The sequence below is a fragment of the Pseudomonas juntendi genome, assembly GCF_021560075.1.
GTDB lineage: Bacteria > Pseudomonadota > Gammaproteobacteria > Pseudomonadales > Pseudomonadaceae > Aquipseudomonas > Aquipseudomonas juntendi.
Map to the genome: position 1 here is coordinate 3,800,477 of NZ_CP091088.1, position 56,584 is coordinate 3,857,060.

General features: G+C 63.1%; 53 protein-coding genes and 1 pseudogene (2 of these 54 cut by a window edge). 21 read left to right on the forward strand and 33 right to left on the reverse strand.

Features of this window, described 5'->3' with window-relative positions; translation table 11 throughout:
- The 13 genes from astE to acs form a co-directional block, all read right to left on the reverse strand.
- Positions 1–13 carry the start of a succinylglutamate desuccinylase gene (gene astE / locus L1P09_RS17645; RefSeq protein WP_009681476.1) on the reverse strand. The gene continues 995 nt to the left of window position 1, outside the view, so only the first 13 of its 1,008 coding nucleotides appear in the window; its start codon is at positions 11–13; the stop codon falls past the left edge of the window.
- Positions 14–23: 10 nt separating this feature from the next.
- A complete protein-coding gene (locus tag L1P09_RS17650) occupies positions 24–314 on the reverse strand; it encodes a hypothetical protein (RefSeq protein ID WP_009681477.1) in 291 nt (96 codons plus the stop codon).
- 13 nt (positions 315–327) lie between these two features.
- Positions 328–1,677 carry an N-succinylarginine dihydrolase gene (gene astB / locus L1P09_RS17655; RefSeq protein ID WP_009681478.1) on the reverse strand — a complete coding sequence of 450 codons (1,350 nt, stop codon included), beginning with the start codon at positions 1,675–1,677 and terminating at the stop codon, positions 328–330.
- Between the two features lie 23 nt (positions 1,678–1,700).
- Entirely contained in the window at positions 1,701–3,164 is a 1,464-nt protein-coding gene (gene astD, locus L1P09_RS17660; protein ID WP_235767944.1) for a succinylglutamate-semialdehyde dehydrogenase, read from the reverse strand.
- Positions 3,165–3,167: 3 nt separating this feature from the next.
- Entirely contained in the window at positions 3,168–4,193 is a 1,026-nt protein-coding gene (gene astA, locus L1P09_RS17665) for an arginine N-succinyltransferase (protein WP_029887201.1), read from the reverse strand.
- Positions 4,194–4,271: 78 nt separating this feature from the next.
- Positions 4,272–5,291, reverse strand: coding sequence for an arginine/ornithine succinyltransferase subunit alpha (aruF, locus tag L1P09_RS17670; protein ID WP_009681482.1), 1,020 nt, complete (start codon positions 5,289–5,291; stop codon positions 4,272–4,274).
- A gap of 135 nt (positions 5,292–5,426) precedes the next feature.
- Positions 5,427–6,647 (reverse strand): aspartate aminotransferase family protein, encoded by a 1,221-nt coding sequence (locus L1P09_RS17675; RefSeq protein ID WP_235767945.1) that lies wholly within the window; start codon positions 6,645–6,647, stop codon positions 5,427–5,429.
- Positions 6,648–7,019: 372 nt separating this feature from the next.
- Positions 7,020–8,000, reverse strand: coding sequence for a transcriptional regulator ArgR (gene argR, locus L1P09_RS17680; RefSeq protein ID WP_009681484.1), 981 nt, complete (start codon positions 7,998–8,000; stop codon positions 7,020–7,022).
- Positions 8,001–8,098: 98 nt separating this feature from the next.
- Positions 8,099–8,863: an ABC transporter ATP-binding protein gene (locus L1P09_RS17685; protein ID WP_054904773.1), complete on the reverse strand. Its 765-nt coding sequence runs from the start codon at positions 8,861–8,863 to the stop codon at positions 8,099–8,101.
- 22 nt (positions 8,864–8,885) lie between these two features.
- Positions 8,886–9,584, reverse strand: coding sequence for an ABC transporter permease (locus L1P09_RS17690; RefSeq protein WP_029887202.1), 699 nt, complete (start codon positions 9,582–9,584; stop codon positions 8,886–8,888).
- Entirely contained in the window at positions 9,581–10,270 is a 690-nt protein-coding gene (locus L1P09_RS17695) for an ABC transporter permease (RefSeq protein WP_054881940.1), read from the reverse strand. The genes L1P09_RS17690 and L1P09_RS17695 overlap by 4 nt, the downstream gene beginning before the upstream one ends.
- Before the next feature lie 87 nt (positions 10,271–10,357).
- Positions 10,358–11,143, reverse strand: a complete 786-nt coding sequence (locus tag L1P09_RS17700; protein ID WP_009681488.1) for an ABC transporter substrate-binding protein — start codon at positions 11,141–11,143, stop codon at positions 10,358–10,360.
- A 536-nt stretch (positions 11,144–11,679) separates the two neighbouring features.
- Entirely contained in the window at positions 11,680–13,641 is a 1,962-nt protein-coding gene (acs, locus tag L1P09_RS17705) for an acetate--CoA ligase (protein WP_009681489.1), read from the reverse strand.
- A gap of 397 nt (positions 13,642–14,038) precedes the next feature.
- On the opposite strand from acs, the gene L1P09_RS17710 reads away from it, so the two are divergent.
- The gene (locus L1P09_RS17710) at positions 14,039–14,293 is read left to right on the forward strand and encodes a DUF2790 domain-containing protein (RefSeq protein ID WP_009681490.1); all 255 of its coding nucleotides are present in this window, start codon (positions 14,039–14,041) and stop codon (positions 14,291–14,293) included.
- A gap of 83 nt (positions 14,294–14,376) precedes the next feature.
- Here the strand turns inward: L1P09_RS17710 and L1P09_RS17715 are convergent, their stop codons facing one another.
- Positions 14,377–15,936 (reverse strand): sigma-54-dependent phenylalanine hydroxylase transcriptional regulator PhhR, encoded by a 1,560-nt coding sequence (locus L1P09_RS17715; protein ID WP_009681491.1) that lies wholly within the window; start codon positions 15,934–15,936, stop codon positions 14,377–14,379.
- 254 nt (positions 15,937–16,190) lie between these two features.
- Between L1P09_RS17715 and phhA the strand changes: the two genes are divergently transcribed.
- The 4 genes from phhA to L1P09_RS17730 all read left to right on the forward strand — a co-directional run bounded on the left by phhA (position 16,191) and on the right by L1P09_RS17730 (position 19,026).
- A complete protein-coding gene (gene phhA, locus L1P09_RS17720) occupies positions 16,191–16,979 on the forward strand; it encodes a phenylalanine 4-monooxygenase (RefSeq protein ID WP_009681492.1) in 789 nt (262 codons plus the stop codon).
- Positions 16,980–17,018: 39 nt separating this feature from the next.
- The gene (locus tag L1P09_RS17725) at positions 17,019–17,375 is read left to right on the forward strand and encodes a 4a-hydroxytetrahydrobiopterin dehydratase (RefSeq protein WP_009681493.1); all 357 of its coding nucleotides are present in this window, start codon (positions 17,019–17,021) and stop codon (positions 17,373–17,375) included.
- 244 nt (positions 17,376–17,619) lie between these two features.
- The gene (locus L1P09_RS26175) at positions 17,620–17,748 is read left to right on the forward strand and encodes a hypothetical protein (protein WP_009681494.1); all 129 of its coding nucleotides are present in this window, start codon (positions 17,620–17,622) and stop codon (positions 17,746–17,748) included.
- 90 nt (positions 17,749–17,838) lie between these two features.
- Positions 17,839–19,026, forward strand: a complete 1,188-nt coding sequence (locus tag L1P09_RS17730) for an MFS transporter (RefSeq protein ID WP_054881938.1) — start codon at positions 17,839–17,841, stop codon at positions 19,024–19,026.
- Positions 19,027–19,070: 44 nt separating this feature from the next.
- On the opposite strand, the gene ydiJ is transcribed toward L1P09_RS17730, so the two are convergent.
- The gene (gene ydiJ / locus L1P09_RS17735; RefSeq protein ID WP_009681496.1) at positions 19,071–22,091 is read right to left on the reverse strand and encodes a D-2-hydroxyglutarate dehydrogenase YdiJ; all 3,021 of its coding nucleotides are present in this window, start codon (positions 22,089–22,091) and stop codon (positions 19,071–19,073) included.
- A 151-nt stretch (positions 22,092–22,242) separates the two neighbouring features.
- Here ydiJ and L1P09_RS17740 point away from each other — a divergent pair, with 151 nt between their 5' ends.
- Complete coding sequence (locus tag L1P09_RS17740; RefSeq protein ID WP_235767946.1) at positions 22,243–23,127, forward strand: LysR substrate-binding domain-containing protein; 885 nt, start codon at positions 22,243–22,245, stop codon at positions 23,125–23,127.
- A gap of 741 nt (positions 23,128–23,868) precedes the next feature.
- Here the strand turns inward: L1P09_RS17740 and L1P09_RS17745 are convergent.
- The 7 genes from L1P09_RS17745 to L1P09_RS17775 all read right to left on the reverse strand — a co-directional run bounded on the left by L1P09_RS17745 (position 23,869) and on the right by L1P09_RS17775 (position 31,498).
- Entirely contained in the window at positions 23,869–24,816 is a 948-nt protein-coding gene (locus L1P09_RS17745) for an IS110 family transposase (protein WP_029886225.1), read from the reverse strand.
- A 295-nt stretch (positions 24,817–25,111) separates the two neighbouring features.
- Positions 25,112–26,530 carry an amino acid permease gene (locus tag L1P09_RS17750; RefSeq protein WP_166524954.1) on the reverse strand — a complete coding sequence of 473 codons (1,419 nt, stop codon included), beginning with the start codon at positions 26,528–26,530 and terminating at the stop codon, positions 25,112–25,114.
- Between the two features lie 603 nt (positions 26,531–27,133).
- Positions 27,134–28,201, reverse strand: coding sequence for a 23S rRNA pseudouridine(2605) synthase RluB (gene rluB / locus L1P09_RS17755; RefSeq protein WP_235767947.1), 1,068 nt, complete (start codon positions 28,199–28,201; stop codon positions 27,134–27,136).
- 185 nt (positions 28,202–28,386) lie between these two features.
- Positions 28,387–29,157 (reverse strand): SMC-Scp complex subunit ScpB, encoded by a 771-nt coding sequence (gene scpB, locus L1P09_RS17760; protein WP_054905566.1) that lies wholly within the window; start codon positions 29,155–29,157, stop codon positions 28,387–28,389.
- On the reverse strand, positions 29,144–29,869 hold the full coding sequence (locus L1P09_RS17765) for a segregation and condensation protein A (RefSeq protein WP_161893131.1): 726 nt from the start codon (positions 29,867–29,869) through the stop codon (positions 29,144–29,146). Before L1P09_RS17765 ends, scpB begins: the two co-directional genes overlap by 14 nt.
- 125 nt (positions 29,870–29,994) lie before the next feature.
- On the reverse strand, positions 29,995–30,624 hold the full coding sequence (locus tag L1P09_RS17770) for an L-threonylcarbamoyladenylate synthase (protein WP_054905567.1): 630 nt from the start codon (positions 30,622–30,624) through the stop codon (positions 29,995–29,997).
- A 13-nt stretch (positions 30,625–30,637) separates the two neighbouring features.
- Complete coding sequence (locus L1P09_RS17775; protein WP_029887819.1) at positions 30,638–31,498, reverse strand: PHP domain-containing protein; 861 nt, start codon at positions 31,496–31,498, stop codon at positions 30,638–30,640.
- A gap of 67 nt (positions 31,499–31,565) precedes the next feature.
- Here L1P09_RS17775 and L1P09_RS17780 point away from each other — a divergent pair, with 67 nt between their 5' ends.
- From L1P09_RS17780 to L1P09_RS17800, 5 genes are all read left to right on the forward strand, one after another.
- Entirely contained in the window at positions 31,566–32,159 is a 594-nt protein-coding gene (locus L1P09_RS17780; protein ID WP_029887818.1) for a septation protein A, read from the forward strand.
- 1 nt (position 32,160) lies between these two features.
- Positions 32,161–32,460 carry a YciI family protein gene (locus L1P09_RS17785; RefSeq protein WP_054881893.1) on the forward strand — a complete coding sequence of 100 codons (300 nt, stop codon included), beginning with the start codon at positions 32,161–32,163 and terminating at the stop codon, positions 32,458–32,460.
- 125 nt (positions 32,461–32,585) lie between these two features.
- Positions 32,586–33,263 carry a response regulator transcription factor gene (locus L1P09_RS17790; RefSeq protein WP_029887817.1) on the forward strand — a complete coding sequence of 226 codons (678 nt, stop codon included), beginning with the start codon at positions 32,586–32,588 and terminating at the stop codon, positions 33,261–33,263.
- A 230-nt stretch (positions 33,264–33,493) separates the two neighbouring features.
- Positions 33,494–33,910, forward strand: coding sequence for a Spy/CpxP family protein refolding chaperone (locus L1P09_RS17795; RefSeq protein ID WP_235767948.1), 417 nt, complete (start codon positions 33,494–33,496; stop codon positions 33,908–33,910).
- A gap of 59 nt (positions 33,911–33,969) precedes the next feature.
- Positions 33,970–35,307, forward strand: coding sequence for a sensor histidine kinase (locus L1P09_RS17800; protein ID WP_235767949.1), 1,338 nt, complete (start codon positions 33,970–33,972; stop codon positions 35,305–35,307).
- A gap of 56 nt (positions 35,308–35,363) precedes the next feature.
- Here L1P09_RS17800 and L1P09_RS17805 read toward each other — a convergent pair whose 3' ends face one another.
- Positions 35,364–35,921, reverse strand: a complete 558-nt coding sequence (locus tag L1P09_RS17805) for an NAD(P)H nitroreductase (RefSeq protein WP_054905570.1) — start codon at positions 35,919–35,921, stop codon at positions 35,364–35,366.
- A gap of 171 nt (positions 35,922–36,092) precedes the next feature.
- Between L1P09_RS17805 and L1P09_RS17810 the strand changes: the two genes are divergently transcribed.
- Complete coding sequence (locus tag L1P09_RS17810; RefSeq protein WP_054881891.1) at positions 36,093–37,547, forward strand: TrkH family potassium uptake protein; 1,455 nt, start codon at positions 36,093–36,095, stop codon at positions 37,545–37,547.
- Here L1P09_RS17810 and L1P09_RS17815 read toward each other — a convergent pair.
- Entirely contained in the window at positions 37,504–38,565 is a 1,062-nt protein-coding gene (locus L1P09_RS17815) for an AraC family transcriptional regulator (protein WP_009683660.1), read from the reverse strand. The two genes, L1P09_RS17810 and L1P09_RS17815, sit on opposite strands and share 44 nt — an antisense overlap.
- Before the next feature lie 152 nt (positions 38,566–38,717).
- Here L1P09_RS17815 and L1P09_RS17820 point away from each other — a divergent pair, with 152 nt between their 5' ends.
- Together L1P09_RS17820 and L1P09_RS17825 are read left to right on the forward strand one after the other, a co-directional pair.
- Positions 38,718–39,029, forward strand: a complete 312-nt coding sequence (locus L1P09_RS17820) for a DUF962 domain-containing protein (protein WP_009683661.1) — start codon at positions 38,718–38,720, stop codon at positions 39,027–39,029.
- An 89-nt stretch (positions 39,030–39,118) separates the two neighbouring features.
- Positions 39,119–40,003: a DMT family transporter gene (locus L1P09_RS17825; protein ID WP_064314727.1), complete on the forward strand. Its 885-nt coding sequence runs from the start codon at positions 39,119–39,121 to the stop codon at positions 40,001–40,003.
- 1 nt (position 40,004) lies between these two features.
- Here the strand turns inward: L1P09_RS17825 and L1P09_RS17830 are convergent, their stop codons facing one another.
- Complete coding sequence (locus L1P09_RS17830; protein ID WP_054905572.1) at positions 40,005–40,286, reverse strand: SelT/SelW/SelH family protein; 282 nt, start codon at positions 40,284–40,286, stop codon at positions 40,005–40,007.
- Between the two features lie 67 nt (positions 40,287–40,353).
- On the opposite strand from L1P09_RS17830, the gene L1P09_RS17835 reads away from it, so the two are divergent.
- Positions 40,354–42,540 (forward strand): patatin-like phospholipase family protein, encoded by a 2,187-nt coding sequence (locus tag L1P09_RS17835; RefSeq protein WP_064314726.1) that lies wholly within the window; start codon positions 40,354–40,356, stop codon positions 42,538–42,540.
- Positions 42,541–42,620: 80 nt separating this feature from the next.
- Here the strand turns inward: L1P09_RS17835 and L1P09_RS17840 are convergent, their stop codons facing one another.
- Both L1P09_RS17840 and recQ read right to left on the reverse strand, forming a co-directional pair.
- A complete protein-coding gene (locus L1P09_RS17840) occupies positions 42,621–43,058 on the reverse strand; it encodes a MarR family transcriptional regulator (RefSeq protein WP_064314725.1) in 438 nt (145 codons plus the stop codon).
- A gap of 150 nt (positions 43,059–43,208) precedes the next feature.
- The gene (recQ, locus tag L1P09_RS17845) at positions 43,209–45,356 is read right to left on the reverse strand and encodes a DNA helicase RecQ (protein ID WP_235767950.1); all 2,148 of its coding nucleotides are present in this window, start codon (positions 45,354–45,356) and stop codon (positions 43,209–43,211) included.
- 241 nt (positions 45,357–45,597) lie between these two features.
- Between recQ and L1P09_RS17850 the strand changes: the two genes are divergently transcribed.
- From L1P09_RS17850 to L1P09_RS17860, 3 genes are all read left to right on the forward strand, one after another.
- Positions 45,598–46,185, forward strand: a complete 588-nt coding sequence (locus L1P09_RS17850; protein ID WP_009683669.1) for a YecA/YgfB family protein — start codon at positions 45,598–45,600, stop codon at positions 46,183–46,185.
- 7 nt (positions 46,186–46,192) lie between these two features.
- Positions 46,193–46,558, forward strand: a complete 366-nt coding sequence (locus tag L1P09_RS17855) for a YbaN family protein (protein WP_009683670.1) — start codon at positions 46,193–46,195, stop codon at positions 46,556–46,558.
- Positions 46,559–46,868: 310 nt separating this feature from the next.
- A complete protein-coding gene (locus tag L1P09_RS17860) occupies positions 46,869–48,227 on the forward strand; it encodes a TolC family outer membrane protein (RefSeq protein ID WP_009683671.1) in 1,359 nt (452 codons plus the stop codon).
- 143 nt (positions 48,228–48,370) lie between these two features.
- On the opposite strand, the gene L1P09_RS17865 is transcribed toward L1P09_RS17860, so the two are convergent.
- The 3 genes from L1P09_RS17865 to L1P09_RS17875 form a co-directional block, all read right to left on the reverse strand.
- Positions 48,371–48,970, reverse strand: a complete 600-nt coding sequence (locus tag L1P09_RS17865; RefSeq protein WP_192440461.1) for a tRNA-uridine aminocarboxypropyltransferase — start codon at positions 48,968–48,970, stop codon at positions 48,371–48,373.
- 94 nt (positions 48,971–49,064) lie between these two features.
- Positions 49,065–50,630 (reverse strand): methyl-accepting chemotaxis protein, encoded by a 1,566-nt coding sequence (locus L1P09_RS17870; protein WP_064314722.1) that lies wholly within the window; start codon positions 50,628–50,630, stop codon positions 49,065–49,067.
- 138 nt (positions 50,631–50,768) lie between these two features.
- On the reverse strand, positions 50,769–51,662 hold the full coding sequence (locus L1P09_RS17875; protein ID WP_054881883.1) for a LysR family transcriptional regulator: 894 nt from the start codon (positions 51,660–51,662) through the stop codon (positions 50,769–50,771).
- A gap of 223 nt (positions 51,663–51,885) precedes the next feature.
- Here L1P09_RS17875 and speB point away from each other — a divergent pair, with 223 nt between their 5' ends.
- Complete coding sequence (gene speB / locus L1P09_RS17880) at positions 51,886–52,836, forward strand: agmatinase (protein ID WP_054881882.1); 951 nt, start codon at positions 51,886–51,888, stop codon at positions 52,834–52,836.
- Between the two features lie 105 nt (positions 52,837–52,941).
- Positions 52,942–54,321: a sodium:solute symporter gene (locus L1P09_RS17885; RefSeq protein ID WP_235767951.1), complete on the forward strand. Its 1,380-nt coding sequence runs from the start codon at positions 52,942–52,944 to the stop codon at positions 54,319–54,321.
- A 129-nt stretch (positions 54,322–54,450) separates the two neighbouring features.
- Here the strand turns inward: L1P09_RS17885 and L1P09_RS26180 are convergent, their stop codons facing one another.
- The 3 genes from L1P09_RS26180 to L1P09_RS17895 all read right to left on the reverse strand — a co-directional run bounded on the left by L1P09_RS26180 (position 54,451) and on the right by L1P09_RS17895 (position 56,194).
- Positions 54,451–54,579, reverse strand: a complete 129-nt coding sequence (locus L1P09_RS26180) for a PA1414 family protein (protein WP_009683677.1) — start codon at positions 54,577–54,579, stop codon at positions 54,451–54,453.
- 186 nt (positions 54,580–54,765) lie between these two features.
- The gene (locus L1P09_RS17890; RefSeq protein ID WP_054905577.1) at positions 54,766–55,692 is read right to left on the reverse strand and encodes a DMT family transporter; all 927 of its coding nucleotides are present in this window, start codon (positions 55,690–55,692) and stop codon (positions 54,766–54,768) included.
- Positions 55,693–55,798: 106 nt separating this feature from the next.
- Positions 55,799–56,194, reverse strand: coding sequence for a transcriptional regulator (locus tag L1P09_RS17895; protein ID WP_182336636.1), 396 nt, complete (start codon positions 56,192–56,194; stop codon positions 55,799–55,801).
- A gap of 178 nt (positions 56,195–56,372) precedes the next feature.
- On the opposite strand from L1P09_RS17895, the pseudogene L1P09_RS17900 reads away from it, so the two are divergent.
- Positions 56,373–56,584, forward strand: a pseudogene (locus L1P09_RS17900) (type II toxin-antitoxin system RelE/ParE family toxin); it runs 102 nt beyond the window's last position.

Below are 56,584 nucleotides of genomic sequence, written 5' to 3' on the forward strand. Positions count from 1 at the left end.
CAAGGGCGAGCATAGGAACTTCCTTAGTGGGTGTGGCCGCAGTCGGGGCCATGGACGTGATCGTCGTCTTCGCCAAGCTCTGCAGGTTCCATTTCCAGCTGCAGGCTGACCAGGTTGGTGGCCATGGGCCGCAGCAGCAGGTTGGCGTACTCGGCGTCGCCTTCCTCGACATCCACACCGATCAGCAACTGGCCGCGGCCATCCTGCTGGATCCACACTTCCTTGCCTTGCCAGACCACGGCAAAACGGGTGCAGGAGGTTTCGAGCTGGGTGCCGTCTTCATCTTCGAGGATCAGGCGCAGGGCGTCGGTCATTACAATTCTCTCTTCAAGGTTGGCGTTGGAACGGGTACACCGAGCCCAACTTCAGAATCTGGGTCAACTCATCCAGTGCGGTACGGCACTCCACCAGCAGTTGCGGGTCGGCCAGGTCCGCCTCGACCAGGCGATCACGGTAGTGCTTGTCGACCCATTGCAGCAGGGTGTCGTACAGCGGGGCGGTCATGATAACGCCTTGGTTGACCGCCGCCAGTTCCGTTTCATTCAAGGCCACGCGCAAACGCAGGCAAGCCGGGCCACCGCCGTTCTGCATGCTCTGCTTGAGGTCGAACACCTTGACCTCCTTCACCGGGCCGCCCTGGCGGGTCAACTGCCCAAGGTACGCCCAGACGCGTTCATTGTTGCGGCACTCTTCCGGCACCACCAGCAGCATGGAGCCGTCGTCACGGCTGAGCAACTGGCTGTTGAACAGGTAGGAACGCACTGCATCCTCTACCGCCACTGCCGAGCGCGGCACGCAGATGGCCTGGAAACGGCCGCCCTTGCTGGCCAGTTTAGCGCGCAACTGGCCCAGTACCGTGTCAGTCTCGAGGAAAGCGTCCTCGTGGTAGAACAGCACCTCGCCATTGCCCACCGCAATCACGTCATTGTGGAACACGCCCTGGTCGATCACCGCCGGGTTCTGTTGAGCGTAGACCACCCCGTCCTCATGCAGGCCATGCAAACGGGCCACGGCCTGCGAGGCCTCCAGGGTCTGCCGGGCGGGGTATTTCTGCGGTGCCGGGTAACGGCTGTCGAATGCACTGCGGCCGTAGACGAAGAACTCCACGCCAGCCTCCCCATAAGCGCGGCAGAAGCGCGTATGGTTGGCAGCGCCCTCGTCACCGAACTGCGCCACGGCAGGCAACGCCGGGTGGTGGGCGAAGCGTTGCTCGTCGTTGAACATCGCGGCCAGCACGCGACTGGTGGTCGGGTGCTCGATGCTGCGGTGGTATTTGCAATTGAGGTTGGCGGCAGTGAAGTGCACGCGGCCATCGGCGGTGTCGGCACTGGGGCTGACCGTGGCAGCGTTGGCCACCCACATGCTCGAAGCCGAACAGGTGGCCACCAGCAACGGCATGGCCTCTTTGGCAGCGCGCTGGATCACGTCGGCATCGCTGCCGCTGAAGCCCAGACGGCGGAGCGCGGCCACATCCGGGCGCTCCTGCGGCGCCAGCACGCCCTGCTTGAAGCCCATGTCGGCCAATGCCTTCATCTTCGCCAGGCCCTGGCGTGCAGCTTCCCGCGGGCTGGAGCCTTGCTGGCTGTTGCTTTGCGAAGCCACGTTACCGTAGGACAGGCCGCCGTAGTTGTGGGTAGGCCCCACCAGGCCATCAAAATTCACTTCATAGGATTTCATCGGCAAGGCTCCGTGACCTGTTGTTATAGGGTGACGCCCGGCGTAAGGGTGGCCGGCAAGGCAAGGCTGGCAGTCTCCAGCGAAGCCACGGGGTAAGCGCAGTAGTCGGCCGCGTAATAGGCACTGGCGCGATGGTTGCCACTGGCACCGACGCCACCGAAGGGTGCGCTGCTGGCTGCACCGGTCAGTTGCTTGTTCCAGTTGACGATGCCGGCGCGGCTGCGCAGCCAGAAATGCTGGTAGCGGGCGCGCGAATCGGACAGCAAGCCGGCAGCCAGGCCGTACTGGGTGTTGTTGGCTTCATCGATGGCCGCATCGAAATCGGCATAGCGGACCACTTGCAGCAGCGGCCCGAAGAACTCTTCATCCGGGCGCTGTGCCACGGCGCTGACATCGATGATGCCAGGGGTAAGCAATGCGGCATCGGCTTGCGGCTGCGTCATTTCCAGCAGTTTCACCCCACCCTTGGCGGCCAGTTCGGCCTGGGCAGCCAGCAGCGCCTGCGCGGCCTGCAGCGAAATCACCGAGCCCATGAACGGTGCCGGCTGTTCATCGAACGCCCCCACCGTGATGGTTCTGCACACCTCGACCAGGCGCGCGAGCAGCGCATCGCCCCAGGCACCCTGGGGCACCAGCAGGCGACGTGCGCAGGTGCAGCGCTGGCCGGCGGAAATGAACGCCGACTGAATGATGGTGTAAACCGCAGCGTCGAGGTCCTTGACCTCGTCTACCAGCAATGGGTTGTTGCCACCCATTTCCAGCGCCAGGATCTTGTCCGGGCGCCCGGCAAACTGCTGGTGCAACAGGTTGCCAGTGCGGCTGGAACCGGTGAAGAACACGCCATCGATACCTGGGTCGCCAGCCAGTGCCACACCGGTTTCACGCCCGCCCTGAACCAGGTTCAGCACACCCGCCGGCAGGCCGGCAGCGATCCAGCAGTGCACTGTCAGTTCCGCCACCTTGGGGGTCAGCTCACTCGGTTTGAACACCACGCAGTTGCCCGCCAGCAGCGCCGGAACGATATGCCCGTTCGGCAGGTGGCCAGGGAAGTTGTAAGGGCCGAACACCGCGACCACACCATGGGGCTTGTGCCGCAGCACTGCCGTGGCATCGGCCAGCGGGCCGCTCTTTTCACCGGTGCGCTCACGGTAACTTTGTATGGAAATGGCCACCTTGTTGACCATGCTGGTCACTTCGGTGGCCGATTCCCACAGCGGCTTGCCGGTTTCCTCGCCAATGCACTGGGCCATGGCTTCGGCATGCGCCTTCAACTGTGCGGCAAACTGCTCCAGCACACCGATGCGCGCGTCCAGGCTCAGTTGCGCCCAGGCTGGGAACGCCTGGCGCGCAGCCTTTACGGCGGCGCCGACCTGGCTGGCGTCGGCGCCCTGCCCCTGCCAGATCACGGCCTGGGTGACCGGGTTCAGCGATTGCAGGGGCTCGCCCTGGCCGGACTGCCAATTGCCGGCGATGTAGTGCGTGGTCATTTATTAGCCCTCCCGGCTCGCCGACATGGGCACAGCGCGCACATTGTCGCCAGCGCCCATGCGCAGGCGTTTGGCGGTCAGCGGGTCGACCACCAGGGTTCCGGCGGCCAGACGCGCAGGTGCAGCGGTGATACGGCAGTCGTCGCGCTTGCGGTTGTGGATGATGTAGGGGGTGGCGTCATCGCCCGGCGTGCCAACCGCCAGCACCAGCGTCTGGCTGTCGCGCACGGCGCGGATCCTGCCGGTGTCACACTCGATGGCGGGGCCGGCGTCGAAAATGTCGACATAGCCCTGGTAAGTGAAACCTTCCTGCTTGAGCATGGCCAGTGCCGGCTCGGTGTCCTTGTGCACACGGCCGATCACGTTGCGCGCCGCGTCTGACAGGAAGCAGGTGTACAGCGGGAACTTCGGCATCAGCTCGGCGATGAACGACTTGTTGCCCACGCCGGTCAGGTAGTCCGCCTGGCTGAACTCCATCTTGAAGAAGTGCCGGCCCAGGCTTTCCCAGAACGGCGAACGCCCCTGCTCATCCGACATGCCGCGCATTTCGGCGATGATCTTCTTGCCGAACAACTCGGGGAACTCGGCAATGAACAGCATGCGCGCCCGCGACAGCAAGCGGCCGTTGAGCCCGGCACGGTAGTCGCTGCGCAGGAACAGCGAGCACAGCTCGGAGTTGCCGGTCAGGTCGTTGGCCAGAAACAGCGTAGGGATTTCGCGGTAGATCTTCAGCTCCTGCGAGGCACTGACGGTCAGGCCGACCCGGTAGTTGTACCAAGGCTCGCGCAAGCCAACGGCACCGGCGATGGCACTGATGCCTACCACCAGGCCTTCGTCGTTTTCCAGCACGAACAGGTAGTCGGTGTCGCCGCGCTCGGCCTCGCCCCGAAAGCTCTTTTCCGCCCAACCTACGCGATGCTCCAGGCGCTCTTCGTTGGCCGGCAGCGTGGTCAGCCCGGTGGTGCCGGTGCTGCGTGCCAATTCGATCAACGCAGGCAAATCGCTGCTGCGTACAGGACGAACGATCATGCTATCTCCTTGTGCGGCGGCATGGGCCGGCGCGAAACTCTGCTAACGCATCAATCCCGAAACGCCTGTTGCCAGGCCTCAGGCCGCCACCAGGCGCACGCTGGCGCCCTCGCCTACGCCCAGCGCCTCGGCTGCTGCAACGCTCAGGCTGACCGGCTTGCCGGGCACCCAATCCAGCTCCAGCAGCACTGCCCGGTAGTCCTGCAACAGGCCGTTGCACACCAGGTACGGGCGCCCGCCCTTGGTTGGCACGTCGTCGATTTTCACTGGGGCCACCCGGCTCTGGGCGATCGAGCGGATGCCCGAGGTACGCGCATGCAGGGTTGGGCCGCCGTCGAATATGTCGATGTAGTGCTCGGTCTCGAAGCCCTCACGCATGAGGATGTCGAAGGTGATCTGCGCCCGCGGGTGCACCTGGCCCATGGCTTCCTGCGCCAGGTCTGGCAGCAGCGGCACGTAGATCGGGTAGTGCGGCATGAGTTCGGCGAGAAAGGTGCGGCTCTTCAGGCCGCACAGGCGCTCGGCATCGGCATAGTTGAGGTCGAAGAAATTGCGCCCAATGGCGTCCCAGAACGGCGATTCGCCCTTTTCGTCGCTGTAACCGACGATCTCGGTCACCACCGAGTCAGCGAAGCGTTCCGGGTGCGCAGCCATGAACAGCAGGCGGCCGCGGGAATTGAGTTCGGCCCAGCCGCTGTTCACCAGCTCTGGCAACACGTAGAAACTGGTCAGCAGGCTGTTGCCGGTCAGATCATGGCACAGCGAGAGCACGTGGATCTTGTTGTGGATCTTCAGCTCGCGCGAGGCGTGCACGAAGGTCTCGTTGCGAAAACTGTAGAACGGCTCGGAATAGCCAGCCGAGGCCACGATGGCCGAGCAGCCGGCGAGCTTGCCGGTTTCGCTGTCTTCGAGCACGAAGAAGTAGCTTTCCTCGCCATTGAAGCTGACCTCCGCGGCAAAGGACGTCTCGGAGGCGGCAATCTTGTCGCCCAGGCGAGCAGAGTCGTCCGGCAGCGAGGTGACACCAATGGGGCTGTCGGCAGCCATGCGCTGCACTTCGTTCAGGTCAGCCATTTGCGCGGGGCGCATCACCAGCATGGTGTCACTCCTTTGGAATACGGGCCGCTCATGGCGGCACGGAAAAACGGCAGGCGCATGGGCACCTGCTGTGGAATCGCAAATCGCCGGCCTGGTACAACCTTGGCTGCGGCCGGCGAAGGGACCGCAGGCGGATCAGCCTTGGGTCAGCGTGGCAACGGCGCGCTCGAAGCGGTCCAGGCCTGCATCGATATCGGCGTCTTCAACCACCAGGCTTGGCGCGAAGCGGACCACGTCCGGACCGGCCTGCAGCACCATCACGCCTTCTTTCTCGGCGGCATTGAGTACGTCCTTGGCCTTGCCTTGCCAGGCCTCGGCCAACACGCAACCCAGCAGCAGGCCAATACCACGCACCTGGCTGAACAGGTTGTACTTCTGCCCGATCTGCTCCAGGCGGGCCTTGAACCGCGCGTGCTTGGCCTTGATGCCGGCCAGGGTTTCCGGGGTGTTGACCACGTCCAGCACCGCGCAGGCAACCGCGCAGCCCAGCGGGTTGCCGCCGTAGGTGGTGCCGTGGGTGCCCACAGCCAGGTGCTTGGCCAGCTCGGTGGTGGTCAGCATGGCGCCGATCGGGAAGCCACCGCCCAGGCTCTTGGCGCTGGTGAGGATATCCGGGGTCACGCCGTAGTGCTGGTAGGCATACAGCGAGCCGGTGCGGCCCACACCCGTCTGCACTTCATCGAAGATCAGCAGGGCATTGTGCTCGTCACACAGCTTGCGAGCGCCTTCCAGGTAAGCCTTGTCGGCCGGCACCACGCCGCTCTCACCCTGGATCGGCTCGATCACCACGGCGCACGTCTTGTCGGAAATCTGTGCCTTCAACGCTTCCAGGTCGTTGTACGGCACGTGGCTGATGCCGGTGATCTTCGGGCCGAAGCCATCGGAGTACTTCGGCTGGCCGCCGACGCTGACGGTAAACAGGGTACGACCGTGGAAACTGTTCACGGTGGCGATGATTTCGTGCTTTTCAGGGCCGAAGCGGTCATGGGCAACCCGGCGGGCCAGCTTGAAGGCAGCCTCGTTGGCCTCGGCGCCGGAGTTGCAGAAGAACGCACGGTCGGCAAAGGTGGCGCTTACCAGCTTGTGGGCCAGGCGCAGTGCCGGTTCGTTGGTGAATACGTTGGAGACGTGCCAGAGGGTGTTGGCCTGCTCGGTCAGGGCCTTGACCAGCGCCGGGTGGCAGTGGCCCAGGGCGTTTACCGCGATGCCGCCGGCAAAGTCGATCAACTCGCGACCGGACTGGTCCCAGACACGGGAACCCTCGCCTCGCACAGGAATGAAGGCCGCCGGAGAATAGTTGGGGACCATGACCTGGTCGAAATCGGCACGTTGCACCGGGGCTTGCTCAACGGACATCTGAGTCTCCTGAAGAGGAACGCTGGCCTGGAAGTGGCGAGCGATGGGGGGGATTGTAAGGACTGATCTGCGCCTGTCCTTGCGGCCAAGCGACAACTTGTTACAGCGCAAAACCCAGTTTTAGCAAGGTTTTCGGCAATGCGACAAACACTGTCGCAATCGCGCAGTGTACGGGAGAGAGGGGGCTGGGTGAACGGGTGTTCACCTGGAGATGACGGAGTAGAAGGTGCAAGCCGATATTTTTATGCCGGGGCGGGTGTGAGGCGTTGGTATCGCGCCGTGGCGGGTGCATGACGTTGTTCTAGTAGCGCGGCGCACGATATCCGCCCCACCATCACCCTCAAGGCATACACCCCGGCCCCAACCGAGCTATCAACCCTTTTCAGCCGGCGCCGAACTCAACTCGAACGGGCTGCTGCTACGCCGCTGGTTACGGTCTTCCCGCGGCGTAGCACCAAAGAAATTGCGGTACGCACTGGAAAAATGCGGCCCCGACGAGAAACCACAGGAAAGCCCGATCTGGATGATCGATTTGCTGGTCTGCATCAGCATCTGCCGCGCCTTGTTCAGCCGCAGCTCCAGGTAGTACTGGCTCGGCACGCGGTTCAGGTACTGCTTGAAAATGCGCTCCAACTGCCGGCGCGAGACGCATACGTGCTGGGCAATTTCGTCGGTGGTCAGCGGTTCTTCGATATTGGCTTCCATCAGCAACACCGCCTGGGTCAGCTTGGGGTGGCTGGAGCCGAGACGATTCTGCAGCGGAATACGTTGGCGCTCGCCCCCCTCGCGGATACGCTCGACCACCAGTTCCTCCGACACCGCACCGGCAAGCTCGGCGCCGTGATCGCGGGCCAGCACCGCCAGCAGCAGGTCGGTAACGGCCATGCCGCCGCACGCCGTGAGGCGGTCACGATCCCAGTCAAACAGGTGGCTGGTGGCGATGACCCTGGGGAAGCGCTCGGCAAAATCATCCTGCCAACGCCAGTGCACGGCAGCCCGGTAACCATCGAGCAAACCCAGCATCGCCAGCGGATACACACCGGCTGCAAGCCCCCCGATCATGCAGCCGCTGCGCGCCAGCTGCTTGAGCGCGGCCGACAACGCAGCCCCTACCGCCACGGGTGGCTCGTCTGCCAGCAGGAACAGCTTGTGACAACCTTCCAGGCCACCGTTCCAGGGCTCGCCTGGCAGGCGCCAGGCACCTTCCGGCGCAGGCTCGGCCTGCAGGAACGACAGTTCGTAGACCACGTCCGGATGCACCCGCTGCGCCACCTGCAACACTTCCTCGGCCAGCGCCAGGGTCAAGGGCCTGGTGCTGGGCCAGATGAGAAAACCGATTCGCTGGGTGGTCATAAGGTACGGTCCGAAACCTGAGGTCGTTCGAGTCTGTGCGCCGGGTCAGGCCGCGCTTGCCGCGCAGCATGCCCTATTCTGGTGCAAAAATGCAGCTTTTACTTCAGGCTGCCGGAGAGGAACTGCTTCAGGCGTTCCGACTGCGGGTTGGCCAGCACTTCACGCGGGCAGCCGGTCTCTTCCACCAGCCCCTTGTGCAAGAACACCAACTGGTTGGACACCTCGCGGGCAAAGCCCATTTCGTGGGTGACCACGACCATGGTCCGGCCTTCCTGGGCCAGCGCCTGCATTACCTTCAGCACATCGCCGACCAGCTCGGGGTCGAGTGCCGAAGTCGGCTCGTCGAACAGCATAACCTCCGGCTCCACAGCCAGGGCGCGGGCAATTGCCACACGTTGTTGCTCCCCGCCAGACATGTGCCCCGGGAAGGCGTTCTTGCGGTGGGCGACACCCACCTTGGCCAGGTAGTGCTCGGCCTTTTCCAGGGCTTCCTTGCGGTTCACGCCCAACACATGCACCGGCGCCTCGATGATGTTCTCCAGCGCGGTCATGTGCGACCACAGGTTGAAATGCTGAAACACCATCGACAGCCGCGAGCGCATGCGCTGCAACTGACGCGGGTCTGCGGCCTTCAGCGCGCCGTCCTTGCCAGCGACCAGCCTGAGCTCTTCGTTGTTGAGCAGGATCTTGCCGGCGTGCGGCTGCTCCAGCAGGTTGATGCAACGCAGGAAGGTCGACTTGCCCGAACCGCTGGAGCCGATGATGCTGATGACGTCGCCGGCCTTGGCCGCCAGCGACACGCCCTTGAGTACTTCATGGCTGCCGTAGCGCTTGTGCAGGTCTTGGACTTCGAGTTTGTACATGCTGTCGATTCTCACAAAGCGGTCAGTGCTTGCGTGGCGCCAGGTAGCCGAGCCAGCGGCGTTCGGCCATCTTGAACAGGCGCACCAGGATGAAGGTCAGGCACAGGTAGAACACGCCCGCCGTGATATAGGCCTCGAAAGGCAGGTAGTACTGCGCATTGACCGTGCGTGCGGCGCCGGTTATGTCGATCAGGGTGACGATCGACGCCAGGCTGGTGGTCTGCAGCATCATGATCACTTCGTTGCTGTACTGCGGCAGCGCCCGGCGCAGGGCCGAAGGCAGCAGGATGCGGCGGTACATCTTCATGCGTGACATGCCCATGGCCTTGGCCGCCTCGATCTCGCCATGCGGCGTGGCCTTGAGGCTGCCGGCGATGATTTCTGCGGTGTAGGCACTGGTGTTGATGCCGAACGCCAGGCACGCACAGAAGGTGGCGCTGGACAACAGCGGCCAGAAGACACTGTCGCGTACCGCTTCGAACTGGGCCAGGCCGTAGTAGATCAGAAACAGCTGCACCAGCATCGGCGTCCCGCGGATGACATAGGTATAGAGCCAGGCGGTGAAGTTGACCACCGGCTGCCGCGACACCCGCATCAAGCCCAACGGAATAGCCCCCAGCAAGCCGAAGAACAACGAAATGGCCAGCAGCTTGAGGGTGGTCAGCAGGCCGCCGAAGTACATCGGCAACGCCTCCCAGATGACGTTGTAGTCGAAGATCATAGTTCAGCCACCTTGACGCCCACCGAGTAGCGGCGCTCCAGAAACTTCAGGGCCAGCAGCGAAACACTGGTCAGCACCAGGTACAACGCGGCCACCGCCAGGAAGAAGGTGAACGGCTCGCGCGTGGCGTCGGCCGCCTGTTTGGCCTTGAACATCATGTCCTGCAGGCCGACCACCGAAATCAGCGCGGTGGCTTTGGTCAGCACCAGCCAGTTGTTGGTGAAACCAGGAATCGCCAGGCGGATCATTTGCGGAACCTGGATACGGAAGAACACCTGGCGCGCGCTCATGCCATAGGCGAACCCCGCCTCGGCCTGCCCCTTGGGAATGCCGAGGAAGGCGCCGCGGAAGGTTTCCGACAGGTAGGCACCGAAGATGAAGCCCAGGGTACCGATACCCGCGATCAGCGGGTTGAGGTCGATGTAGTCTTCGTAGCCGAGCAGCGGCGCCACCCGGTTGATGATGTCTTGCCCGCCGTAGAAGATCAGCAGGATCAGGACCAGGTCCGGAATGCCACGGATGACCGTGGAATACAGGTCGCCAAGCCAGGCCAGCCAGCGCACGGGCGACAAGCGCAGCGCCACACCGATCAGGCCGAGCACGATGGCCAGGGCCATCGACGACAGGGCAAGCTGCAGCGTCAGCCACGCCCCGTCGAGGATGACTGCCCCGTAGCCTTTCAACATGATGAGGTCCTCGACCTAGAGAATGAAAAATGGTGCAAACCTCAGAGCCTCTGCTGTTTGCACCATTGCACAGGTAAACCCGACGTCTTAGTTCGAGTCTGGACCGTAGATGTCGAAGTTGAAGTACTTCTTCTCGATTTCCTGGTACTTGCCGTTGGCGCGGATGGCGTCGATGGCCTTGTTGATGCGCTCGCGGTTGGCGTCGTCGCCCTTGCGTACGGCAATGCCGATACCGTCACCGAAGTACTTGGCGTCGGTGAAGGCCGGGCCTACGAAAGCAAAGCCCTTGCCGGCGTCGGTTTTCAGGAAACCGTCTTCCAGCAGGGTGGCGTCAGCCACGGTGCCATCGAGGCGACCGGCTGCCACGTCCAGGTAGATTTCGTTCTGGGTGCCGTAAGGCACGACGGTGGCACCTTTGGCGCCCAGCACTTCCTTGGCGAAGCGGTCGTGGATCGAGCCGCGCTGTACGCCGATCTTCTTGCCCTTGAGTTCGTCCAGGCTGTCGCTGACGGTGGTGCCTTCCTTCATGACCAGGCGCGCCGGCGTCAGGTAGTAGCGCTTGGTGAAGTCGACCGACTTCTTGCGGTCTTCGGTGATCGACATCGACGACAGGATGGCGTCGATCTTGCGCACCTTCAGCGCCGGAATCAGGCCATCGAATTCTTGCTCGACCCAGGTGCACTTGGCCTTCATCTCTTCGCACAAGGCGTTGCCGATGTCGTAGTCGAAGCCAGCGATGCTGCCGTCGGGCTGTTTGAAGGCGAAAGGTGGGTAGGCGGCTTCGATGCCGATTTTCAACGGCTTTTCATCGGCCTGCGACACCAGGGAAAACACGGACAGCGCCAGGGCGCCAAGCAGTGCAAGCTTCTTCATCAGGTAACTCCATCGGTACGGGGCAATACAAGGCAGATCACGGCTGCCCGATATGCGAATGAGTACAACGCGAGCCGCGCAGGGTTCGACCAAGGCCGCATACCACGAGCGAGTGTGTGGCATTCTAACGACAGCCCGGTAGTCGATATTTCTTCAAAGCGACAACTACTTATAGAAGCGCCTGAAACCGCCGCGGGCGATGTTGACAGCCATTGCAAAATATGCAAAAGCGCAAGAAATAGAACCTATAGAACTAGCAATTCCTGGGCCTATTATTGGCAAAGCCTCGAATTACGGCAAGTGGGGCGAGCGGCACGGCTGCAAATGCCATGAAGCTGCACTGGAATGGGCCGGTTTTGTTTCCCCGCGCCCCGCCATTGTGCGGCACCGGTGACACAACGGTTACCGATGATTGTCGGGTAACAGTAAAGCAAAAACCCCGCCGGTTGCCCGGGCAGGGTTTCTGTAGGAGCGGCCTTGCGTCGCGATGGGTCGCAAAGCGGCCCCTGTCATTCAGCGCACACGCCGGTCCGCCATCACGCCGATGCCAGGCTCATCGCCTTGTGGGTATCGATCAGGTGCTGCACCACCCCCGGGTCGGCCAGGGTAGAGATATCGCCCAGCGCATCGTACTCACCGGTGGCAATCTTGCGCAGGATGCGGCGCATGATCTTGCCGGAGCGGGTCTTGGGCAACCCAGGCGCCCACTGGATCACATCCGGGGAAGCGATGGGGCCGATCTCCTTGCGCACCCAGTTCTTCAATTCCAGGCGCAACTGCTCGCTGGCCTCGACACCCGCATTGAGGGTGACATACACGTAAATGCCCTGCCCCTTGATGTCGTGCGGCACACCCACCACTGCAGCTTCGGCCACCTTGGCGTGCGCCACCATGGCACTCTCGATCTCGGCCGTGCCCATGCGGTGGCCCGACACGTTGAGCACGTCATCCACGCGACCAGTGATCCAGTAGTAACCGTCCTCGTCCCGGCGCGCGCCGTCGCCGGTGAAGTACATGCCGCGGAAGGTCTTGAAATAGGTATCCACGAAACGGTCGTGGTCGCCATACAGCGAACGCGACTGCCCAGGCCAGGAATCGAGGATCACCAGGTTGCCCTCGGCCGCACCGTCGATCAGGTTGCCCAGGTTGTCCACCAGTGCCGGCACCACGCCGAAGAACGGCCGGGTCGCAGACCCTGGTTTCAGGCCGGTGGCACCCGGCAGCGGGCTGATCAGGATGCCGCCGGTTTCGGTCTGCCACCAGGTGTCGACGATCGGGCAGCGTTCCTTGCCTACGGCCTTGTAGTACCAGCTCCACGCTTCCGGGTTGATCGGCTCGCCCACCGACCCCAGCAGGCGCAGGCTGGAGCCATCGGCCCCGGCTACAGCGGCCTGCCCTTCAGCCATCATGGCGCGGATGGCGGTTGGTGCGGTGTAGAGGATGTTGACCTTGTGCTTGTCGATGATCTTCGACACCCGGGTGATGTCCGGGTAGTTCGGCACGCCCTCGAACAGCAAGGTGGTGGCACCGTTGGCCAGCGGGCCGTAGACGATATAGCTGTGGCCAGTGACCCAGCCCACGTCCGCGGTGCACCAGTACACCTCACCGGGGCGGTAGTCGAACACGCGCTCATGGGTCAGCGCGGCATACACCAGGTAACCGCCCGTGGTGTGCAGCACCCCTTTTGGCTTGCCGGTGGAACCCGAGGTGTACAGGATGAACAGCGCCTCTTCGGCGCCCATTTCTTTCGGCGCGCAATGGCTGGAAGCCACCTTCATCAGGTCTTCGTACCAGATGTCGCGGTGCTGGTGCCAGGCGATGTCGCCACCGGTGCGCTTGCACACGATGATTTTCTGCACGCTGTTGGTTTCAGGGTTGGTCAACGCCAGGTCGACGTTGGCCTTGAGTGGGGTACGACGACCACCGCGCAGGCCCTCGTCGGCAGTGATCACCACCTTGGACTTGCAGTCGATGATCCGGCCGGCCAGCGCTTCGGGCGAGAAGCCGCCGAACACCACCGAATGGATCGCCCCGATGCGTGCACAGGCCAGCATGGCGACCACGGCTTCGGGGATCATCGGCATGTAGATGGTGACCACGTCACCACGGTGCACGTCCTGGCCACGCAGGGCGTTGGCAAACTTGCAGACCTGCTCGTGCAGTTCGCGGTAGGTAATGTTGCGGTGCTCGGAAGGGTCGTCACCTTCCCAGATGATCGCCAGCTGGTCACCGCGCTCTTCCAGGTGACGATCCAGGCAGTTGGAGGAAACGTTCAGAGTGCCGTCGGCGAACCATTTGATATCGACGTGGTGGTCGTCGAACGAGGTCTGCTTGACCTTGGTGAACGGCTTGATCCAGTCGATACGCTGGGCCTGCTCGCGCCAGAAGCCGTCCGGGTTGATCACCGATTGCTGGTACATGGCCTTGTAAGTGGCCTCGTCGGTCAGCGTAGTGGCCGCAACCTCGGGACGAACGGGATACAGTGGAGCCGCACTCATCTGTGTTACCTCGGTGTAATAGTTGTTTTTGTATGGAACCGTTTGTAACTGTACCAGAGCAACAAAAGCCATTCGACGTTGGTAGTAATTTGGTACGGCCGTACCGGCAGAAGGCTCTGGCGCAAGCCTTACAGCTTGCCTGGCATGCCGCTTAACGCACGGAACGATGGATTGTTACAGATTCTGTTAAAAGACTTTATCAAAACACCCCCTGTTTCGGCCCGGGTGGCGGCCATAAAATTCACTTCGCCAGCAACGGCAAGGCGATTAACAACTGGTAACAGCCCCCACGAAGGCGCACGTTGATCTCCCTTTATCTGGTTAGTTGAAACTTGATGTACACGCGGCGCCACAAGCGCCGCGCGCCCCCTCACGACCTTAGACAGGTATATTTGAAATGAAAGCTTTACTGGTATTGGTACTGGGTAGTCTTTGCGGCGCGGCACTGGCCGATGAAGCCAAAGATGCCGAGCAGATTCCGGTTGAACAATACAGTTACTCTCAGCACCTGGACATTGCCCGCGTCATTTCCATGAGCGAAGTGCCCAATGTGTGCGAAGTCGTGCCAGCGCGCATGACCTACGAGGACTCCCAAGGGCAGAAGCATATCCTCGAATACCGCGTGATGGGGAACGGCTGCTCTAACGGGTGAAGACCTTGAATCGGGGCCCTGCGGGGCCCCTTCGCGGCACAATACCTGTAACTTTAAAGCAGTGCCAAAGTTGTTGCCCGCCCCTAATCGCCCGACTTGTTAAGTGAATAATCTCTCAACTTGTTGGCAATGGTGGTATGTGAAACACCCAATCTTTTTCCCAGTGCCCGGCTACTGGAAAACTCGCCCATCAAACTTTCCAGCACCGCTTTTTCAAAGCGCCCGACGATCTGCGAAAGATCCCCTTCCAGCGAAAAATCACCCAGCGGTTGGCGCACGCCATAATCCGGCAAACGAATATGCTCGCTCTTGACCACGCCGCCTTCGCATAATGAAACCGCCTGGAACAAAACGTTCTCCAACTGCCTTACATTACCCGGCCAATGATACTGCCCAAGTTTGTCCATGGCTGCCGGCGCCAAACGTGGCAAGGCGCAGCCGATCTGCCGGCTGGCCTGATCAATAAAATGCTGCACCAGCCCTTCCAGGCCATCCATGCACTCGCGCAAAGGCGGAATGTGCAGCGACAACACGTTGAGGCGGTGATACAAGTCCTGGCGGAATTCACCACGGGCACACAATTCGGACAAGTCCACCTGGGTGGCGCAGATCACCCGTACATCCAGGTATACCTCTTCATCGCTGCCGACCCGGCGGAAGCACCCGTCCTGCAGGAAGCGCAGCAGCTTGACCTGCAGGCGCGGGCTCATCTCCCCCACCCCGTCAAGGAACAAGGTGCCCCCCGCAGTCAGTTCCAGTAACCCAAGCTTGCCCTCGGCCCGCGCCCCTTCGAATGCCCCCGGGCCATAGCCGAACAGCTCGGTCTCGGCCATCGACTCTGGCAACCCGGCACAGTTGAGCGCCATCAATGGCGACTGCCCGCGCGGGCTGGCCAGGTGGCACGCCCGCGCCAGCAGCTCCTTGCCGGTGCCGGTCTCGCCCTCGATCAGCAACGGCGCATCCAGCGGCGCCATGCGCCGCGCTTCACGCACCACGGCTGCCATCACCCGCGAACTCTGGAAGATGCTGTCGAAACCCCGCAACTCCTGCTTGCGCACATTGTAGATGCGCTCGCCAATGCGGTCGGCACGGTGCAGGGTAAGCACGGCACCGGCCAGCGCCTCGCTCTCGTCATGCTCGGACTGCAGCGGCGCGATATCGGCCAGAAACACATCACCCTTGACCTGGATGCGCAGGCCGTTGATACGCGACTTGTTCGCCCGCACCAGCTCGGGCAAGTCGAAATCTTCGACGTAGCGGGCCAATGGCATGCCCGGCACCTCGTCCACGCGTACCCCCAACAGCTGCGCTGCGGCACGGTTGGCCGCAACGATGCTGCCGCCCATATCTACCGACAGCACCGGGAAGTCCAAGGCCCCCAGTAGCGCGTTCAGCTCCATGTGCCGGCGCTCACTGGGCATCAGCCCCACGCGCTTTACGCCGAACACCCCGGCAATGGCCTCGAACTTCGGGCGCAGGGCTTGGAACTGCAAATTGACCAGGTTCGGGCAGTGCAGGTAGATGGCGTTGCCATGGTCACCCCCCACCTCGCCGCGCAGCACGTTGATGCCGTACTCGACCAGCAGGTTGAGGATGTCCCGCAGGATGCCAATGCGATTCTGGCAGTGCACTTTGATACGCATGAGGGCTCTCGCAACGCCGATGTTTTTCAACACAGCGCAGAAAATTCGTAAAGATAAGCTGACAAAAACCGAACAAACGCCAGCCGAATACGGCGTATTTTCCGCGCTCTCGTGAAATTTGTAAAATTTTCGTTACGATCTTCACCCCGCGAGGCATTTCAACGCAGCCAGGCCCCCGTGCAAAGCGGTGAGCAAAAGCCTAATGCTTGGGTATGTGCCGTACATAACAAGAAAGCCCTCACCAGGAGAGCCCTATGAAACAGACGCACTACGTGGCCCGCGAGCCCGATGCGCATGGTTTTATCGATTATCCCCAGCAAGAGCACGCTGTGTGGAATACCCTGATCACCCGCCAGCTGAAGGTGATCGAAGGCCGCGCGTGCCAGGAGTACCTCGACGGTATCGAGCAACTCAACCTACCCCATGAGCGCATTCCGCAGCTGGGTGAAATCAACAAGGTGCTGGGCGCCACCACCGGTTGGCAGGTGGCCCGGGTACCTGCCCTGATCCCCTTCCAGACCTTTTTCGAGCTGCTGGCCAGCAAGCGCTTCCCGGTCGCGACCTTCATTCGCACCCCGCAGGAGTTGGACTACCTGCAGGAACCAGACATCTTCCACGAGATCTTTGGCCACTGCCCGCTGCTGACCAACCCCTGGTTCGCTGAATTCACCCACACCTATGGCAAGCTGGGCCTGGCCGCGACCAAGGAACAACGGGTGTACCTGGCCCGCCTGTACTGGATGACCATCGAATTCGGCCTGATGGAAACCGCCCAAGGCTGCAAAATCTACGGTGGCGGCATTCTTTCATCGCCCAAAGAGACCGTATATTGCTTGTCTGGTGAACCCGAGCACCAGGCCTTCGACCCCGTCGAAGCCATGCGTACACCGTACCGCATCGACATCCTGCAGCCCCTGTACTTCGTGCTGCCGAACATGAAGCGCCTGTTCGACCTGGCCCACGAGGACATCATGGGCATGGTCCACACCGCCATGCAGCTGGGCCTGCATGCGCCTAAATTTCCACCCAAGGTTGCTGCCTGAGCGACCTTGCCGATAACAACTCGAAGCGGAAACTATTCCATGAATGCCTTGAACCAAGCCCACTGCGAAGCCTGCCGCGCCGACGCGCCGAAAGTCACCGACGAAGAGCTGGCAGAACTGATTCGCGAGATCCCGGACTGGAACATCGAAGTACGTGACGGCCATATGGAGCTGGAGCGCGTCTTCCTGTTCAAGAACTTCAAGCACGCCTTGGCGTTCACCAATGCCGTTGGCGAAATCGCCGAAGCCGAAGGCCACCACCCCGGGCTGCTGACCGAGTGGGGCAAGGTGACCGTGACCTGGTGGAGCCACTCGATCAAGGGCCTGCACCGCAACGACTTCATCATGTGTGCGCGCACCGACAAGGTGGCGGAATCGGCTGAAGGCCGCAAGTAAAGCCGCGACTGCCCCACTGACACCGGCAAGGCCGGTGCCCTGCGCCACCCCTGCCTGGCGGGCGAACGCGCCACAAAGCCGCCGTTTTTCGGCCAGATGTTGTGCGCTGTTCGCCCGCAAACCCGACCGGCGAGCGGGAAAAAAACCAAACTGTCATCCAGACTTGTGTATCCTGCCCCAGCTTTGTAAAGCTTCAAACGCGCCTGGCGCAGACTTTTCACTCACACTTGCGAGGAACGACGAGATGCATGAGATCCCGAATCTTCCCTTCCCAAGCCTGAACCCAGAAGAGCCAACCGTGACCGCCCACGCCGAACCGGCAGCTGCCGTCGAGCAGGATGGTGACGATCAATCCAGCGCTGACCAGGACTAACTGCGCATCCCCGACTGTGTGAAAACGGCTGACCTGCGGGCCACCCCCGTCAGCACGTTTTCACACCGTCCAGAACCCATGTAGGCCCTCATGCCCGACTCACCCCGCCCCCTTGCGGTCACCCTGCAAGTCGTCTCCATCGTTCTGTTCACCTTCATTGGCTACCTGAACATCGGCATTCCGCTGGCCGTACTGCCCGGCTACGTACACAACGACCTGGGTTTCAGTACCGTCGTCGCCGGCCTGGTGATCAGCGTGCAGTACCTGGCGACCCTGCTCAGCCGCCCTGCCGCCAGCCGCATCATCGACAACCATGGCAGCAAGAAAGCCGTGATCTACGGCCTTGCCGGCTGCGGCATCAGCGGCGTGTTCATGCTGGCCTGCGCCTTCCTGACCCACCTGCCCGGGTGGAGCCTGGCCTGCCTGCTGGCTGGCCGACTGGTGCTGGGCAGCGCCGAAAGCCTGGTGGGTTCGGGCTCGATAGGCTGGGGCATCGGCCGGGTCGGGGCTGCCAACACGGCCAAAGTGATTTCCTGGAACGGCATTGCCAGCTACGGCGCCCTGGCCATCGGCGCGCCGCTGGGCGTACTGATGGTCAAGGGCCTTGGGCTGTGGAGCATGGGCCTGAGCATCATCCTGCTGTGCGCGGTCGGCCTGCTGCTGGCCTGGCCCAAACAGGCTGCGCCCATCGTCCATGGCGTGCGCCTGCCCTTCCTGAGCGTGCTGGGCAAAGTCTTCCCGCATGGCTCGGGGCTGGCCCTGGGCTCGATCGGCTTTGGCACCATCGCCACCTTCATCACCCTGTATTACGCCAGCCAGGGCTGGGCCAACGCCGCACTGACACTGAGCCTGTTCGGTGCCAGCTTCATCAGTGCTCGCCTGCTGTTCGGCAACCTGATCAACCGGATTGGCGGGTTTCGCGTGGCCATTGCCTGCCTGGCGGTAGAAACGCTGGGGCTGCTGATGCTGTGGTTGGCGCCCAGCGCGGAACTGGCGCTGGCCGGGGCAGCACTGAGCGGGTTTGGCTTTTCGCTGGTATTCCCGGCGCTGGGCGTTGAGGCAGTGAACCAGGTCTCGGCGGCCAACCGCGGGGCGGCGGTGGGGGCGTATTCGCTGTTCATCGACTTGTCGCTGGGGGTAACCGGGCCTCTGGTGGGCGCAGTGGCGGCCGGGTTCGGGTTTGCCTCGATGTTTCTGTTTGCCGCCGCCGCTGCGGCCTGTGGGTTGCTGCTGAGCCTGTATCTGTATCGGCAGGCTCAACAGGCCCGGGCGCGGTAAAACGACGCCGCGCTGGGCTGCAAAGCAGCCCGCGCCGCTGAAGGTCAGCGCTGGGCGTACTGCAACACCACTTCCAGCGGGTGGCGCATCTGGCGTTCGGTCATGCGCTTGACCTGGCTGCGGCACGAATACCCGGTAGCCAAAGGTTCGCCCTCCTTGTCCAGCTTGGTGGCCCAGCTTTGCTCGAAGATGGTCCGCGAGGTTTCCTGGTTGCGCGCCTCATGCCCATAGGTACCGGACATACCGCAGCAGCCAGTGGCCTCGGTCACCAGCTTCAGCCCCAAACGGGCAAACACCTGCTCCCATTGGCGGGTACTGGCCGGCACGTTGGTCTTCTCGGTGCAGTGCGCCATCAGGCGGAAGTTGCCCGGCGCGGTCGGTGCCTGTTCGGGCAGCACATTCATCAGCCATTCCTGCGGCAGCAGCACCTGCGGGCAACCGTCCATGCCCGGCACCTTCTGGTACTCCTGGCGGTACACCAGGGTCATGGCCGGGTCCAGGCCCACCAGCGGCACGCCGCAATCGGCCAGGGCCTTGAGCTGGCTGGCATTGCGGATCGCCGCCTTGGCGAATGCACCGAGGAACCCCTGCACATGCAGCGGCTTGCCGTTGGCGCTATACGGCGCCAGGAACACCCGGTGGCCGAGGCGGTTGGCCAGGTCGATGAACGCCGAAAGCAACGGCGTTTCGAAGTAACGGGTGAAGGCATCCTGCACCAGCACGATGCTGCGCTCGCGCTGGGCCGGGGTCAATTCGCGCAGCGCCGGCACCGTGGCCACGCCAACACGGCAGCGGGTCAGGGTGGCCTGGAAGTTGAAGCGGCTGATCAATGGGCTGTCGACCATGCCGACCTTTTCGGCCAGCAGCCTGCTCACCCATTTCGACCCCATCACCGCGTTGTACAGCCCCGGTGCGTGTGCCAGGTAGGGGATGGTGAACTCCAGCGAGCCGATCAGGTAGTCGCGCAGGGGGCGCTGATAACGGCCGTGGTACAGCTCCAGAAAGCGCGAGCGGAAGTCCGGCACGTTGACCTTGATCGGGCACTGCCCAGCGCAGGATTTGCACGCCAGGCAACCGGCCATGGCGTCATACACCTCATGGGAGAAGTCGGCCTGGCCCTGGTTGCGTGCGCGGTTGTTGCGCAGGCGCGCCGGCAGGCCCTTGAGCCACGAGACCTTGTTACGCGCCGCAGCCAGCACGTCGATGTTCGCTTCGCCCTGCAGGCGCAGCCATTCGCGCATCAGCGAGGCACGGCCCTTGGGCGAGTGCTGGCGCTCACGGGTGGCTTTCCATGAGGGGCACATGGCGTCGTTGGGGTCGTAGTTGTAGCAGGCACCGTTGCCGTTGCAGTGCACGGCGCTGCCGAAGTCTTGCCAGACCCGTTCGTCGATGCTGCGGTCCAGGTCGCCGCGCAGGGTCACGCCATCGACCTTGGTCAGGCCTTCGGCGCTGTCGGGCGGCGTGCAGATCTTGCCCGGGTTCAGCTGGTTATGCGGGTCGAAGGCGCCCTTCAGGCGCTGCAGTGCTGGGTACAGTTCGCCGAAATACTCCGGCACGTACTCCGAACGCAGGCCCTTGCCATGCTCGCCCCACAACAGGCCGCCATAGCGTTTGGTCAGTGCCGCCACCGCATCGGAAATCGGCTTGACCAGCGCGGCCTGGGCCGGGTCTTTCATGTCCAGCGCGGGGCGTACGTGCAGCACGCCGGCATCCACGTGGCCGAACATGCCGTAGGCCAGGCCGTAACCATCGAGCAAGGCCCGGAAATCGGCGATGTAGTCGGCCAGTTGCTCCGGCGGCACCGCGGTGTCCTCGACGAAAGGTTGCGGGCGCACCTCGCCCTCGACGTTACCCAGCAGGCCCACCGAGCGCTTGCGCATGGTGTAGACACGGGTGACGGCCTCGGAACCCTCGGCCAGCGTGTGGCCCAGGCGCTCGACACTGGTGTCGCTCTGCAGGTGCTGGAGGAACGCCTGCACCTTGGCATTGACCTGCGCCGGCTCGTCCCCGCAGAACTCCACCAGGTTGATGCCCAAGGTCGGCCGCTCGGGGTCGGCCGGGAAGTATTCGGCAACGCTGTGCCAGACGATATCCTTCATCGCCAGCATGAGCACCTTGGAGTCCACGGTTTCGATGGACAGCGGCTTGTGCGCCATCAGCGCATTGGCGTCGCGCAGGGCATCCATGAAGCTGGTGTAGCGCACATTGACCAGTACCGCGTACTTGGGGATCGGCAGCACATTGAGCTTGGCTTCGACCACATACCCAAGCGAGCCCTCGGCACCGCACAGCACGCTATTGAGATTGAAACGGCCCTGTTCGTCGCGCAGGTGCGCCAGGTCGTAGCCGGTCAGGCAGCGGTTGAGCTTGGGGAAGGTGCGCTCGATCAGGTCGCCCTGGGTTTGCTGGATGTCCCGCGCCATGCGGTACACCTCGCCCACCCGGCCAGGCGCGGCACAGGCCTGCTCCAGCGCGGCCTCATCGATCGGCAGGCTGTGCAGGCGCTCGCCACCGAGCAGCACGCTGTGCAACTCCAGTACGTGGTCGCGGGTTTTGCCATAAGTACAGCTGCCCTGGCCGCTGGCGTCGGTGTTGATCATGCCGCCGACGGTGGCGCGGTTGGACGTGGACAGCTCAGGGGCGAAGAACAGCCCGTACGGCTTGAGCGCAGCATTGAGCTGGTCCTTCACGGTGCCGGCCTGCACCCGCACCCAGCGCTCCTCGACATTGATTTCGAGGATGTTGTTCATGTGCCGCGACAGGTCGACGACAATGCCATCGGTCAGCGACTGGCCGTTGGTGCCGGTGCCCCCGCCGCGCGGGGTGAGCTTGACGTGCCGAAAGCGTGCTTCGGCCATCAGCGTGGCCACGCGCGCCACATCGTCGGCATCCAGCGGGAACACCGCAGCCTGCGGCAGGCGCTGATAGATCGAGTTGTCGGTGGCCAACACCGTGCGGGTCGCGTAGTCGGCGCTGATCTGGCCACGGAAGCCGCTGTTGCGCAGGGCTTCGAGGAATTCTGGGTAGTTGGCACTGGGTGCAACGGTTGGCAGCTGGGCGATCATCGAAGGATGGCCTCTTGATATTGGCTATTCACGGGATTCCTGTCGCCCCGGCATGGGTCAAACCAGGCGGGGGTGACGTATAAGCCAATGTTCCTGTAGTTTGCGCTCAGGGGCAAACGGATAATCCTGCCGCTATCAATGACTTTTATGAATGAATTACCGCCACCTGACTCCGTCCATGTCGCTGCTGCTGGCATTCGAGGCCGCCGCCCGGCATGAAAGCTACACCCGCGCCGCTGCCGAACTGTCACTGACCCAAAGCGCGGTCAGCCGGCAGGTGCAGGCACTGGAACAACAACTGGGCCTGACCCTGTTCCGCCGTGAAGGGCGCCAGGTGCAACTGACCGATGTCGGCCGGCTGTACCAGGGCGAGCTCAGCGAGGCGCTGGGGCGCATCCGCAGCGCCACCCTGCAAGCGCTGGCTTACCAGTCCGGGGTCGGCACCTTGCGCCTGGCCACCCTGCCCACCTTCGGCTCCAAATGGCTGTTGCCGCGCTTGCATGCGTTCTACAGCGCGCACCCAGGCATGCTGGTGCACATTCACTCACGCATCGAAGCCATTAATTTCGAAACCAGCGAGATCGATGCCGCCATTGGCGTGGCCAGCCACGACCTGCCCGGGCTGGTCTGCCATCGCCTGCATGCCGAGGAACTGGTGGTGATCGTACCGCCGCAGGCCAGCGCCGACCGCCAGGGCTGGAGCCCCGCCAGCATCAGCGAAGAGGTGCTGCTGAACGTGGCCAACAACCCGCATGCCTGGGGCGAGTGGTTTTCCCACCATGGCCTGCCGCACCGGGCGATGCGCCTGGGGCCGAGTTTCGAGCTCACCTCGCACCTGATCCAGGCCGTGCGCGCCGGGATCGGCATCGGGCTGGTACCGCGTATTCTCGTGGAAGAAGAACTGGCCAAGGGTGAACTGCACGGCCCCGGAACAGCTTTTGCCAGCCAGCGCAGTTACTACCTGATCTACCCGCCGAGGAATGAGGCATTACCGTCGTTGCGGGCGTTCAGGGGGTGGTTGCTGGAGCAGATCTGAGTCCTGCCTCGACCGCATAGGCCCCAAGCCCTGTGCAGTACCTGTAGGAGATTCTATGGTTTCTGGCAAGGGTAGCCGGAGCATCTTCAGCGCCTGTGAGATCGAGCGCCGCCCGCGCGGCGCATCGCGAGCTGCGCTCGCTCCTACGTTTGTTTCGGGCCAGTAACGCCTGTGACAGGCGCGCGCGGCCGCCTTGTTTGTACGGCGCGATATTGAGGCATGCACCAAGGCGTTCGCGCGCGAATCCCACAGGAATAATTGGCCCGAAACAAACGTAGGAGCGAGCGCAGCTCGCGATGCGCCGCGCGGGCGGCGCTCGCTCTAACAGGCGCTGCATACCTTGTGGCAAACACCTGTCAGCCCTGATGCGATCCCTGTGGGAGATTCTATGGTTCCTGGCAAGGGTAGCCGCTGCATCTTCAGTGCCTGTGAGATCGAGCGCCGCCCGCGCGGCGCAATCGCGAGCTGCGCTCGCTCCTACGTTTGTTTCGGGCCAGTAACGCCTGTGACAGGCGCGCGCGGCCGCCTTGTTTGTACGGCGCGATATTGAGGCATGCACCAAGGCGTTCGCGCGCAAATCCCACAGGAATAATTGGCCCGAAACAAACGTAGGAGCGAGCGCAGCTCGCGATGCGCCGCGCGGGCGGCGCTCGCTCTAACAGGCGCTGCATACCTTGTGGCAAACACCTGTCAGCCCTGATGCGATCCCTGTGGGAGATTCTATGGTTTTAGGGAAGTTTTTTAAGCGGCTTTTGACCGATACTCGTCTCCGCTTTTCAGTAGGGCAAATACTACTCGCGCCAGTTTGCGTGCGAGCATGACAAGCGATGCTGTCGTGCTAAAACCACGCGCCAGGCGCTCTTCGTAGTACGACTTCCATGCTGCTGTGCGGGATGCTGACATAGCCGCGTTGTGAAGGAGGCGTCGAGCTTCGGGGTCTCCTCGCTTCGTGAGCTTGGATTGCCCTTTTTTCTGCCCCGACTGCGCAATCCTCAGATCCATACCCAAAAAGGCGATAAACGCATCACCCCCGCTGAAGTTGCCACGCTGAAACGTCGCTGTCAGGCGAGCAGCAGTTAGAAAACCCACCCCTTCGACCTTCATGCAGCGCTTTACCTGAGGCATCAGCCCGGCCTTTTCCAGCAGGCCCTTGATCATCTTCTCCACCAGCAGCTCAAGCCGCTGCATCGCACGCAGATGCGTCTTGAAGGCGGCTTTGAGTAGCGGTTCATTGGCCCACCCCTGAGTCAGGCTGGTTCGTGCCTGGACCAGTCCTGCACGTCGCCGGAACAAGCTCAGAAGCTGTCGATAGATAGCCGGTGGCGGCGCCCAGGGCGTTAGGTCCTGCCCTTCGTTCTTCAGATAGCGGGCCAACAGCTGGGCATCAATTGCATCAGTCTTAGCGCGTACGTTGACACCTTTACGGTAATGGCTCAGGGCGTACCCATCTACCACGTAAATCGTATGCCCGAACTCAAAGGCCAGATCCGTAAACAGGACGTGATAGATGTTGGTCGCTTCGATAGCGACGGACATCGCACCCGAGAGGCCTTTGAGCCATTTCTTGATAGCTGCTTTAGTATTGGGGATTGCTATGAGTTCTGCTGATTCATCGTCCCAAATGACCAATTCTGTTTTGGCCACATCCACGCCAATCAGCCGCTTTGAATCAGCAACCACCATTGCCATGAGCAACTCTCCTCGATAGTGTTGGAGTACTTGAAGGGTCACCCAGAGGCGCTGGCTTGTGTCTTTCGTCGGTCCGAGCCCGGAAGCATTCTTTATCGGCGCTTGGGTGAAAAGGGAGGAGGGGCGAGGTCTCCCACGGTCTGTACTGCGCTAACAGTCAGAAGCTGGCTTTGTCCCTCCTCCTCCCTTCAAGTCTAACCATACAAGCTGGCTTGCCAGCGATAGGGCCCAAACAGGCAATAAAAAACCCGAAGCCAGTCCCCCGGCTTCGGGTTCCCCTATTTCCTGCAGACCCTTACTTGGCTACGGTTCCAGCAACCCCACCGGTATTCAGCCGCCGACGTGGCTTGACCATGTACACCACGAACATCGCAAACAGCCAGATCGGGATCGCGTACACCGACACCTGAATGCCTGGAATCATCAGCATGATGCCGAGAATCAGGACCACGAAGGCCAGCACTACATAGTTGCCATAGGGGTACCACAGCGCCTTGAACAGCGGCTTCTGGCCGGTGCGGTCAAGGTGCTGGCGGAATTTCAGGTGCGAATAACTGATCATCGCCCAGTTGATCACCAGGGTAGCCACCACCAGCGACATCAGCAGTTCCAGGGCATTTTGCGGCATCAGGTAGTTGAGCAGCACGGCCACGAAGGTCACCGCTGCCGACACCAGAATCGAGCGCACCGGCACGCCGCGTTTGTCGACCTTGGCCAGCGCTGCCGGGGCATCGCCCTGCTCCGCCATGCCCAGCAGCATGCGGGCATTGCAGTAGGTGCCGCTGTTGTACACCGACAGCGCGGCCGTCAGCACCACGAAATTCAGCAGGTTGGCGGCCACGTCACTGCCCAGCAGCGAGAACACCTGCACGAATGGGCTGCTGCCATAACTGCCGCCCGAGGCGTCGATGCTGGCCACCAGGTTGTCCCACGGGGTCAGCGACAGCAGCACCACCAACGCACCCACGTAGAAGATCAGGATACGGTAGATGACCTGGTTGATCGCCTTGGGGATCACGGTCTTCGGCTTGTCGGCCTCGGCAGCGGTGAACCCGAGCATTTCCAGGCCACCGAAAGAGAACATGATGAAGGCCAGGGCCATGACCAGGCCGCTGACGCCATTGGGGAAGAACCCGCCGTGCGACCACAGGTTGGCGACGGTGGCCTCCGGGCCGCCGCTGCCGCTGGTCAGCAGGTAGGCACCCAGGCCGATCATGCTGACGATGGCGACCACCTTGATGATGGCGAACCAGAATTCGGCTTCACCGAAGAACTTCACGTTCATCAGGTTGATGGCGTTGATCAGCACGAAGAAGGCGGCTGCGGTAACCCAGGTCGGGATTTCCGGCCACCAGTAATGGACATACTTGCCAACCGCCGACAGCTCCGACATGCCCACCAGGATGTACAGCACCCAGCAGTTCCAGCCAGACAGGAAACCGGCGAAGCCGCCCCAGTAGGTGTGGGCAAAATGGCTGAATGAGCCGGCCACCGGCTCCTCGACGATCATCTCGCCAAGCTGGCGCATGATCATGAAGGCGATGAAGCCGCAGATGGCGTAACCGAGGATCATCGACGGGCCGGCGGATTTCATCACGCCTGCCGAGCCGAGGAACAGGCCGGTACCAATTGCGCCGCCAAGGGCGATCAACTGGATGTGACGGTTCTTCAGGCCCCGCTTGAGCTCGCCTGAATGCATGTTTTGTCCACTCATGAACGAAGTCACCTGCATTGTTTTTATCTGTGACGGAATCGGACCCACCGCGCTCGTGGCGCAGCGGAATGGGCAAGGTGGTTACCTTGGGTTTCTCGACCTCAGGTGCCGCCGGGGCGGGTCAACCAGGCGTGATCAAGAGTGCGCGGTACGCAAGGGGGTCACAGGTAAAACGCGGCGCACTGTATACCCCTGCAAACGCGCAGGCGTCAACGCGTTGCATCCTTTCCTCGGGAAAAAACGCAGCGATCCTGTGGTATAGGCCTTCAAAGGCGGAGTGATCGGCGTACATGGCGCCTCCATTTGTTGTTTTGTCAGCCAGGCGCTGTGAACCGGCTGTTGCACACGGCAATAGCGGCTATAACACCGTGGGCAAGGGGGTTTGGGCAAGGGTGGTGGGGATTGGCGCGGGGGGCTTGCATCGTTGGCAGCGGCAAGTTTTTTTGACAGGCCGGGGCGTATTCCGAAACACGAACGGAAATCGGCTGATTTTGTACACATTTCTTTACGGGGTGGTTCGCGGACTTGCCAGTCGTCCGAAAAATTCTTTTGCTTCAGTGTCTTGGGGCCGCAAAGCGGCCCCAAATTACTTAATTGGGCCAATCAGCCACGCGGCTTGCCACGGCCACGGCCAGCAGGCTTGTCACCTTCAGGCTTGGCTGGGCGCTTGCGCATTTCGCTTGGGCGCTCGGCCACGGCGCTGCCGCGGTTGCCTTTGCGTGGCGCTTCTTCACGCGGCTGGCGTGCCGGGCGCTCGCCAGCGGCAGCACCTTCGTGGGCCGGGCGCAGGTTGCGCACGCGCTCGCCACGGCCCAGCGGGCGGGACGATTTACGCTGCAGTCGCTCCATCTTGTCCTTGGCCTTGAGGTTCAAGGCAGGCAGCGCAACCGGCTGCAAGCCGACTTCAGCGGCCAGGATGTCGATTTCGCCCTGGGACATTTCCCGCCAGCGGCCCATCGGCAGGTCGGAGTTGAGGAACACCGGGCCGAAGCGCACGCGCTTCAGGCGGCTGACCACCATGCCCTGGGATTCCCACAGGCGACGCACCTCGCGGTTACGGCCTTCCATCACCACGCAGTGGTACCAGTGGTTGAAACCTTCGCCACCGGGTGCCTTCTGGATGTCGGTGAACTTGGCCGGGCCGTCTTCGAGCATTACACCGGCCTTCAGGCGCTCAATCATCTCGTCATCGACTTCACCACGCACACGCACCGCGTACTCGCGGTCCATCTCGTAGGACGGGTGCATCAGGCGGTTGGCCAGTTCACCGTCGGTGGTGAACAGCAGCAGGCCGGTGGTGTTGATGTCGAGTCGGCCAATGTTGATCCAACGGCCTTCTTTTGGCCGCGGCAGGCGATCGAACACGGTCGGGCGGCCTTCCGGGTCGTCACGGGTGCAGATCTCGCCATCGGGTTTGTTGTACATGATCACCCGGCGGGTGGCCTCGGCGGCCTCCTCGCGCTTGATCAGCTTGCCGTCAACGGCAATGGCATCGTGCAGGTCGACGCGTTGGCCGAGGGTAGCCGGGACGCCGTTGACCTTGATCCGGCCCTGGCTGATCCAGGCCTCGACGTCACGGCGCGAGCCCACGCCGATGCGGGCCAGCACTTTCTGCAGTTTTTCGCCGGACGGCGGGGTAATTGCGGTGTCTTGCAGGTCTTGCTCACTCATCTGGGCACCTCCCGGTGTAGGAATGACAAAGGGTTTCTGGCGACGAATGCGCCAAAAGGCCGCGCATCATACGCGGTTCGGCGGGGGAACGCACTGCAGGTTAGAAGGTTTTGCGGGGGCAGCGAGAGGTTTCTGCCTAACGGTGAGGTGCTTGCCGCGCAGGGCCGCTACAGGCAACCGCACGATCAGGGCTGCAGCTTGCCCTCTTCTTCCACCGCGGCCTCAGGTGCTTGCCCACGCAAATCGTCAAAGTCGGTCTTCAGCCCTTCTTCCATGGCATCCAGCTCCACCAGCAAGCTGCGGAAGCTGGTTTCCTCCTTCGGCTCGTCAACCGCTTCCTGCTCGCCCAGGCTGGCATCGGCCAGGGCCTGCAGGTGGGCCGGTACCGGTGCATCATCCGGGTCGAGCAGCGGCTCAGGCTGCAGCTCGCGCAACTCGGCCAACGCTGGCAACTGCTCCAGGCTCTTGAGGTTGAAGTGGTCCAGGAACGCCTTGGTGGTGGCGAACATCGCCGGCCGGCCGGGCACCTCGCGGTAGCCCACCACGCGTATCCACTCGCGCTCCATCAGGGTCTTGATGATATTGCTGTTCACCGCCACCCCGCGCACATCCTCGATCTCGCCACGGGTGATCGGCTGGCGATAGGCGATCAACGCCAGGGTTTCCAGCAAGGCACGCGAATAGCGCTGCGGGCGCTCTTCCCACAAGCGGCCGACCCAAGGGGCGTAGGCTTCGCGAATTTGCAGGCGGTAGCCGCTGGCCACCTCCTTGAGCTCGAAAGCGCGGCCGTTGCACGATTTGCCCAGCACCTCCAGCGCCTGCCTGAAAACCTTGGGCTCGGGGCGCTCGGCTTCCTCGAACAACTCGAACAGACGCTCCAGTGATTGCGGTTTGCCCGACGCCAGCAGGAAGGCTTCGATCAGCGACGCCAGGTCGCGGGGTTCATTCAGGTTCATCGGGTTCTTCAACAAGCGCCGGGCGAAGCCGCACGTGGATGGCGGCGAAGGGTTCATTCTGCACCAGTTCGATCAGCGCTTCCTTCACCAGTTCGAGAATCGCCATGAAGGTGACCACTACCCCCAGCTTGCCCTCGTCGTGCCCGAACAGCTCGACGAACGGCACGAAAGCACCGCCCTTGAGGCGCTCCAGCACCTGGCTCATGCGCTCGCGGGTGGACAGCGTTTCACGGCTGATCTGGTGGCTCTCGAACAGGTCGTTGCGCCGCATCACCTCGGCCATGGACACCAGCAGCTCTTCCAGGCTGACCTGCGGCAACAGCTTGCGCACCTTGGCCTGCGGTGCCTCCAGGCGCGGCACCCGCACCTCACGGCCAACCCGTGGCAACGCGTCGATACCTTCGGCTGCGGCCTTGAAACGCTCGTACTCTTGCAGCCGGCGGATCAACTCGGCGCGCGGGTCACCCTCCTCTTCCTCGGCCTCGGCCGAGCGCGGCAGCAGCATGCGCGACTTGATCTCGGCAAGCATGGCCGCCATTACCAGGTATTCGGCGGCCAGTTCCAGGCGCACGCTTTTCATCAGCTCCACATAGCCCATGTACTGGCGGGTGATTTCAGCCACGGGGATGTCGAGGATGTCGATGTTCTGCTTGCGGATCAGGTACAGCAACAGGTCCAGCGGCCCTTCGAAGGCTTCCAGGATGACTTCCAGGGCGTCTGGCGGGATGTACAGGTCCAGCGGCATCTCGGTCAGGGCTTCGCCGTAGACCAAGGCCAGTTGCAACTGCCGCGGCTCGTCGACCTGCGTGGCCGGCGCCTCGGGCGCTTGCAGCTGGCTCACGCGCTGGCCATGAACGGCGCAGGGTCGCCGCAGCCTTCTCGAATCAGCTCAGGTTCGTCGCCGGAAAGGTCGATGATGGTCGACGCCTTGAGGTCACCGTAGCCGCCATCGATCACCAGGTCGACATGGTGCTCCAGGCGCGCACGAATTTCGTAAGGGTCGGTCATCGGCTCGTTATCGCCAGGCAGGATCAGGCTCACGCTCATCAGCGGCTCGCCCAGCTCAGCCAGCAACGCCAGGGTAATGGCATGGTCTGGCACCCGCAGGCCGATGGTGCGGCGTTTTTCGTGCAGCAGCAGGCGGGGCACTTCGCGGGTGCCGTTGAGGATGAAGGTGTACGGCCCAGGCACGTGCGCCTTGAGCAGGCGGAAGGTGCCGGTATCGACCTTGGCATACAACCCCAGCTGCGACATGTCGCAGCACATCAGGGTGAAGTTGTGGGTCTTGTCCAGGCCACGCAGGCGCCGGACGCGCTCGATCGCCGCCTTGTCGCCGATCTGGCAACCCAACGCATAGGCCGAATCGGTGGGGTACACCACCACGCCCCCCTTGCGGATGATCTCTACCGCCTGGCGGATCAGCCGCGGCTGGGGGTTCTCCGGATGAATCTGGAAAAATTGGCTCACGTAGTCGTCCTGTTCATACCGTAATAGGCTGTTCATGGCTGAATCGGCGCCACAAAGGCGGCAGGTCCTCGGGCAAAGGCCGGTAGGCACCGATCTCGCCCCAGGTGCCGGGGCCGTGGAAGTCACTGCCAGCGCTTGCCAGCAGGCCGAACTCACGGGTAAGGATGGACAGGGTGCCCACCTGCTCGGCAGGCATCATCCCGTTGACCACTTCAAGCGCCTGCCCACCTGCCTGAATATAGTCGGCAATCAGCCGCCTGCGCTTGCTGCGGGTCAGGTCGTAGTGCATGGGATGGGCCAGGCTCACCCAGGCTTTGGACTGGCGCAGCGTGGCAACGGTTTCATCAAGGGTGGGCCAATGCTGCTTGACGTCGCCCAGCTTGCCCGCCCCCAGCCACTTGCGAAACGCCTCGCCGCGGTCCTTGACGTGCCCGGCACGCACCAGGTATTCGGCAAAGTGCGGGCGCGCCGGTGCGTTGCCGCTGTCGCCCAGCTCGTGCTGCACGGCGCGGGCGCCGTCGAGGGTGCCTGGCATACCCTTGGCGGCCAACCGCTTGTCGATTTCTTCGGCGCGCAGCCAGCGGCCGCGGTGCAACGCTTCGATCGCCGCCAGCAATGGCGGCGCATCGAGCGGGAAGTCGTAGCCCAGCACGTGAATGGTGGCGCCCCCCCAGGTGCACGAAAGCTCGACCCCGCTGACCCAGCGCATGCCCCGCTCAACGCAGGCCAGGCGCGCTTCGGGCAGGCCTTCGAGGGTGTCATGGTCGGTCAGGGCCAGCGTTTGCACCCCGTGCTCATGGGCCCGGGCGACCAGCGCCGTGGGCGACAGGGCGCCGTCGGAGGCCGTGCTGTGACAGTGCAGATCAACATTCATGGAGGAGCGCTTTCGCTGGAATCGATGTTTGTTATTATGCCGTCACATCCCGATTCTGGCTGCCATTGTGAAACAATTCATCGATTTCATCCCGCTGTTGCTGTTCTTCATCGTGTACAAGCTGGACCCACGCCCGCTTGAAGTCGCTGGCCACAGCTTCGAATTCGGCGGTATCTACAGCGCCACGGCCATGCTGATCGTCAGCTCGCTGGTGGTGTACGGCGCGCTGTTCCTGCGCCAGCGCAAGCTGGAAAAGGGCCAGTGGCTGACCCTGGTGGCCTGCCTGGTGTTCGGCGGCCTGACCCTGACCTTCCACAGCGAAACCTTCCTCAAGTGGAAGGCGCCGGTGGTCAACTGGCTGTTCGCCCTGGGCTTTGCCGGCAGCCACTTCATCGGTGACCGGGTGCTGATCAAACGCATCATGGGCCACGCCCTCACCCTCCCGGATGCCATCTGGACGCGCTTGAACCTGGCCTGGATCGCGTTCTTCCTGTTCTGTGGTGCGGCCAACCTGTTCGTCGCCTTCACCTTCCAGGACTTCTGGGTGGACTTCAAGGTGTTCGGCAGCCTGGGCATGACCGTGATCTTCCTGGTGGCGCAAGGCGTGTACCTGTCGCGCCACCTGCACGACGACCCTTCTACCTCCAAACCCAAGGATTGACATGCTCTACGCCATCATTGCCAGCGACGTCGCGAACTCCCTGGAAAAGCGCCTGGCTGCCCGCCCGGCGCACATCGAACGCCTGCAGCAGCTCAAGGCCGAAGGCCGCGTGGTGCTGGCCGGCCCACACCCGGCCATCGACAGCAACGACCCGGGCGAAGCCGGCTTCAGCGGCAGCCTGATCGTCGCCGAGTTTGCCTCGCTGGCCGAAGCCCAGGCCTGGGCCGATGCCGACCCGTACATTGCCGCAGGCGTGTACGACAAGGTCGTGGTCAAGCCGTTCAAGCAAGTGCTGCCTTGACCTCACCGCTCCATGCCCGCGAAGTGGCCAGGCGATAGCTGCCGTTATACGCAAGCCATCAGTCTGCGGTATCTTTGCCACTGGCGGGCCGCAGAGCCGCCGTCAATGGTGGAATCGAGTGAGTCATGAGCGAGCTGTTACTGATTGATGATGACCAGGAACTGTGCGAGCTGCTGTGCAGCTGGCTGACCCAGGAAGGGTTTTCCGTACGTGCCTGCCACGACGGGCAGAGTGCACGCCAGGCCTTGGCCGAGCATGCACCTGCGGCCGTGGTGCTGGATGTCATGTTGCCCGACGGCAGCGGCCTGGAGTTGCTCAAACAACTGCGCAGCGAGCACGCCGAACTGCCGGTGCTGATGCTGTCGGCCCGTGGCGAGCCGCTTGACCGTATTCTTGGCCTGGAACTGGGTGCCGACGATTACCTGGCCAAACCGTGCGACCCACGCGAGCTTACCGCGCGCCTGCGTGCAGTACTGCGCCGCAGCCACCCCGTTGCCGCCACCAGCCAGCTGGAGCTGGGCGACCTGGTCTATAGCCCAGCCCGCGGCGTGGCCAGCATCGATGGCCGGGAAATGACCTTGACCTTGTCCGAAAGCCGCATACTTGAAGCGCTGCTGCGCCAGCCTGGCGAGCCGCTGGACAAACAGGAACTGGCGCAGATCGGCCTGGGCCGCAAGCTCACCCTCTACGACCGCAGCCTGGACATGCACGTCAGCAACCTGCGCAAGAAGATCGGCCCGCATGCCGATGGCCGGCCACGCATCGTCGCCCTGCGCAGCCGCGGCTATTACTACTGCCTGTGAGCTGCTGCGAGCTGCGAGCTGCAAGCTGCAAGCTGCAAGAAAGAGCAGAATCGCGATCCGCTTCACTTGTAGCTTTAAGCTTGTAGCTTGTAGCTTGTAGCTTGTAGCTTGTAGCTTGCAGCTACCAGCTGTTCTTTACCCAGCCTTTACCATCCACTGACTGCGCTTGACGGTGATCTCCCTAGACTGTGCTCATCCGGTAACCACCGGCCTATGAAAGGAGAGACACCATGCGCAAGACCCTTATCGCCCTGATGTTCGCCGCCGCCCTGCCAACCGTAGCCATGGCCATGCCTGACGGTGGCCCACGTCACGACGGCCCGCATCACCGCGGTGAAGCGGCCTTCCAGCAACTGGACCTGAGCCGTGACCAGCGCCAGCAGATCGGCAAGCTGATGGGCGAGCAAATACAGCAGCGCCGCGACATTACCGAGCGTTACCTGGCCAAACTGCCGGCTGCCGACCAGAAAGCCATGAAGGACGAACTGCAAGCCAGCCGCGCCAAGACCGACACCGCCGTGCGCAACCTGCTCAAGCCAGACCAGCAGAAGAAGTTCGACGAACTGCAAAAGGAACGCGCTGCCAAGAAAGCCGAGTGGCAGGAGTTCCAGGCCTGGAAAGCTGAAAAAGCCAAAAAGGCCCAGTAAGCTGTCAGCCCGATGCCCGGCTCGCCCCAGCGCGAGCCGGGCTTTTTCTGTTTTAGGAGGTGCTCTTGCGTTCACTGTTCTGGCGCATCCTGGCCAGCTTCTGGTTGGCCATCACCCTGGTTGCAGGCCTGTCGATCTTGCTTGGGCACATGCTCAACCAGGACGCCTGGATCCTCAGCCGCCACCCCGGCCTGAACACGCTGGCCAGCCAGTGGGCCAGGCACTACGAGCAGGAGGGCGTGACTGCAGCGCAGCAGTTCCTGGAACAGCGCAAGGACCGCTACAAGATCGACGTGCAGGTGCTCGATGACAGTGGTGACGCGGTGGTGCCCGGTACGTTCCCGCGCCGGGCAGCAGCCTTCGAGGCACGCCAGCACAACGACCAGCGCCGCCTGCCATGGCGCCGGCTGACCGAGGAATACACCAGCCCCGACACCGGCCAGACCTACCTGCTGATCTATCGCATCCCCCACCCGGCGCTGGATGAGTGGCACCGGGACAGCCTGATGTGGCCACTCAGCGCACTGGGCATCGCCCTGGTGGTGTTGACCCTGTTCAGCCTGCTGGTCACGCTGTCCATCACGCGCCCGTTGAGCCGCCTGCGCAGCGCTGTGCACGACCTGGGCCAGAGCACCTATCAGCAGAACAGCCTGGCGCGCCTGGCAGCCCGGCGTGACGAATTCGGCGTGCTGGCCAACGACTTCAACAAGATGGGCGCGCGCCTGCAAAGCACCCTCGCCAGCCAGCGCCAATTGCTGCGCGACGTGTCCCACGAACTGCGCTCACCGCTGGCCAGGCTGCGCATTGCCCTGGCCTTGGCCGAACGCGCCGAGCCCGAACAGCGCCAGGCCCTGTGGCCGCGCCTGACCCGCGAGTGTGACCGGCTGGAAGACCTGATCAGCGAAATACTCACCCTGGCCCGCGTGGATGCCGAACAGGCCCACGCCGAAGCGGTAGACCTCAATGCCTTGCTGGGCAGTGTGCGCAAGGACGCCCTGCTCGGCGCGCCCGACCAGGACGTGCGCCTGGAGGCGCAACCGGGGCTGGTCTTGCAAGGTTGGCCGACACTGATCGAGCGGGCCGTGGACAACCTGCTGCGCAACGCCCTGCGCTTCAACCCGGCAGGCCAGCCCATCGAAGTCAGTGCCGTGCGCGATCAGGCGCGGGTGGTGATCTGTGTGCGCGACCATGGCCAGGGTGCAGCCCCGGAGTACCTCGCCCAGCTGGGTGAACCGTTCTTCCGCGCACCGGGGCAGGAGGCCCCAGGGCACGGCCTGGGGTTGGCGATTGCGCGCAAGGCGGCGGAGCGGCATGGCGGCAGTCTGGTACTGCACAACCACCCGCAGGGCGGCTTTGTCGCCCGGCTTGAACTGCCCTTGCAAGCCGCTTCAGCGTAAGGCTGCCAAGGCCGTGTACGTTCAGGGCTGCAGCGCAGCCCTTGCTCGCGCCCGCGTCACTCGCCCCAGCCCGTGACGAAATCAGCGGTGGCCAGCACCGGCGCGGTCCGTGGCTCGGTCATTGGCGTGCCGACGTACAGGTAGCCGATCAGTTCCTCGTTCTCCGCCAGCCCCAGCCCCTTGTGCACATGCGCGTCGAAGGCCATGTCCCCGGTGCGCCATACGGCGCCGATGCCCTGCGCATGGGCAGCGATCAGGATGCCATGTGCCGCACAGCCCGCCGCCAGGCGCTGCTCGGACTTGGGCACCTTGAAGTGGTCCTGCAAGCTGGCCACCACCACGATCAGCAACGGTGCGCGCAGCGGCATGGCGCGGGCTTTGTCCAGCGCAGCCTGGGTGGCTTCACCCTTGTGCTGCACCGCTTCGGCGAACAGCTCGCCCAGCTTCTCGCGGCCCTGCCCTTCGATGGTCAGGAACCGCCAAGGCCGCAGTTGGCCGTGGTCCGGCGCCCGCAGGGCAGCCTGGAACAGCGCCTCGCGCTGGGCGGCATTGGGGGCAGGGTCGGTCAGGCGTGGCACGGAAACACGGTTGAGCAATGCGTCGAGAGCCTCCATCGGCTACCCTCCTGGCAGTGGAATGTGCGGCCATTCTCAAGCTGCACGCCCTAAGCTGCAAGCTGCAAGCTGCAGCACGCCGGCTTTTCGTGCAGCGTGCCGCGCCTGGCTTGCAGCGGCCCGGCCCATAGGTAGAATGGCGCCCTTCCGTTTCGAGTCAGAGCAGATCACATGGCGTTGCCGACCTTAAGGATCATTGGTTTCATCATCGGCATCTTCCTGATCACCCTGGCTGTGGGCATGGCCGTGCCCATGGCGACCTTGGTGATATTCGAACGCACCGGCGACATGCCGTCGTTCCTGTGGTCCAGCCTGATCACCTTCATTGCCGGGCTGGCCATGGTGCTGCAAGGGCGGCCCGAGCATGTGCACCTGCGGCCACGCGACATGTACCTGCTGACGGTCTGCAGCTGGCTGGTGGTCTGCGTGTTCGCCGCCCTGCCCTTCCTGCTGACCCAGCACATCAGCTACACCGACGCCTTCTTCGAAAGCATGTCGGGCATCACCGCCACCGGCGCCACCGTGCTCAGCGGGCTCGACAGCATGTCGCCAGGCATCCTGATGTGGCGCTCGATGCTGCACTGGCTGGGCGGTATCGGCTTCATCGCCATGGCGGTGGCCATCCTGCCGCTGCTGCGCATTGGTGGCATGCGCCTGTTCCAGACCGAGTCTTCCGACCGCTCCGAAAAGGTCATGCCGCGCTCGCACATGGTCGCCAAGTCGATCGTGGGGGTATACGTCGGCTTCTCGATCCTTGGCGCGCTGGCTTTCTGGTGGGCCGGCATGAGCCCGTTCGATGCCATCAACCACGCCATGTCGGCGATTTCCACCGGTGGTTTTTCCACCTCCGACCAGTCCCTGGCGAAATGGGACATTCCCGCCGTGCACTGGGTGGCAGTGGTGGTAATGATCATGGGCAGCCTGCCGTTCACCCTGTACGTGGCCACCCTGCGCGGCAACCGCAGGGCGCTGCTCCGCGACCAGCAGGTGCAGGGCTTGCTGGGCATGCTGCTGGTCACCTGGCTGGTTCTGGGAACCTGGTACTGGTACAGCACCAATCTGCACTGGCTGGACGCGCTGCGCCACGTGGCGCTGAACGTGACCTCGGTCGTCACCACCACCGGTTTCGCCCTGGGTGACTACAGCCTGTGGGGCAACTTTTCGCTGATGCTGTTCTTCTACCTGGGCTTCGTCGGCGGCTGTTCCGGCTCGACCGCGGGCGGCATCAAGATCTTCCGTTTCCAGGTCGCCTACATCCTGCTCAAGGCCAGCCTCAACCAGCTGATCCACCCGCGTGCGGTGATCAAGCAGAAGTACAACGGCCACCGCCTCGATGAAGATATCGTGCGCTCGATCCTGACGTTCTCGTTCTTCTTCGCCATCACCATCTGCGTCATGGCGCTGCTGTTGTCGTTGCTGGGGGTGGACTGGATGACCGCCCTGACCGGGGCTGCCGGTACGGTCTCCGGGGTGGGACCTGGCCTGGGGGAAGTGATCGGCCCGTCGGGCAACTACGCCACGCTGCCGGACGCCGCCAAGTGGATCCTGGCTGCCGGCATGCTGCTTGGCCGGCTGGAAATCATCACCGTGCTAGTGTTGTGCATGCCGGCGTTCTGGCGTCACTGAGCCCTTCGCCCACGGCGCCGAGCCGGGCGCGGTACTCACTGGGCGTGGTATCGAACCACCGGCGGAACGCGCGGTAGAAGTTGCTGGGGTCGGCGAAGCCCAGCAGGTAGGCGGTTTCCAGCAGGGTCATGCCCGGCTGGGCCAGGTACTGTTCGGCCAGTTCGCGCCGGGTGTCGTCGAGCAACGCCTGGAAGCTGGTGCCCTCTTCCTGCAGACGCCGCTGCAGGGTGCGCTGCGACAAGTGCAAGGCCTGCGCCAGGGTCTCACGCTTGGGCTCCCCCTGCGGCAAGATGCGGCACAGCACCTGGCGCACCCGGTGGGTCACGCGGCTTTCGGAAAACCGCGCCAGGTACTCCCCGGCAAACCGGTCGTGCAGCACTGCCATGGCTTCATTGGCCGTGGGCAAGGGTGCCTCCATGTCGGCCCGCTCGAACACCAGCGCGTCATACGGCGCGTCGAAGATCAGCGGCGAATGGAACGCCACCTTGTACGGCTCGATATTCCTGGGTTGCGGCCCCTGCACCAAAACCCGGCGTGGCTGCACCGGGCGGCCGCTCAACCATTTGCACAGCGCCAGCGCACAGGCCAACGACGCTTCGGCACTGTGGCGGGTGGGCGGCAGATGGTCGCCGTGCACGGTGAGGATCAACGAGTAGCCCTCGGGACCCAGCACGAAACTGAGATCGGAGCTTTCGGCGATGATGCGCTGGTAGCGTACCAGCCGCTCGAACCCCTCGGCCAAGGTGCGGCTGGACATCAGCGCATAGCCCACCACGTGAAACGAGGCCGGGCGTACCACACGCGCCATGTTCAGGCCAATGGCCTCGTTGCCGGACAGTTCCACTGCCAATTGCCACAGCCGGGTCATGGAGTCTTGGGGGAAACGCGCGTCGGGATCGTCGAGGGCGGCGAAATCCAGCCCCAACTGCTTGAACATGGCCCGGCAGTCCAGCCCTTCCAGCTCGAGTGCCTTTACAATCCCTGATGCCCAACTGGCTGACGTGGTTCTTTCGCTCATGACAGGCTTCTTTCCTGACCGCTCCTGCGGTGAACCCCAAGGATACTCAATTGGCGCCTATTGTCACTGGTAGGCCCTGCCAATCACTCTAGACTCGAATGAGGCTCCACGCCGTGCATCTTGTCCAGACGTATCAACCCCGGAGCACTGCCATGAACCGCACAGCGCAGTTTCGCAGTTTTGCCGAGTTCTACCCGTATTACCTGGGTGAGCACAGCAACCCCACCTGCCGCCGCCTGCATTTTGTCGGCACCAGCCTGGTGATCGCCCTGCTGGCCTATACCATCGGCAGCGGCAAATGGCTGTTGCTGCTGGCCGTGCCGCTGTTCGGCTACGGCTTTGCCTGGGTGGGGCATTTCTTTTTTGAAAAGAACCGGCCGGCGACATTCACCTACCCGTTCTACAGCCTTGCCGGTGACTTCGTGATGTTCCGCGACATTCTGCTCGGCAAGCTCAGGCTGTAAGCAGCGCGCCTGCGCGCGCGGCCGCCCGGTCCTCGCCATGCACGGCTTCAGGCACAATGGCCGCTTGCCTTGCGAGGATGCCCCCTGTCATGAACCACCGCACCGCCCTCGGCGCCCTGCATATCGGCGCGCTGTTCTTTGGCCTGACCGGCGTATTCGGCAAGCTGGCAGCCAGCGCCAGCCCGGTGATCATCGTGTTCGGCCGCGCCGCTTTCGCCGTGCTCGCCCTGGCGCTGTTCGCCAGTGTCACCGGCCCTGGCTGGCAACGCCTGAACGGTCAGGATGCGCGCCGCCTGTTGCTCGGCGGGGTGCTGCTGGCCGGCCACTGGGTCAGCTTCTTCATCGCCGTCAAGGTCGGCGGCGTGGCCATCGCCACCCTCGGCTTCGCCAGTTTCCCGGCCTTTACCGTGCTGCTCGAGGGGCTGCTGTTCCGCGAGCGCATCCGCCGCAACGAAGCGCTGCTGGTGCTGCTGGTCAGCCTCGGCCTGGTACTGGTCACGCCAGCCTTCGATCTGGCCAGCGAAGCGACCGGCGGCCTGCTGTGGGCCTTGTTCTCGGGCCTGCTGTTCTCACTGCTGTCCCTGACCAACCGCGCAGGCTCTGGTCGCTTGCCTGCGGTGCAGGCAGCACTGTGGCAAAACCTGGTGGTGGGCCTGTGCCTGCTGGCGTTCGCTGCCCCTGGGCTGGGCGCGGTCGCGCCGGTGGACTGGCTGTGGATCGGCCTGCTCGGCATTTTCTGCACCGGCGTGGCGCACAGCCTGTTCGTCGCCAGCCTGGCGGTCATCAAGGCCCGGACTGCCGCCGTGGTGTTCGGCATGGAGCCGGTCTACGGCATTGCCGTAGCCTGGCTGGTGTTTGCCGAGACCCCCACGGTGCGCATGCTGCTGGGCGGCGCACTGATCATCCTCGCGATCGTGCTGTCCAGCCGCCTGGCCGCCGAGCCAGCGCAGCGGCCACTGGCCGAGTGCGGGTGACTCAGCGGTCGTTGTGGCCCAGGCCGCGCTGGGGGTCGATCTGGTCACGCACCCGCTGCTTCAGCACCTTGGCCTCGGGGAAGCCGCCGTCGGCCTTGCGCTCCCAAATCTGCACGCCGTTGCAGGTAATGCGGAAAATACCGCCGGTACCTGGTTCCAGCGCCACCCGGCCGAGGTCGTCGGCAAACGTGCTGAGCAACTCCTGGGCCAGCCACGCGGCCCGAAGCAGCCACTGGCACTGGGTGCAATAATTGATGACGATTTCCGGCTTGTGGTCGGCCATGTTGAGATAACTCCAGCTGAGGGGCGGCTTATACTAGCGGTCTTTGACCCACGGTTTGAGACCCACGATGCACCGTTTGCTGTTCTGCTTGCTGTTCACCCTCACCTCGCTTACAGCAACCGCCGCCGAACCGGCACGGCCCAAGGTCGGCCTGGTGCTGTCGGGCGGCGCGGCCCGTGGCCTGGCGCACATCGGCGTGCTCAAGGCGCTGGAGGAACAGGGTGTACGCATCGACGCCATTGCCGGCACCAGCATGGGGGCTGTAGTCGGCGGGCTGTACGCCTCGGGCTACAGTGTCGAAGAGCTGGAACACCTCGCCACCACCCTCGACTGGCAGCAGGCGCTGTCTGACAGCCCACCCCGCGAGGACGTGCCATTCCGGCGCAAGCAGGATGACCGCGATTTTCTGGTCAAGCAAAAGCTCAGCTTTCGTGACGACGGCAGCCTGGGCCTGCCGCTGGGGGTGATTCAAGGCCAGAACCTGTCGTTGCTGCTGGAAAGCAAGTTGGCCCACACCGCCGACACGCGCGACTTCGACAAGCTGCCCATCCCCTTCCGCGCCGTGGCCACCGACATCGCCAGTGGCGAAAAAGTGGTATTCCGCCGCGGCCACCTGCCGCAGGTGATCCGCGCCAGCATGTCGATCCCGGCCGTGTTCGCCCCGGTCGAACTGGACGGCCGCCTGCTGGTGGACGGCGGCATGGTCGACAATATTCCGCTCGATGTGGCACGCGATATGGGGGTGGACCTGGCCATCGTGGTGGATATCGGTACGCCGCTGCGCGACCGCAAGCAGTTGCTGACCGTGGTCGATGTGCTGAACCAGTCCATCACGCTGACAACCCGGCGCAACTCGGAAGAGCAACTGGCCAGCCTGCACCGCGACGATATCCTCATCCAACCGCCGCTTGCAGCCTACGGCGTGACCGACTTCGGCCGCGCGCGGGACATGATCGACGCCGGCTACCGCGCTACCCGCCTGCTCGACGCGCGCCTGGCCGCGCTGCGCCACCCAGACGCCGTCAGCAGCCTGGCCGCGGCCCGGTCACCGCGCCAACGCACGCCCATCATCACTGCCATCAAAATCGAGAACGACGCCAAGGTCAGTGACGATGTGATCCGCTCGTACATTCGCCAGCCCATCAATGCCCCGCTGGAGCTTGGCCGCCTGGAGACCGACATGGGCACGCTGTACGGCCTGGACTACTTCGACCGGGTGCAGTACCGCGTGGTGCACAAGGGCGATGAAAACACCCTGGTGATCAACGCCCGCGGCCGCCGCGGCGGCACCGACTACTTGCGCCTGGGCCTGAACCTGTCGGACGACCTGCGCGGCGACAGCGCCTTCAACCTGGGGGCCAGCTACCGGGTCAACGGCATCAACAGCCTGGGTGCCGAGTGGCTGACCCGCGGCCAGATCGGCGACCAGCAAGCGCTGTACAGCGAGTTCTACCAACCGCTGGATGTCGGCTCACGCTACTTCGTCGCCCCCTACCTGGACTTCGGCTCACAGAACATCGAGGCCACCCTCGACAACGATCCGATCGCCGAGTACCGCCTGGAGCGCTATGGCTTTGGCCTGAACGTGGGCCGGCAGATCGGCAACAGCGGCGAAGTGCGCCTGGGGGTTGGCAAGGCCTGGGGCGAGGCCGAGGTGCGCATTGGCGACCAGGACTTGCCCAAGGTCAGTTTCAACGAAGGCTTCTACGAGCTGAAGTACTCATTCGACACCCTCGACAACGTGTATTTCCCACACCATGGCGAAGACATCGGCCTGACCTTGCGCAAGTACGACAAGTCGCTGGATTCCGACCAGGATTACCGGCAATGGCTGTTCAACCTCGACAAGGCCATCAGCAGCGGCCCGAACACCTTCGTGCTGGGCGGCCGCTACGGGCGCACGCTGGATGCCACCGAAGTGGTGACCTCCAGCTTCGTGCTGGGCGGGGCGCGGGAGCTGTCGGGCTTCCGCCAGGACTCGGTGTCGGGCCAGAACATGAGCCTGATGCGGGTGGTCTACTACCGCCGGCTGACGCCACGGGCTTATGTGCCGCTGGACTTCCCGTTGTACATCGGCGGTTCGCTGGAGCGCGGGCGGGCGTGGAACAACGACAATGCGTTCGACAGTGGCTACATCAATGCGGCGAGTATTTTCCTCGGGCTGGAAACGCCGCTGGGCCCATTGAATTTCACCTATGGCACCAACAGTGCGCATGAGCAGGCGGTGTACCTGAACCTGGGGCATACCTTCTAGGCAGCACGTACAGGGCCCGGGCGTCGGGCCCGCCACGCCGAGCGGGCGGGCCGGCGAAAGGCTGCAGGGCAGCCCCTGCCTCAGGATTTTTCCAGGTTGCCCAGAATCTTGGCATGCACCCGCATGCACACCTGCAGGTCGGCTTCATCCACCCCGCTGAACAGTTCGATGCGCAACTGGTTGGCGATGGTCTCGATCTGTTCGATCAGCGGCTTGGCCGGCGGGCACAACACGATCTTCTTCGCCCGCCGGTCTTCCAGCACCGCCTGGCGCCGTACAAGCCCCTGGGCCTCCAGGCTATCGAGCAGACGCGCCAGGGTCGGGCCTTCGACACCCACACTCTTGGCCAGCTCACGCTGGGTCGGGGCGTCTTGGAAACGGGCCAGGTGCAGCAACACCAACCAGCGCGCCTGCGACAGATTGAGCCCGGCCAGGCGGCGATCCAGTTCGGCACGCCAACCCCGGGACATCTGGGCCAGTTGCATGCCGAAGCGGTGTTGGTTGTCGGTTAGAGGCATAGGTAACTCATCGAGTAGATCTAATTATTAGGCAGCTAACCATGCCCTGCCCCATGAGGCAAGGCTCGGCCAAGGTGACTTGGGCGAAAATCGTCAAAAAACATGACAAAGGTCAGCAGATGGCGCTTGTGCCTGCGAACATGCGCAGGCCTACAGCTCGAACTCGGCTGCCAGTGCCGCGCGTACGCAATACAGCACCCCTTCCGGCACTCGCCCGGTAAACAGCGGGGCGATGGTCGCAACCGGCGGCAGCTCGCCCTCGCCATCGAGGAAGGCGTCCTGCACCTCCGTCAGCAGGTCTTCTGGCAAGTCCAGCGCCTGGTCCAGGCTCAGCTCCTGGCGCCCCAGGGCCTCGGCCAGCAAGCTATACACATTCTTTTCGCTGCAGTTGAGCTGCCCGGCGATTTGCGCTGGGGTCATGCCGGCGCGGGCCAGGCTGACCAGCTCATGACGCAGGTCGAGCACCACCTTCGGCGCCTCGCGGGTGCCGCCGTTGTCGTTCAGTACCTCAAGAAACGCCTGGCCATAGCGTTCCAGCTTGCGCGCGCCTACGCCGCTGACCTGGGCCATGTCGCTGAGGCTGACCGGCTGGCTGCGCAACATTTCCAGCAACGTGGAGTCGGGGAAGATGACGTACGGCGGTACGCTGTGTTCTTCGGCCAGCTTGCGCCGCAAGGTGCGCAATGCCTCCCACAATTCCCGCTCTTCGGCCCGCACCAGTTGGCTGGCCGGGCTGCCGCCACTGGACCACGCGCTTTTGGCAGTGATCTGCGGTTTGAGGTCACGGCGCAGTTGCAAGGTGACCTCGCCACGCAACAGTGGCCGGCAGCTGTCGGACAAGCGCAGGCCGCCGTAGCCCTCCAGGTCGATGTCGACCAGCCCGCGCGCGACCAGCTGGCGGAACAGCGAACGCCACTCGGCTTCGGCCAGGCCTTTGCCCACGCCGAAAACCGACAGCTTTTCATGGCCGAAATTGCGCACCTTTTCGGTGTCCTTGCCCAGCAACACGTCGACCAGGTGGCCCACACCATAGCGCTGGCCGGTGCGAAACACTGCCGACAGGGCCTGGCGCGCCGGCTCGGTAGCATCCCAGGTCTGGACGTTGTCGACGCAGTTGTCACAGTGCCCGCACGGCTGCTCGAGGATTTCATCGAAGTAGGCCAGCAGCGACTGGCGGCGGCAGCGGGTTTCTTCGCACAGCGCCAGCATGGCATCGAGCTTGTGCTGCTCGATGCGTTTGTGGCGTTCGTCCCCTTCGGAGTTCTGCAGCATCTGCTTGAGCATGACCATGTCCTGCAGGCCATAAGCCATCCAGGCATCGGACGGCAGGCCGTCTCGCCCTGCACGGCCGGTTTCCTGGTAGTAGGCCTCAAGCGACTTGGGCAGGTCGAGGTGGGCCACGAAGCGTACGTTGGGTTTGTCGATACCCATGCCGAACGCGATCGTGGCGACCATGATCAGCCCCTCTTCGTTGAGGAAGCGGTGCTGGTTGGCGGCGCGGGTTTCGGCCGCCAGGCCGGCATGGTATGGCAGCGCCGGGAAGCCCTGCTGGCAAAGGAAGGCGGCGGTTTCGTCGACCTTCTTGCGCGACAGGCAATAAACGATGCCGGCGTTGCCACGGCGCTCGGCAAGGAACGCCATCAATTGTTTGCGCGGCGCTTCCTTGGGCACGATGCGGTAGAAGATGTTCGGCCGGTCGAAGCTCGACAGGAAGCGCTCTGCGCCCTGCAAGTGCAGGCGCTGAACGATTTCTTCGCGGGTACGCATGTCGGCGGTGGCGGTAAGGGCAATGCGCGGAACATGCGGGAACAGTGCGGCCAACTGGCCCAGTTGCAGGTATTCGGGGCGGAAGTCATGGCCCCATTGCGAAACGCAGTGGGCTTCGTCGATGGCGAACAGCGAGATATCCAGGTCGCGCAGGAAGTCGAGCATGCGCGGTTGCACCAGGCGTTCGGGTGCCAGGTACAGCATTTTCACTTCGCCACGGCGCAGGCGCCCGGCCAGGTCGCGCTGCTGCTCGGCCGTGAGCGTGGAGTTCAGGGCGGCTGCGGCTACGCCCAGCTCGTCAAGCGTGGCGACCTGGTCGTCCATCAGCGCGATCAGCGGCGAGACCACCACGGTCAGGCCTGGGCGCAGCAGGCCCGGCACCTGGAAACACAACGACTTGCCGCCGCCAGTCGGCATCAGCACCAGGGCATCGCCACCATTGGCCACGCATTCGATGATCGCTGCCTGGCGCCCTCGGAAACTGTCGTAGCCAAAGATGTCCTTGAGAACGCGCTGAGCCTGTTCGAGCATGTGCAACTCCAAATCGCCGTACCACCCTGCACACAGGCTGGACGAAAAACCCGCCCCGCACACGCCAAATGCGTAAGCGGTTTTTGCCAGGCCGCCAGTAAAACCGCGCCTGGATGAAAATCGCGGAGTATACCGCAGCACCGCCCCGCGCAGGGCACCACCGCGATAGACGTTCCTTTGCCCCGCTGCCGCCGCAAGGTGCTAGAATTCGTTATCGTTTATTCCCCAAGGTAGCCCTGTAATGTCCTTCGCCGAGCAACTGACCCGCCTGCAAGCCTTCCTCGACGCCGACGAGCTGCACGAAGAAGCGCTGGACTATGTCGCCGCCCACGGCTACCTCACCGCGCTGTCGATCAACGCCGAAGACGTGCCCGAGCGCGAGTGGATCGACGCCCTGTTCGCCGAAGAGCCGCACTACAGCAGCGAAGCCCAGCGCACCGAAATCGAGGCGACCCTGGTGGCACTCAAGGCCCACATTGCCCGTCAGCTGGCCAGCGACGATGAATTCGAACTGCCCTGCGACCTCGACCTGACTGACGAGCCGGACGATTCCGACCTGCGCGGCTGGTGCATCGGTTTCATGGAAGGCGTGTTCCTGCGCGAAGAGGCCTGGTTCGAGAACGCAGAAGAGGAAGTCAGCGAAATGTTGCTGCCAATCATGGTGGGTTCGGGCCTGTTCGACGAGCAGCCGGAGTTCGCCGACATCGCCAGCAACGCCAACCTGCAGGACGACATGATCGTGCAAATTCCCGAAGCGCTGACGGCACTGTTCCTGCTGCTGCACGCACCTGACGAAAAGCCGGCGCTGCTCAAGCCACGCCACCACTAAGCCAGCTGTGCGCTACCTGCTGCTGGCCATCGGCTGGCTCAGCGTCGCACTGGGGGTGTTGGGGATATTCCTGCCGGTATTGCCTACCACCCCGTTTCTTCTGTTGGCGGCCGCCTGCTTCGCTCGCAGCTCGCCACGCTTTCACCACTGGCTGGTCCACCACCCCAAACTGGGGCCATGGATTCGCGACTACCTCAGTGGTGAAGGCATCCCCCTCAAAGGCAAGGTCTATGCCATTGGCCTGATGTGGGCCAGCATCGGGCTGTCCTGCTACCTGGTGCCGCTGTTCTGGGCACGCGCCTTCATGTTGACCAGCGCCGTGCTGGTAAGCCTTTACATCCTCAAGCAAAAAACCTTGCACAGGCCAAAGTGACAATAATTTGTCGCCAAATATCACTTTCGCCTAACCCGCCCAGTATTTAGCCAAATTCGTTCTGGAACCGCCTGAAGGCCTTGAGAGTATTGGCTTTACCGATATTTGCCACACCACCTGAGGGCTGCAAAAATAGCTCCTGTTAGACATTTCAGGTATTTATGGTCATTTTGATATGAATAAATCTTCTTATCTATCGCGATGAATGTACTTAGCTGTCATGTTAAAAACCTGCAACACTATACGCGATAAATAATCGTCATTTTTTTGGCGAGCAGCAGGACCAAATTCAAGATCAGGGAGATGTACCATGCGCGTTTTGAACCCCATCACCACCGCATTACTGTTGGCCCTGGCGAGTGCCAACGTGCAGGCGATGTCGATCACCGAAGCCGTCCAAAGCGCCGTGGACTATCACCCACAGGTCAGCTCCAACCGTAACAGCAAGCTGTCGGCCGATGAGGACGTGAAATTCGCGCGTGGTGGCTACTTCCCTACCGTTGACCTGGTCGCCGGCTACGGCCGCCAGCGTTCGGACAACACCACAACCCGTGCCGCGGGTAACCACAACAAAGAAACCCTGAACTACACCCAGTCCGAGCTGCGCCTGCGGCAGATGATCTTTGATGGCTTCAACACCGCGAACGAAGTGGGCCGGACCGAAGCGGTTTCCACCTCGCGTGCCTACTACACCCAGGCGGTTGCGCAGGATGTCGCCCTGCGTGCGATCGAGGTGTACCTGGAGGTACTCAAGCGCCGTGAACTGGTGGCCCTGGCCAGGAACAACCTGCAAGCCCACCTGCGGGTCAACGACCAGATCGGCCTGCGTAACGAGCGTGGCGTTGGCAGCACGGCCGACCTTGACCAGTCCCGCGCCCGCCGCGCCCTGGCAGAAAATAACCTGGACACCGCCGAAGTGGACCTGGCCGACGCCGAGGCCAACTTCTTCAGCGTGATCGGGCGCATGCCAGACGAGCTGGAAAGCCCGCCCACCATCAAGGCCGAGGTGCCTGCCACGCTTGAAGAGGCCCGTGATGGCATGCGCCAGAACAACCCCTACATCAAGTCGGCCCAGGCTGATGTAAATGCGGCCGAGCAGCAGTACGAGGTTGGCAAGTCGACCTTCTACCCACGCTTCGACGCCATTCTGGCCACCGGTGCCAACAACAACACCGGCGGCGAGAAAGGCCACAACAACAACGACTGGCAAGCCGGCGTGGAGATGAACTACAACCTGTTCCGCGGCGGCAGTGACAAGGCTCGCCTGCAATCCGACGCGCACAAGATCAACCAGGCCCTGGACATCCGCAACAACGCCCTGCGCGAGTTGACCGAAAACCTGAGCCTGGCGTGGAACGCCATGAACAACGCCAGCAAGCAGCTGCCGACCGCGCGTGAATACGCCGAAACCACCAAGCGCGTGCGCGCCGCCTACCAGGACCAGTTCGGCCTGGGCCAACGCACCCTGCTGGACGTGCTCGACAGTGAAAACGAACTGTACAACGCCGACCGTCGCTACACTGAAGTGCGCTACACCGAAGAGTACTCGCGCTACCGGGTGCTGGCGACCATGGGTGAATTGCTCAGCAAGCAGCGTATTTCGCTGCCGCCAGAGGCGCTGGCCGCGACCGAAGTCCGTACCGAGGCACGCTTGCCCGAGATGCGTTGATCGGGCTTGAGATTGCTGGGGCCGCTGTGCGGCCCATCGCGACACAAGGCCGCTCCTACACAGATCGTGTATGCCAATGGCGGGTGCGATGGCCTGTAGGAGCGGCCTTGTGTCACGATGGGCTGCGCAGCAGCCCCCTGCCCTCACTCGGTGCCATGGTTACGCTGGAACGTCTCCACGCCCATGGCCCTGATCTGTCCCTCTATCAAGGCCTCGAACGGTGCCAGCAGCGCATCGAAGCAGGCCGGTTGCTCCAGTGCATTCAGCGCCCCCACCACGGCCTCAATGGTCGACAACGCTCCCGCCTCCGGCGCCTTGCGCAAGCGATAGCGTGAAGCGGCCACCTGCCCCAAGGTCACCCTCGGCAACGTCTCCAGCAGCGGATTCAGGTACAGCAGCTTGCGCGCCTTGCGCCAGGTGCCGTCGGGCACGATCAGCAGCAAGGGTTGCTCGTCCACTGGGCCATAGGCAGCCAGGGGCTGCGCTTCAGCGCCCGGGAACAACAGCGCCGGGCGGTACCCAGGGGTTGCCAGCAGCGCTGGCAGGTCGTCGAATACCTGCCCCACCCGCAGCTCGGCATTGCTCAGGCCAAGCGCAGCCAACCGTGCGGTATTCAGGGCGTGGGCGCTTTCACTGGGGTGCTGCAGCAAGATCACACGGGTTCGGCTGCCTAGCGCAGGGATCAGCGAGCAAAGGCAATGATCAAGCGGGCGCTGGCAGCGCTCGCAACGGGGTCTGGGCATGAAGGTCTCCTTGGCGGGGGTATTTTGCCACAGAACCCTGGCCCGGCTGGCGGGCCTTGCCCTATGCCCTGGCCGCAAGGCGACCACGGCAACCTCAACGGTTGAAGCGCTCCGCCAGGCTGTGCAGGTACTCCGCCATGCGCTCGAGGTCCTGGCTGATTTCTGCCCCTTGGCGCGCCTGCCCGGCGCTTTGATCGCACAGTTGGGCTATGCGCACGATCTGCTGGTTGATGTCTTCAGCCACGTGGCTTTGCTGCTCCGATGCCGTGGCCATCTGCTGGCTCATGCCGGTGATGCGGCTCACCGCCTGGGCTATGCCGCTCAACGCCGCCTGCACTGCCTCGACACTGTGCACGCTGTCACGCGAGATCTGCTCGCCACGGCTGGCAGTACTCACTGCGCGCTCTGCCCCGGCCCGCAACGAGGCGATGATGTGGTGGATTTCCTGGGTGGAGGTGCGGGTACGCTGGGCCAATGAGCGTACTTCATCGGCCACCACGGCAAACCCGCGGCCCTGCTCGCCGGCCCGCGCCGCTTCAATGGCGGCGTTGAGCGCCAGCAGGTTGGTTTGTTCGGCGATCGAGGTGATCACATCCACCACGCTGCCGATCGACTGGGTCTGTTCCGCCAGGGCGTTCACCGCCTGGCCAATGTCATTGACTGCATCGCTCATGCTGCCCATGGCCTTCAGGCTCTGCAGCGCCAGCTCGCTGCCCTGCTGCGCCAGCTGGTCGGCATCGCCTGCGGCATGCGCCGTGCTCTGCACGTTATGCGTAACCTCCTGGATGGTCGCCGCCATCTGCGCAATGGCGGTGGCCGATTGATCGGTCTCGCTGCGCTGGCGGTCGAGCATCTGCGCCTGCGCGCCCGACAGGTCGGAAGATTGCGCAGCGCGTGATTTTACCCCGACCCCGGCGTCTACCAGGCGCGTGAGCGCGGTCTGCAGGCGGGCTTCTTCACTGATGATGGCAAGGTCCAGCTGGCCCCGCAGCCCCGGGTTGTCGCTGTAGGTGAGCGCCACCAGCGGGCTGGTGAACGCCTTGGGGTGCTCGGCCAGCGTGCGGCGGATGGCCTGGTTCTGACGGTGCTCGACCAGGTACCAGGCTACCAGCAGTACAACCATCAACACCCCTAGCGCGGCATAGGGTGGCAACCACAGGTAGCCCGCCGCCGACACCAGGCCGGCGCCGAGCCATGGCCAGCCCTGGCGCAGGCCATGGCCCAGGCGCGCCGCCCACGATACCGGCCGGCGGCCGGCACGCAGGCGTGCGTACAACGCCTCGGCACGGCGGATCTGCTCACGAGTCGGCACCGAACGCACCGACTCGTAGCCGCTGATGCGGCCCTGTTCGTAGACTGCCGTCACGTAGGCACTGACCCAATAGTAATCGCCGTTTTTTGCCCGGTTCTTGACCACGCCCATCCACGGCTTGCCTTGCTTGATGGTGTCCCACATATGGCCGAACACCGCCGGCGGCATGTCTGGGTGACGCACGAGGTTGTGCGGCTGGCCCACCAGCTCGTCGTAGGTGAACCCGCTGATCGCCACGAAGGCGTCGTTGCAATACGTGATGCGGCTGTTCAAGTCGGTGGTGGAAATCAGCCGTTGTTCACTGGGGAATGTTCTTTCGTGTTCAGTGACTGGCAAATTCATGCGCATCGTCGGGCGATCCTTGCAGGATGAAAAGAAGGGAAATCATCAGCGCAAGTTGATATGTAGCAGAGCGCTATGAGGTTAGCGGCACACGTGTGCAGGAATTTAGCGGCCTGCCGACAGAATGTATGAACATTCTGTTTATCAGCCTACGTTGAGCTGGCTTTTCAGCAGGTCGCGGAAGGTCTGGATCAGCGGTTCGCGGCTGCGCCCACGCCGGATGATCAACGAGAACGGTGCCTGGTAACCGAACGTCGCCGGAGACAACACGCGCAAGTCGCCTTTGTCGACCCAGGCCTGGGCGTAGTGCTCGGGCAGGTAGCCGATGTAGGCGCCCGACAGAATCAGGATCAACTGCGCCTCCATGCTCTCAACCGTCGCCGCGCTGTGCTTGAAACCATGCCGGGCCAGCTCGGCCTGGCTCCAGTAGCCGCGCCCGACCATGCGCTGCTGGGTCACCACCTGCTCGGGAATGCGCCGCTCGCTGTACAACGGGTGGCGGCTGCTGCAGTACAGCCAGTGCTGCTCGCGGTACAGCGGCTGGTACAGCAGGCCACTCATGCGTGAAGAAAACGCGCCAATTGCCAGGTCCAGGCGGTTGTCCTGCACCCCCAACTGCAGCTCGTAAGGGCTGGACACCGACAAGTGCAGGTGCACGGCCGGATGCTCCTGGCTATAGGCACCAATGGCTTCAGCCAGCGGCAGGGCGCGATCACCCACCGTGGAGTCGATCACCCCCAGGTTGAGGGTGCCGCGCAGTTCGCCCTTCAGGGCCGCCGCGTATTGCTCGAACCCGTCCAGTTCGGCCAACAGGCGCAGGGTTTCCTGGTGAAACAGCTCACCCTTGCTGGTCAGGCTGAAACCGCCCCGGCCACGGTGGCAAAGCACAATACCCAGGGCACCCTCCAGCTGGCTCATGTAGGTGCTGATGGCCGAAGTCGACAGGTTCAGCTCACGCTGGGCGTTGGCGAAACCCTGGTGGCGCACCACGCTGATGAAGATACGCAGCAGTTTCAGGTCGGGCAAAGTCGAGGCCATGGGGCAACGGTTCCACAGGGTGTTTGCGCGCAGTCTAACCGCTGCGCCGGGCTTTAGTTCAGAAATTCCTGAACTAAGTATTTGTCGGTAGCGATTCTTCCATGGCACTACCTTGCGCAGACTGGCCGAAATGTCCCTGCCCGCTGGCGAAACACGAACTGGAAAGCGCGCAGCGGCACAGGTTCGAACAAACAGAACAATCGACCGACTGATGAGGCCCACCGTGGACAAGACTCTTCACCAACCACTGGGCGGCAACGAAATGCCGCGTTTCGGCGGCATCGCCACCATGCTCCGCCTCCCCCACCTGCAAAGCGCCGAAGGCCTGGACGCAGCCTTCATTGGTGTGCCGCTGGACATCGGCACCTCGCTGCGCTCCGGCACGCGCTTCGGCCCCCGGCAAATCCGCGCCGAATCGGTGATGATCCGCCCTTACAACATGGCCACCGGCGCCGCCCCGTTCGACTCCCTGTCGGTCGCCGACATAGGCGATGTGGCCATCAACACCTTCAACCTGCTGGACGCCGTGCGCATCATCGAAGAGGCCTACGACCAGGTCGTCGAGCACAATGTGATTCCCCTGACCCTAGGCGGTGACCACACCATCACCTTGCCGATCCTGCGGGCGCTGCACAAGAAGTACGGCAAGATCGGCCTGGTGCACATCGACGCCCACGCCGACGTCAACGACCACATGTTCGGCGAGAAGATCGCCCACGGCACCACCTTCCGCCGGGCGGTGGAAGAAGGCCTGCTCGACTGCGAGCGCGTGGTGCAGATCGGCCTGCGCGCCCAGGGTTATACCGCCGACGACTTCAACTGGAGCCGCCGCCAGGGCTTCCGCGTGGTTCAGGCCGAAGAGTGCTGGCACAAGTCGCTGGAGCCCTTGATGGCCGAAGTGCGGGAAAAAGTCGGCGGCGGCCCGGTTTACCTGTCGTTCGACATCGACGGCATCGATCCGGCCTGGGCACCCGGTACCGGCACCCCGGAAATCGGCGGCTTGACCACCATCCAGGCAATGGAGATCATTCGCGGCTGCCATGGCCTGGACCTGATCGGTTGTGACCTTGTCGAAGTCTCCCCGCCTTATGACACCACCGGCAATACCTCGTTGCTCGGCGCCAACCTGCTGTTCGAAATGCTCTGCGTACTGCCGGGTGTAGTCCGCCGCTAATGTGGTCGGGCCACCGAGGCCCGCCAACACCAGAAGACCACCGGGCGCCGTGCGAACGCCCGCGTGGCCGATCTCGCCATAATAAAGATAATCGGGAGACCCCCAATGGCCTTGGACATCATAGTTGTAATGCTTTACACCGCAGGCATGCTCGGGCTTGGCTGGTATGGCATGCGACGCGCGAAAACCCATGAAGACTACCTGGTCGCCGGGCGCAACCTGGGCCCGATGTTGTACATGGGCACCATGGCCACCACCGTGCTGGGTGGCGCCTCCACCGTGGGTACCGTGCGCCTGGGGTACGTTCACGGCATTTCCGGCTTCTGGCTGTGCGCCGCGCTGGGCCTGGGCATCATCGCCATCAACTTGTTTCTGGCCAAGCCGCTGCTACGCCTGCGCATCTTCACCGTGACCCAGGTGCTGGAACAGCGCTATAACCCGACCGCACGCCAGGCCAGCGCGGTGATCATGCTGGCGTACGCGCTGATGATCGGCGTGACATCCACCCTGGCCATGGCCACCGTGCTGCAAGTGCTGCTGGACCTGCCCTTCTGGGCCTCGCTGCTGCTGGGCGGGGGTGTGGTGGTGGTGTACTCGACCATTGGCGGCATGTGGTCGCTGACCCTGACCGATATCGTGCAGTTCGTGATCAAGACCGTGGGCCTGATGTTCATCCTGTTGCCGGTGTGCCTGTACAAGGCCGGCGGCTGGGACACCATGGTGGCCAAGTTGCCGGCGGCCAGCTTCCAGCTGACCACCATCGGCTGGGATACCATCATCACCTACTTCCTGATCTACTTCTTCGGCATCCTGATTGGCCAGGATATCTGGCAGCGGGTGTTCACCGCCCGTGACGAAAAGGTCTGCCAGCGTGCCGGCACCACCGCCGGGGTGTATTGCGTGCTGTATGGCCTGGCCTGTGCCGTGATCGGCATGGCCGCTCATGTATTGATGCCCGACCTGGCCAACCCGAACAATGCCTTCGCCGAAATGATCAAGACCACGCTGCCTGATGGCATCCGCGGCCTGCTGATGGCAGCGGCGCTGGCGGCCATGATGTCGACCGCCAGCGCAGGCCTGCTGGCGGCCTCGACCACCATCACCGAAGACCTGCTGCCCAAGCTGCGTGGCGGCAAGCCGTCCAGCCTGGGTATCAGCCGCCTGTTCACTTTGCTGACCGGTTTGGTGGTACTGGGTATCGCATTGATGGTGAACGACGTGATCAGCGCCCTGACCCTGGCTTACAACCTGCTGGTGGGCGGCATGCTGATTCCGCTGATTGGCGCCATTTTCTGGAAACGCGCCACCACCGCCGGCGCCATCGCCAGCATGTCGCTAGGCTTTGCGACTGCCCTGTTGTTCATGTTCAAGGACGGGCTGGAGGCGAATACGCCGATCTACTACAGCCTCGCGATTGGCCTGGTGAGCTTTGTGGTGGTGAGCCTGCTGTCGCGTAAACCCGTGGCAGCGGTCAAGCTGGCCTGACCTTCGGCCTGTACTGGCCCTATCGCTGGCGAGCCTCCAAGGCCAGCGATGGGCCCAGAGCAGGCAAGCCAATTGCCCAGACACAAAAAGGCCGCAGCCCCCACCCAGGTGCTGCGGCCTTTGCTTGTATCAGCGACGACGCGGTTGGCGCTTGCGCTGCTCTTCATCAGTCGGGATCGGCACCGGCTGCAAGGGTGGTGGAATCAGCCCCAAGGCGACCGCCAGGTCGTGGAGCCAGTTGGACAGTGGTTTATTCATAATGCCCCCTTGACGGGTCAGCCTCACGGCGAATCAATCCTGCAATGTTTCATACAGATCATAGCCCGATGTCCTGTATTACGCATGCCTCTGCTCTTACAGATAGGGGCCATTCTGACGCGGATCAAGCCATAGCGGCGCATTCCGACGACTGGTTAATCGTTTCGCTTTGTTGCAAGCGTTCCACTACCCCACCCACTTGCGCAGTTGCTGCTTAACCCAAGGTTCGGCACTTACCAGAATCACCCCCAGCAGCACCATCACCGCACCGCCCACAAAATGCGCGGTCAGCGGCTCGTCCAGCAGCAAGACCCCAAAGGTTACGCCGAACAGAGGGGTGATGAAGGAAAACACCGCCAGGTTCGATGCCAGGTATTTGCGCAGTAGCCAGAACCAGGTCAGGTAGCTGACGAACGACACTACAACCCCCTGGAACAGCACGCTACCCATGGCCAAAGGCGTGAGCGACACCTCGCCGATCTGCCCGCTGAGCAGGGCAATCAGCAACAATCCGGCAAACCCCACCGCCAGTTGATAGAACAAGGTCAGGGTCGCCGGCGCTTCCGACAGGCGTGAGCAGCGCACCACCACCGTGGTGGCGCCCCAGGCCAGCCCGGCGATCACGCCAAACGCATCGCCCAGCAAGGTGCGGCTATCCATGTGCTCGAACGACATGCCTCCGGCAAAGGCCGTGGCAATGCCGCCGAAGGCCAGCAGGATGCCAAGCCATTGCAACAGGCGCAGGCGTTCACTGGCCAGGCGCAGGTGCAACCCCAACGCGGTGAAGACTGGCGCCGTATAAAGAAACACCGACATGTGCGCCGCCGAGGTCAGTTTCAGGCCCTCGGCAATGAACAGGAACTCGATACCGAACAAAGCACCCGCGACCAAACCCGGGCGCCAGGTGCTACCGACCTGCTCCCAGGTGCCACGCCAGCACAGCATCAGGCCCACCAACACCGCGGCGATACCGTTACGCAATGCCGCCTGCATCACCGGGGCGATGTCCACGGCGGCGGTCTTGATCAGCACCTGCTGGCAGCCCCAGATCAGGCACAGGCCCAACATAACCTGGAAGGCAAAGGCGTCTGGGTTCTTGCGGGCCGCATTCATGGGCGGGCCTTTAAGGTGAACGTAGGCATGGGCAGCAACTCGGCAGCGTTCAGAAGCTACCGATTATCGGGTTTTCATGACCACCCATGCCAGCCTCAAAACGACCTCAAGCGATTTGCGCTTTTGCCGACACCTGTTCGAAGGTGGTCTCGTCCAGCGCATCTACCTGCTCGTCCAACACCTGGCGCGGGTGCTCGAAGCCAGGGATGCTGCTGTCGATCAGGCTCATCAGCCGCGAGCCGCGCTCGGTCAGCACGAAGTTCTCGCCGTTGCCACCGTCTTCCTCAGGCCGGCTTTCGATATAGCCACGGTCGAACAACAGCTTTTCATATTCACAGGCACGGGTTTTCAAGTGATCCAGGTCACACACCGGCTCACCTTTGGCGGCCAGCGCGGCAGCGTGCTGCTCGGCGTAGGGGCGTGGCGTGAAGCTGTGACCGGCGCCGTTCTGCACCTCGTGCAGCAAGCGTTCGATCAGGTCCCAGTCGTAGGTGGTGCTCATGGCTACGGGCTCCTGCTGTGGACGAAAGGGTTACACAGGTTGGGACTCGGGGCTGAGACGCGGTGTTCCGAGAAAAATGAGAATGGATGCAAATGGCAGTTGCGAAGCGAGCCATTGCGCAATACGCAGAAACCATTTGCTGGCGAGTCGTCTGTAGTTTATAAACTACATTCATTCGATGAAAGAAATCGAATCCAGCAGTTTCAGACATTGGGTGAGCGGGCTCCGGGATGTTAGCGCCAGAACGCGAATCAGTGCTCGGATCAACCGATTGATGGAGGGCCTGCCTGGCGATGTATCACCGGTTGGCCACGGCGTCAGTGAACTCAGGGTCCACTATGGGCCCGGCTACCGCGTATATTTCCACCAGGCGGGCAGACGTTCGTCATT

Bases quoted from the DNA above. Each gene is read 5' to 3' on its own strand.
- L1P09_RS17825 (WP_064314727.1), top strand. From the start codon at position 39,119: ATGAACCACCGCACCGCCCTCGGCGCCCTGCATATCGGCGCGCTGTTC.
- L1P09_RS17700 (WP_009681488.1), bottom strand. From the start codon at position 11,143: ATGAAGAAGCTTGCACTGCTTGGCGCCCTGGCGCTGTCCGTGTTTTCC.
- rluB (WP_235767947.1), bottom strand. From the start codon at position 28,201: ATGAGTGAGCAAGACCTGCAAGACACCGCAATTACCCCGCCGTCCGGC.
- L1P09_RS17650 (WP_009681477.1), bottom strand. From the start codon at position 314: ATGACCGACGCCCTGCGCCTGATCCTCGAAGATGAAGACGGCACCCAG.
- astB (WP_009681478.1), bottom strand. From the start codon at position 1,677: ATGAAATCCTATGAAGTGAATTTTGATGGCCTGGTGGGGCCTACCCAC.
- L1P09_RS17715 (WP_009681491.1), bottom strand. From the start codon at position 15,936: ATGCGTATCAAAGTGCACTGCCAGAATCGCATTGGCATCCTGCGGGAC.
- L1P09_RS17870 (WP_064314722.1), bottom strand. From the start codon at position 50,630: ATGCGCATGAATTTGCCAGTCACTGAACACGAAAGAACATTCCCCAGT.
- argR (WP_009681484.1), bottom strand. From the start codon at position 8,000: ATGACCACCCAGCGAATCGGTTTTCTCATCTGGCCCAGCACCAGGCCC.
- L1P09_RS17835 (WP_064314726.1), top strand. From the start codon at position 40,354: ATGCACCGTTTGCTGTTCTGCTTGCTGTTCACCCTCACCTCGCTTACA.
- L1P09_RS17865 (WP_192440461.1), bottom strand. From the start codon at position 48,970: ATGCCCAGACCCCGTTGCGAGCGCTGCCAGCGCCCGCTTGATCATTGC.
- aruF (WP_009681482.1), bottom strand. From the start codon at position 5,291: ATGCTGGTGATGCGCCCCGCGCAAATGGCTGACCTGAACGAAGTGCAG.
- L1P09_RS17830 (WP_054905572.1), bottom strand. From the start codon at position 40,286: ATGGCCGACCACAAGCCGGAAATCGTCATCAATTATTGCACCCAGTGC.
- L1P09_RS17675 (WP_235767945.1), bottom strand. From the start codon at position 6,647: ATGTCCGTTGAGCAAGCCCCGGTGCAACGTGCCGATTTCGACCAGGTC.
- astA (WP_029887201.1), bottom strand. From the start codon at position 4,193: ATGATCGTTCGTCCTGTACGCAGCAGCGATTTGCCTGCGTTGATCGAA.
- L1P09_RS17745 (WP_029886225.1), bottom strand. From the start codon at position 24,816: ATGGCAATGGTGGTTGCTGATTCAAAGCGGCTGATTGGCGTGGATGTG.
- L1P09_RS17785 (WP_054881893.1), top strand. From the start codon at position 32,161: ATGCTCTACGCCATCATTGCCAGCGACGTCGCGAACTCCCTGGAAAAG.
- L1P09_RS17890 (WP_054905577.1), bottom strand. From the start codon at position 55,692: ATGAATGCGGCCCGCAAGAACCCAGACGCCTTTGCCTTCCAGGTTATG.
- L1P09_RS17750 (WP_166524954.1), bottom strand. From the start codon at position 26,530: ATGAGTGGACAAAACATGCATTCAGGCGAGCTCAAGCGGGGCCTGAAG.
- L1P09_RS17795 (WP_235767948.1), top strand. From the start codon at position 33,494: ATGCGCAAGACCCTTATCGCCCTGATGTTCGCCGCCGCCCTGCCAACC.
- L1P09_RS17685 (WP_054904773.1), bottom strand. From the start codon at position 8,863: ATGTACAAACTCGAAGTCCAAGACCTGCACAAGCGCTACGGCAGCCAT.
- L1P09_RS17850 (WP_009683669.1), top strand. From the start codon at position 45,598: ATGTCCTTCGCCGAGCAACTGACCCGCCTGCAAGCCTTCCTCGACGCC.
- L1P09_RS17695 (WP_054881940.1), bottom strand. From the start codon at position 10,270: ATGTTGAAAGGCTACGGGGCAGTCATCCTCGACGGGGCGTGGCTGACG.
- phhA (WP_009681492.1), top strand. From the start codon at position 16,191: ATGAAACAGACGCACTACGTGGCCCGCGAGCCCGATGCGCATGGTTTT.
- L1P09_RS17690 (WP_029887202.1), bottom strand. From the start codon at position 9,584: ATGATCTTCGACTACAACGTCATCTGGGAGGCGTTGCCGATGTACTTC.
- astD (WP_235767944.1), bottom strand. From the start codon at position 3,164: ATGACCACGCACTACATCGCCGGCAATTGGCAGTCCGGCCAGGGCGAG.
- L1P09_RS17860 (WP_009683671.1), top strand. From the start codon at position 46,869: ATGCGCGTTTTGAACCCCATCACCACCGCATTACTGTTGGCCCTGGCG.
- L1P09_RS17810 (WP_054881891.1), top strand. From the start codon at position 36,093: ATGGCGTTGCCGACCTTAAGGATCATTGGTTTCATCATCGGCATCTTC.
- L1P09_RS26175 (WP_009681494.1), top strand. From the start codon at position 17,620: ATGCATGAGATCCCGAATCTTCCCTTCCCAAGCCTGAACCCAGAAGAG.
- L1P09_RS17875 (WP_054881883.1), bottom strand. From the start codon at position 51,662: ATGGCCTCGACTTTGCCCGACCTGAAACTGCTGCGTATCTTCATCAGC.
- L1P09_RS17725 (WP_009681493.1), top strand. From the start codon at position 17,019: ATGAATGCCTTGAACCAAGCCCACTGCGAAGCCTGCCGCGCCGACGCG.
- acs (WP_009681489.1), bottom strand. From the start codon at position 13,641: ATGAGTGCGGCTCCACTGTATCCCGTTCGTCCCGAGGTTGCGGCCACT.
- L1P09_RS26180 (WP_009683677.1), bottom strand. From the start codon at position 54,579: ATGAATAAACCACTGTCCAACTGGCTCCACGACCTGGCGGTCGCCTTG.
- L1P09_RS17820 (WP_009683661.1), top strand. From the start codon at position 38,718: ATGAACCGCACAGCGCAGTTTCGCAGTTTTGCCGAGTTCTACCCGTAT.
- L1P09_RS17740 (WP_235767946.1), top strand. From the start codon at position 22,243: ATGAATTACCGCCACCTGACTCCGTCCATGTCGCTGCTGCTGGCATTC.
- L1P09_RS17815 (WP_009683660.1), bottom strand. From the start codon at position 38,565: ATGAGCGAAAGAACCACGTCAGCCAGTTGGGCATCAGGGATTGTAAAG.
- L1P09_RS17730 (WP_054881938.1), top strand. From the start codon at position 17,839: ATGCCCGACTCACCCCGCCCCCTTGCGGTCACCCTGCAAGTCGTCTCC.
- L1P09_RS17790 (WP_029887817.1), top strand. From the start codon at position 32,586: ATGAGCGAGCTGTTACTGATTGATGATGACCAGGAACTGTGCGAGCTG.
- L1P09_RS17895 (WP_182336636.1), bottom strand. From the start codon at position 56,194: ATGAGCACCACCTACGACTGGGACCTGATCGAACGCTTGCTGCACGAG.
- ydiJ (WP_009681496.1), bottom strand. From the start codon at position 22,091: ATGATCGCCCAGCTGCCAACCGTTGCACCCAGTGCCAACTACCCAGAA.
- L1P09_RS17885 (WP_235767951.1), top strand. From the start codon at position 52,942: ATGGCCTTGGACATCATAGTTGTAATGCTTTACACCGCAGGCATGCTC.
- L1P09_RS17840 (WP_064314725.1), bottom strand. From the start codon at position 43,058: ATGCCTCTAACCGACAACCAACACCGCTTCGGCATGCAACTGGCCCAG.
- L1P09_RS17775 (WP_029887819.1), bottom strand. From the start codon at position 31,498: ATGAATGTTGATCTGCACTGTCACAGCACGGCCTCCGACGGCGCCCTG.
- recQ (WP_235767950.1), bottom strand. From the start codon at position 45,356: ATGCTCGAACAGGCTCAGCGCGTTCTCAAGGACATCTTTGGCTACGAC.
- scpB (WP_054905566.1), bottom strand. From the start codon at position 29,157: ATGAACCTGAATGAACCCCGCGACCTGGCGTCGCTGATCGAAGCCTTC.
- L1P09_RS17710 (WP_009681490.1), top strand. From the start codon at position 14,039: ATGAAAGCTTTACTGGTATTGGTACTGGGTAGTCTTTGCGGCGCGGCA.
- L1P09_RS17805 (WP_054905570.1), bottom strand. From the start codon at position 35,921: ATGGAGGCTCTCGACGCATTGCTCAACCGTGTTTCCGTGCCACGCCTG.